Below are 57671 nucleotides of genomic sequence, written 5' to 3'. Positions count from 1 at the left end.
AGCACCCGGAGGCACGCGACCAGGTCCACGATCTCGGGGCGCTGCAGCAGGCCGCCGGTGCCGAGCACGTGGAAGGGCACAGCACGCGCCCCGAGCGCCGCGGTGAACGACGCCAGGTCCTTGCGGGCACGGAGCAGCAGGGCCATCGACCCGGTCGGGTTCCGCTTCCGGTGGCCCTGGAACCACGCGGCGACCTCGTCGGCCTCTTCCGGCAGGGTCTCCGGGAACACCGCTCGGACCGACCCGGCGTCCGCACCGGGTCGCGGTGACAGGCGCTCGACGTCGACCTCGGATGCCTCGGACAGCGGCGCCACGATCGCGTTCGCCCCCGCGAGGACGTCGACCGGGTTCCGCCAGCTCGTCGACAGCACGAACGTCACGGGCCGGACCGCATCCGGCTCGGTGCCGCCGAAGTCGTGCGGGAAGCGTGCGAGGTTCGCGGCGCTCGCACCGCGGAACCCGTAGATCGACTGGTGCGGGTCGCCCACGGCCATCACCGAGTGCCCGCGGAACAGCCGGGCGAGGAACCGGGTCTGCACCACCGAGGTGTCCTGGTACTCGTCGAGCAGCACGACGCCGAACCGCTGCCGCAGGTCCGTGACCACCCGCGGCGCGGACTCGGCCGCGGCGAGCGCCAGGGCGATCTGGTCGGAGAACTCGACGAAGCCGCGGTCGACCTTCTGCCGCCGGAACTCCGCGACCAGGTCGGCCAGGGGCTCCAGCGCACCGATCGCAGCGACGGCGTCGGTGATCGCCTTGTACGGCTTGCCACGGTTGCCGGGCAGTTCGAGCAGGTCGGAGAACTCGACGGCGAACCGGCGGAGGTCCTCGGGTTCGACGAGGTGCTCGGACGTGGCCCCGGCGAGCGCCACGACGGCCGCCGTGAGCGTGTCGACGTCGCGGTCGAGTCCGGCCAGTCGGTCGTCACGCGCGGCCACCACGACGCGGCGGGCCAGCTGCCAGGCGGACGGTTCGGTCAGGACCTGGGACTCCCCGTCGCGGCCGACGAGCAGGGCGTTCTCGCGGAAGACGGCGTTCGCGAACGCGTTGTAGGTCGACACGGTGGGCGCTTCGAAGGCGTCGCCCGGGGTGATCAGACCGACGTCCTCGAGTGCACGGATGCGGTCGTTGATGCGCACCGAGAGCTCGCCGGCGGCCTTGCGGGTGAAGGTCAGGCCGAGGACCTCGTCGGGGCGGACCATGCCGTTCGCGAGCAGCCAGACCACCCGCGACGCCATCGTCTCGGTCTTGCCGCTGCCGGCTCCGGCGACGACCAGGGCGGGGGTGAGCGGGGACTCGATGACGGCGCGCTGCTGTGCGGTCGGGCGCGGGCGGCCGAGGGCGTCGGCGATGGCGTCGGCGTCGTGCCGGACCACAGGCGCAACGAGGACGTCAGTCGTGTCGGTCGTGTCGGTCACCAGGTCACCTCCGAGACCACGTGGATGCGGCACTCGACGCCGGTCCGGGCCTTCTCGCAGTGGTCGTCCACGTTCGCCAGGAAGGTCCGTCCGGCCATGCCGCGCGCGACCCCGTGCAGGCGCTCCCGGTAGGCGTCGCGCGCCTCGGCGTCGAACGCGTGCTGGGTGCGCTCCGAGTAGGCCTGCCCGCCGCGGGGGTTCTGCACGAACACGAGTCGGGCGTCCGTCATGGCCGAGCCGGCTGGAACGCCCTCGACCGCGCCGTCCTCGATCGCCAGCTGGTACGCACCGAGCTGCGGGTGCTCCGGCATGTCGTTCTTCTCGCTCGGCATCGAGCGTCCGGTCTTGAGGTCCACGACGCTGACACGGCCCTCGGGGTCGACCTCGATGCGGTCGATGCTGCCGCGCATCCGGGCGGGGCCGGTGACCAGGGCGAACGAGGTCTCGGCGCCGAGCAACCGGCGGCCAGCGCCCGCGAAGGTCCGCAGGTAGTCGCTGAGCCCCTCGATCATGCGGCGGGTGCGCGCGCGTTCCCGATCGGCCACCCACGGCGACTCGAAGGTCAGTTCGTCCCACCGGGCCTCGACCCGTTCCCACAGCGACTCGACGTCGATCTCGGTCGCGTGCTCCATCGCCTCGTGCACGATCGTGCCGATCCCCATCGCCGGACTCGGCGCACCGCCGCCGAAGGTCTGCACGAACCAGTGCACCGGGCAATCCTCGAACGTGCCGATGCGCGACGGCGAGACGGACACGGTCGGGGCGACGGGTTCGCCGCCCTCGACCTCGGGCACCGGCTCGGCGTCGAGGTCGACCAGCGGCTCGTCGGTGGTGGGCTCGGCGAGGCCGTACCAGTCGTCCGGTGCGGCCCCGGGGACCTCGGCCTCGGCCAGTCGGGCGAGCGCCGAGGCGGCATCGTGGTCGCCGGACAGGACGACCCGACGTCGCAGGGACCCGGCCAGTCCGCGCAGGGACAGCGGGTGCACGGTCGGCTGCCGGTCCGGCGGCACCGGCACCAGGCGGACGAACGGCGACGGGGACTCGTCGTCGTTGGCGACGGTGCCGATCACGACCTGCGTGGTCGCGCGGGAGACGGCGCGGGCGAACAGGCGGAGCTCGTCGGCGACCACCGCGGCGCGGTCGTCGATCGGCGAACGCTCGGCCCCCGACGCCGCACGGACCAGGCCGTCCGGGTCGAGCAGACTGCCGCGCACCCGGGTGTTGGGCCACACGCCGTCCTGCAGTCCGAGCACCACGACGACGTCGCACTCGAGTCCGATCGTCGCCGAGGGGGTGAGCACCCGGACCCGGCCGGCGGTGCGGTCGGGGCCGATGGAGTCCTCGGGCAGGTCGGCGCCGAGCAGGTCGTCGACGAACACCCGGGCCGGGGCGTCCGGGGTGCGTTCGACGAACCGCTTGGCGGCGGTGAACAGGCCGACGACGGCGTCGAGGTGCCGGTCCGCTTCGCCGGCTCCGACCCCGCCGGCTGCGGACTGCCCACCCCACGACTTCGCGAGGCCGCTGCGCTCCCACAGGCCCCAGAGGATCTCCTCGATGCTCGATCCGCCCTCGGCGTCGGCGTGTGCCTGCACCAGACTGCGTGCGAGACGGGTCGCCCGTCTGGCGAAGCCGGCGTCGACCGTGGCCAGACGCTCCGGGGCACCGAGCGCGTCGATCAGGAGTTCGTCGGCCGTGCGGGTGCCGTCGCCGGCGAGCTCTTCGCGCCGCAGGGCGAGCCGCAGGCGGCGCATCGCCAGGGTGTCGAGTCCGCCGAGCGGCCCGGTGGCGAACGCCGTGGCCAGGGCGGCGTCGAGGGGCAGGACCCCGAGGGCGACCGCCGCGGCGTCGAGCAGCGCCCGTGCCGCGGAGTCGTCACGGGGGCGGACGGGCGCGGCACCGGCGGTCGCAGGGACCTCGGCCACCGAGAGCGCACGCACGAGCTCGGGGATCGCGGCGCCGCTGCGGGTGACGACGGCCATCCGGTGCCACGGCACACCGTCGAGCAGGCGGTGCTCCCGGAGCCGTCGGGCGACGGCCACCAGCAGCGCCGACCGGCTCGCCGCCTCGAGGTGCACGACGGCGTCGGCTCGGGCGTCCTCGTCACTCGCCGCCGCCGCGCGCTGCCGACCGGCCGCTGCCGTGCCGATGCGCCCCGTGATCCCGGAGACCAACGACCGGATCGGCGCGGGGTACCGGTGCACGGTGCCGAGGAAGAGTTCGTCGACGCGGTCCACGCCGAGCCGCACGGCCAGGCGCCCGAGCACGTCCGGTTCGGCCCCGCGGAACGCCGAGGCGGCGATGTCCGGGTCGCCGAACGCGACGACCTGCACGCCGGACCGGGCGAGCGCACCGAGCAGTGCCACCTCGCCCTCGACGAATTCCTGGGTGTCGTCGACCACGATGAGTCCGAGGGCGGCGATGCTCGCCGGGAGTTCCCCGCGCAGCACGGCGGCGGTGGCGAACGCGACGAGCTCGCCGGAGTCGAGGCTGGTCGCGCGGAACGCGGTGACCGAGGCCCGGTACTCGTCGACGAAGTCACCGACGGCCCGCCACTCGGGTCGACCGCCCTCGTCGCCGAGCTCGCGCATGTCCTCGGGCTCGACGCCCGCCGCGACCGCACGCATCATGACGTCGCGCAGCGCGGTCCGGAACCCGGCGCGCTCGCGCACCACCGCGGTGATGGGTTCGGGCCAGGCCGGACCGGTGCCGTCGAGCTCGTGACCGGCGAGCAGGTCGGCGATGATGCGGTCCTGCTCGCCACCGGTCAGCAGCGTGGGCGCTTCCTGCCCCTGGACCGCGGCGGCGTGCGCGACGATCTGGAAGGCCAACGAGTTCACGGTCCGGGCGAGGGCTCCGGGCACCACGCGGTCGACGGCGGCGGCGAGGCGGTCACGCAGGGCGGTGGCAGCGGTCCGCGACGAGGTCAGCGCGAGCACGGTGGCGTGCCCGTCGGGGCTGATCGCGTCCGGTCGGCGCAACCGGTCGGCGACGAGCCGGGCGAGCGTGGTCGTCTTGCCCGTGCCGGGAGCGCCGATGACCGCCGCGTGCCGGCCGTCGGGCAGCGCGAGCACGGCGGTCTGGGACGGGTCGTCGACCAGGGCGCGTGCGACGCCGACGTCTGCGGGGGCTGGCGTCAGCGTGGTCTGCGGCACGCTCGTACGGTACCCACGACCGCCGACACCACCCGGCCTGACGCGGGCGCGGCGCGCACCCGGGCCGCAGAGTGCGCCCGCGGCGAACGTCCGATGTCCTCCGCGACCGCTCGGATACGCTGTGCTCGTGGACATCAAGATCGGCATCATCAACAGCCCGCGCGAGATCGCGTTCGAGACCGCCCAGACCGCCGACGAGATCGAGAAGGCCGTGTCTGAGGCCCTCGCGTCGAAGGCGACGCACCTGTCGCTCCAGGACGAGAAGGGCCGTCGCTTCATCGTTCCGGTCGCCGCCCTGGCGTACGTCGAGGTCGGCGCGGAAGAGGCACGCCGCATCGGCTTCGTCGCCTGACGACGTGGAACTGCTCTTCGCCGTCCTCGGCGGCCTGATCATCGGCGGGATCGCGCACGTGGTCCTGCCCTGGCGCGCCAGTCGTGGCGTCCTGATCGGGCCCGCCGTGGGCGGCATCGCCGCTGCCGTGCTGTGGGAGGCGCTGACCTGGGCCGGGTGGCGGTACGACGCCACCTGGATCTGGGTCGTGGCCCTGGTCGGTGCGGGCGTCGTCGCCCTGGTCGTCGAGTGGCTGCTCGGGACGCGCCGCGACAAGAGCGACCTCGAGTACTACGAACGACTCAAGGCCCGCGGGGCCTAAGCCGTCAGGCCGAGCGCGTCCATCCGACGGGTGTGCGCCGCGATCAGTTCGGTCCAGACCGGCTCGAGCCGCTCCTGGTCCTCGCGCGCGTGCGACGCCAGTGCCGACCGCGCCACGAGCAGGGTGTCGCCGACCAGACGCCGGCCCCACATCGCCAAGCGCGAACCGACCTCGGGGTCGTCCTCGATGCGGGCGGTCAGTTCCTCGACGACCGCGGGTTCCTCACGCGCGTCGAACACGGAGCGCAACCGCTGCCGCACGTCGTTCGGCAGCGACCGCAGCAGGTTGCCGAACAGGTCGTTCAGGATGCCGGCCGTGACGTAGCCGGTCAGCATCGACTCGTACCAGTCGGCGCCGCTCGTGCGCTCGAGGAACCGGTCGATCGCCTCGCGGTGCGGCGCCATCAGTTCCGCCGGGTCCGACCCGTTGCGTTCGATCTCGGCGACGATCGTGCGGTGCCGGTCGAGCGCCGTCGTCGCGAGCACACCCGTCACCAGGCGACCGGACAGCGTCGGCGCCGAGGCACCGGCACGACCCATCGTCTCGTAGACGGAGAGCTGCAGGTACGCGGCCTGGCCCAGGTAGACGTCGAGCTCGGGGGTGACGTCGTCGAGCGCCAGACGCTTGACCTGGCTTGCGTTGCGCGGGTTCCGCGACGCGAGCCACGCTGCTGCGAGCTGCGCCGCGCGCTTCCGGTTCCACCACGACACCACCCGGAGAGCATAGCGGGAACCGCCTCGCGCCCCGCTCCACCCGCCCATCGGTAGACTGGCCCGGACTTCCACCAGAACTAAGGTGATTCTTTGACTTTCGCAGACCTCTCCATCGAGCAGGACATCGTCGACGCGCTCGCGGGCAAGGGCATCCTCGAGCCCTTCCCGATCCAGCAGCAGACGATCCCGCTCGCCCTCACCGGCCAGGACATCATCGGCCAGGCCAAGACCGGTACCGGCAAGACCTTCGGGTTCGGCCTCCCCCTCATCCAGCGCCTCGGTGCCGACCCGGCGCCCGGCGTCAAGGCCCTCGTCGTCGTCCCGACCCGCGAACTCGCGGTCCAGGTGACCGAGGACCTCGAGGTCGCCACCTCGAACCGCCCGACCACCGTCGCGGCGATCTACGGCGGCAAGGCGTACGAGGGCCAGATCGAGCAGCTCAAGGCCGGCGCCCAGATCGTCGTCGGCACGCCCGGGCGCCTCATCGACCTGCAGCGCCAGCGACTCCTCGACCTGTCCCACGTGCAGGAAGTCGTCCTCGACGAGGCCGACCGCATGCTCGACCTGGGCTTCCTGTCGGACATCGAGCGCATCTTCCAGGCCATCCCCGAGGTGCGGCACACGATGCTGTTCTCGGCCACGATGCCCGCGCCGATCGTCGCCCTCGCCCGCCGGTTCATGAGCCGTCCGGTGCACATCCGGGCGACCGACCCGGACGAGGGCCTCATGCAGGCCAACATCAAGCACCTCATCTACCGCGCGCACTCCCTGGACAAGGACGAGGTCATCGCCCGCATCCTCCAGGCCGAGGGCCGCGGCAAGACCGTGATCTTCACCCGCACCAAGCGTGCGGCGGCGAAGCTCGTCGAGGAGCTCAAGGACCGCGGGTTCAACGCCGCAGCGGTGCACGGTGACCTCAACCAGGAGCAGCGCGAGCGCGCGATGGCCGCCTTCAAGGCCGGCAAGCGTGATGTGCTCATCGCCACCGACGTCGCCGCCCGCGGCATCGACGTGGACGACGTCACGCACGTCATCAACCACACGATCCCGGACGACCCGGACACCTACCTGCACCGCGCCGGTCGTACCGGCCGTGCCGGCAAGACCGGCATCGCGGTCACGTTCGTCGACTGGGACGACCTGCACAAGTGGACGCTGATCGACAAGGCCCTCGAGTTCGGTATCCCCGAGCCCGTCGAGACCTACTCGTCGTCGCCGCACCTGTTCGAGGAACTCGACATCCCGAAGGGCACCAAGGGCCGTCTGCCCGGTGCCTCGTCGCACGCCGCGTCGGCCGGTGCCCCCGCCGAGAAGCGCAGCAGCGACCGTCCGGCCTCCGGTCCGCGTGACGCGTCGCGTTCGCGGTCGCGCAGCCGCACCCGGTCAGGAGGCTCGGAGCAGCCCGCCTCGCAGGCTCCCGCCACCGAGTCCGCGGCTCCGACCTCCGCGCCCACCGACGACTCGTCGGCCACCGAGGGCGGGACCACCGACGGCGCCGCGAAGCGTCGCCGCCGTCGCCGCCGTCGCGGAGCCGGCACCGGCGATGCCTCGGCGACCGCCTCGGCACCGCAGGGTTCGTCGGACGGCGAGTAGCGCCTCCAGACCGAAGGGTCCGTCGCTGACGCGACGGGCCCTTCGTCGTCCTCACCTGCCGACTGCCCCCGCGAAAGCGACAGATTGCCGCGAACCGTCGGCGGGAATCTGTCGCTTTCGCGAAGGGGTCAGGCCGCGCCGAGCGAGATCTGTCGCTTCGGTGAGACAGCGCGACGGGTCAGGACTGCGTCAGGACAGGCGCGAGCCGGGGCCGACCACGGGGGCGCTGCCGGTGGCCTCGGACAGGATGGCGTCGAACGCGACCCGAGCCGTCCGGTGCTCGCCGAGCCGGTTCGGCTTGCCCGTGCCGTGGTAGTCGCTCGAACCGGTGACGAACAGGCCGTAGCGCGACGCCCAGTCGAGCAGGGTGCGCTTGCCGTGCGCGATGTTCTCGCGGTGGTCGACCTCGAGCCCGCCGAGCCCGGCGTCGACGAGGTCGCGGAGCATCGGCTCGTCGATGACGATCCCCCGCGACGAGGCTGCCGGGTGCGCGATGACCGGCACACCACCCGCCTGTCGGATGAGTTCGACGCCGCGCAGGGGCGACGGCGCCTCGTGCGGTTCGTAGTAGCCGGACGCCGGGTGCAGGATGCCGCGGAACGCCGCGCTCCGGTCGGACTCGAGGCCCCGCGCGACGAGCGCGTCGGCGATGTGCGGGCGGCCGATGGTGGCCCCGGGGCTCGCCTGCGCCAGGACGTCGGCCCAGGTGATCGGGTGGTCCTCGCCGATGCGGTCGACCATGCGGTGCGCGCGGGAGAGGCGGCCGGAGCGGATGCGGTCGGTCTCCTCGACGAGGCCCGGGTCGTGTGGATCGACCAGGTAGCCGAGGACGTGCACGCTGCGGAAGCCGATGCGCGTGCTGAGCTCGAGACCCGGCAGGAGCGTCAACGGCAGCTCGTGCGCGGACCTGGACGCGTCGGCCCAGCCGGCGGTCGTGTCGTGGTCGGTCAGCGCGACGGCGTCCAGGCCGGCGGCCGCGGCCGCTCGGACGAGCTCCGCGGGTCGCTCGGTGCCGTCGGAGACACTCGAGTGCGCGTGCAGGTCGATGAACGGGTCGGGCACGTCGACAATGCTATCCACAGGTGAGGGGCCGCACAGGACGCCGGTGCAGCGCGGTGCGATGATGGGGGCATGGCCGACACGACTCCCCGCGCGACGAGCAACCGATCCACGACCCCCGGGTCCTCGACCTTCAAGGACTTCATCGGGTCGCAGTGGGCCGACCGCGAGCAGACGATCCCCGAGCCCCGCGAGCAGGCCGCCTTCGCCGCCGAGCGTCGGGCCCGCATCTCCGAGCTGCACCCGGGCCGCACGATCGTCGTCCCCGCCGGGCAGGCCAAGGTCCGCTCGAACGACTGCGACTACCCCTTCCGCCCGCACTCCACGTTCGCGCACCTGACCGGGTGGGGCACCGACACGGTCGTCGGCTCCGTCCTCGTGATGACGCCGAACGGCTCCGGGCACGACGCCACGCTCTACTTCCGCGCCACGGCCGGTCGTGAGTCGGAAGAGTTCTACGCGAACCCCGAGATCGGCGAGTTCTGGGTCGGCCCGCGTCCCTCGCTCGACGCCGTCGCCGCCGACCTCGGGCTGGCCACGGCCGACCTCGGCTCCTTCTCGGACGTCGCCGACGGGCTCGACGCCTCGGCGCTGCTCGTGCGCGAGGCCGACGACGACCTGACCCGCACCCTCGACGCACGACTCGGCAGCGCCGTCGGCGGCGCGCCGGAGACCGACGACGCACCGGCGACCGACGACGTCCTCGCCCGCGACCTGTCCGAGCAGCGCCTGGTGAAGGACGCGTACGAGGTGGGCGAGCTCCGCAAGGCCGTCGACGCGACGAAGCACGGCTTCGACGACGTGATCGCCGACTTCGACGCCGTCCTGGCACACCAGCGGGGCGAGCGCATCGTCGAGGGCACCTTCAACCGCCGGGCTCGTGCAGACGGCAACACGGTCGGCTACGACACGATCGCCGCCTCGGGCCACCACGCCTGCATCCTGCACTGGACCCGGAACGACGGCGCCGTGCAGCCGGGTGACCTGATCCTCATCGACGCCGGGGTCGAGGTCGACTCGTTCTACACGGCCGACATCACCCGCACGCTGCCGGTCAGCGGCACGTTCTCCCCCGTGCAGCGCATGGTCTACGACGCCGTGCTCGAGGCGGCCGACGCCGCGTTCGCCATCGTCAAGCCGGGCATCACGTTCCGCCAGGTGCACGCCACCGCGATGGAGGTCATCGCCCGCAAGACCGCCGAGTGGGGCTTCCTGCCCGTCTCGGCGGAAGAGTCGCTCGAGCCGGACAACCAGTTCCACCGCCGCTACATGGTGCACGGCACGAGCCACCACCTCGGCCTCGACGTGCACGACTGCGCGAAGGCCCGTCGCGAGATGTACATCGACGGCGTCGTGCAGCCCGGCATGGTGTTCACGATCGAGCCCGGTCTGTACTTCCAGCAGGACGACCTGACGGTGCCCGAGGAGTTCCGCGGCATCGGTGTCCGGATCGAGGACGACATCCTGGTCACCGAGGACGGGGCCGAGAACCTGTCGATCGGCATCCCCCGGACCCCCTCGGAAGTGGAGGGGTGGATCGCCCGCTCCGGCCGCTAGCCTGAGCGGGTGACGACGCCCGACGCCTCCACCGACTCCCGCACGCCGCAGTTCTCGATCGAGGTCGAGCACTTCGACTCCCCCGACGCGCAGCGACTCCGAGCCGCGCAGCGCCTGGAGATCGACCGTGCCTACGGCGGCGACACCGAACCCGGCGAGAAGCCGACGGCAGACTCCATCGCGGTGTTCTTCCTGGCGCGCGACGAGGCCGGCACTCCGCTGGCCTGCGGCGGACTGCGGGTCGTCGACGACGGCATCACCGAGATCAAGCGCATGTACGTCCGGCCGGAGTCCCGCGGCTCGGGTGTGGCGGCCGCGCTGCTGCGTCGGCTCGAAGAGGCCGCGCTGGACCTCGGGTCACCGGCGCTCGTGCTCGAGACGGGGAACGAGCAGAAGCGCGCCGTCGGGTTCTACGAGCGCGAGGGCTTCACGCGCATCGCCAACTTCGGCCCGTACGTCGGCGCCCCGCTGTCGATCTGCTACTCGAAGGTGCTGTAGCCCGAGCACACCGGCCCCGAGCACGCAGGCGTCAGGCGCGCTCGTCGCCCTTCGGGGACGACGGGGTCGACGAAGACGACGGTGCCGGCGGCGTCGCACCGGGCACCCGCTCGCCGTACTGCGGCGGGTCCTGCGGACGACGCTCGGGGATCGCCGGCCCACCCGAGGTGGGTCGGTCGGCGGGGGCGGCAGCGGACGGGTCCGCGTTCTCGCCGTACCGGGGCCCGTCGTTCGTGCCGTACCGCGGCGCGCTCGACGCACCCGGCGCCGTGGGCGCATCCGTCTGCGCGCCGGGAGCCGACGTGCCGGGCTGCTGCGGGCCTCCTGGCTGCTGGTGGGGTGTGGCGTGTCCGCCGTACGGCGACTGCTGCTGCGGCGGGGCGGGACGCCACGGCTGCTGTCCCTGCACCGGTGCGCCGGGAGCGCCCTGCTGGGGCTGCTCGTTCCAGTGCGTGGACGGCGTCGCACCGTGCTCACCCAGGATCCGCTGCGCCTGACCGGTCAGCTGCGGGTTGACGACGATCTGGTAGTTCGTGGCGAGCACCTGGTGGACGCTCGTGAAGTCGCGCTGTCGCTTGGTGATCGCGAACGAGACGATGCCGTAGAGCATGCCGAACGCGGCGCCGATGATCGCGGCGGCGAGGATCAGGCCGCCGGAGCTCGGCGAGAACAGGGTGAGCACGATGCCGAAGAAGATGCCGAGCCAGAGACCGGACAGTGCTCCGGCGATCGCCGCACGGCCGTAGGTCATCTTGCCGGTGACGCGCTCGACGGTCTTCAGGTCGTTGCCCACGATCGAGAGCTGGTTGACCGGGAAGTCGGCGTCGGCGAGCTTCGCCACGACGCGCTGCGCATCGGGGTAGCTGTCGTACGTGCCGAGGACGTCGCCCTTGGGCAGCGTCGGGAAGGCCTGGGCGGTCCTGCCGGCGAAGGGACTCTGATTGCTCACACAGCCATCATTCACCGCGCACCTTGCAATCGCACGTGCACCGCCGGGGAAGCGCCAGCACGCAACCGACTACGCTGGGTCGGGTGAGCGCCACGAAGGTCTTCGTCGCCCGCCTCGCCGGGTGCTCCGTCTTCGACCCCGCGGGCGACCGCGTGGGCAAGGTCCGGGACGTCCTGGTGGTCTACCGCCGGGCCGATCCCCCGCACGTCGTGGGGTTGATCGTCGAGGTGCCGGGCAAGCGCCGCATCTTCGTCAGCGTCGGCCGCATCACCTCGATCGGCGCCGGCCAGGTCATCACCACCGGGCTCGTCAACATGCGCCGCTTCGAGCAGCGCGGCGGCGAGGTCCGGGTGATCGCCGAGATGCTCGGTCGCAAGGTGCTCATCAAGAACCAGCGCATCCGCGCCACCATCGAGGACGTCGCGATCGAGGACCGCGGGCAGGGCGACTGGGAGGTCGCGCAGCTCTTCCTCCGCAAGCCGAAGACCACGCCGTCGCCGTTCGGCAAGGGCCCGACGACGTTTGCGACGTGGAACGAGGTCACCGAGGACGAGCTCCCCGGCGAGGCCCAGTCCGCCGAGCACGTCATCGCGGCGTACTCCGACCTCGTCCCCGCGGACCTGGCGAGCACGCTGCTCGACCTGCCGGAGGAACGCCGGTTCGAGGTCGCCGAGGAACTCCCCGACGACCGGCTGGCCGACGTGCTCGAGGAGATGCCCGACCAGGAGCGCGTCGAGATCTTGTCGCGGCTCGAGGACTCACGCGCGGCCGACGTCCTCGACCAGATGCAACCGGACGACGCCGCCGACGTGCTCGCGCAGTTCTCCGACGAACGGAGCGAAGCGCTCCTGCAGCTCATGGAGCCGGAGGAGGCGCAGGACGTCCGCATGCTCCTGGAGTACGAGCCGGACACCGCCGGTGGTCTGATGACCACCGAGCCCGTCATCGTCTCCGCCGACGCGACCGTCGCCGAGGGGCTCGCACTCGTCCGCCGACACGACCTCGCCCCGGTGCTCGGCGCCGCGGTGTGCGTCACGCTGCCGCCGTACGAGCCGCCGACCGGTCGGTTCCTCGGGCTGGTGCACTTCCAGCGCATGCTCCGCTACCCGCCGAACGAACGGCTCGGCACGCTCATCGACCAGCAGACCGAGCCGGTCCGGGTCGACGCGAGCGCCGCCGAGGTCACCCGCGTGATGGCGACCTACAACCTGCTGTCCGTCCCCGTGGTCGACGACGCCCACCGCCTCGTCGGGGTGGTGACGATCGACGATGTCCTCGACCACGTCCTGCCGGACGACTGGCGAAGTCAGGGCGAGGGGGAACCCTCACCGCTTCCACGCCAACGCCCGCGCAAGACACCCGTGACGACGGGAAGGAGGACCACCCGTGGCCCGAACGGATGAGAACCGTCGTGATCGCGAGCGCTCGGACGTCCGCCTCGACTCCCCCAAGGGCATGCGCACGCGCGTGCTCCCGACCCGCCGTCGTGGCGGACGCGGTGACACGTTCGGTCGCGCGACCGAGGGCATCGCACGGGGCATGGGAACGCCGTGGTTCCTCATCGGCCTCACCCTGTTCTGTGTGGTCTGGATGGGGTACAACACCCTCGCGCCGAAGCCGTGGCAGTTCGACTCCGCCGCGATCGGCTTCACCGCACTGACCCTGGTGCTGTCGCTGCAGGCCTCGTACGCCGCCCCGCTCATCCTGCTCGCGCAGAACCGGCAGGACGACCGCGACCGCGTGCAGTTCGAGCAGGACCGGCAGCGTGCGGAGCGCAACCTGGCGGACACCGAGTACCTGGCGCGCGAGGTCGTCGCGCTCCGGCTGGCGATGCGCGACATGGCGTCGAAGGACTTCATCCGTGCCGAGTTGCGGTCGCTGCTCGAGGAACTCGACCGGCGCGACGCCGACGACGCCGGCTACGCGAACGAGCCCGGCAGCTCCACCCGTGGCTGACGCGGCTCCCGCCGACGAGCAGCTGGGCACGGCGGTCCTCGCTGCGCTCGGCCGCGTGATCGACCCCGAGATCCGTCGGCCCGTCACGGAGCTCGACATGATCCGTGGGGTCGACGTGCAGCCAGGAGGCGCTGTGCGCGTCGACCTGCAGCTCACGATCGTGGGGTGCCCCGCCGCCGACACCATCGAGCGCGACGTGCGCGTCGCCGCCGGTTCCGTGGACGGGGTGTCGTCGGTCGACGTCGACGTGTCGGTGATGGCCCCCGCGACGCGTGCCGCGCTGACCGAACGCCTGCGGGCCGGCCGGCCGAACGGCATCCAGTTCACGGCGGACTCGCTCACCCGGGTGATCGCCGTCACGAGCGGCAAGGGTGGTGTCGGCAAGTCGACGGTCACCGCCAACCTCGCCGTCGCGCTCGCCCGCCGGGGCCTGCGGGTCGGGATCGTCGACGTCGACGTGCACGGCTTCAGCATCCCCGGGCTGATGGGACTGACCGACGAGCACGGCGTCGCGCCGCGGCCGACCCGGGTGGACAGCATGATCCTGCCGCCCGTCGCCCACGACGTGAAGGTCGTGTCGATCGGGATGTTCGTCGACGACGCCTCCACCGCGGTCTCCTGGCGTGGCCCGATGCTGCACCGCACCGTGAACCAGTTCCTGACCGACGTGTTCTTCGGCGACCTGGACGTGCTCCTGCTCGACCTGCCGCCCGGTACCGGCGACGTCGCGATCTCGGTCGGCCAGCTCCTCCCCCACGCCGAGGTCCTGGTCGTCACCACACCCCAGGCCGCTGCGGCCGACGTCGCCGAGCGCAGCGGGATCGTCGCACGCCAGACGGGCCAGCGGGTGATCGGGGTCATCGAGAACATGGCCGGGCTCGTGCAGCCCGACGGCTCGGTCCTGCACCTGTTCGGCGAGGGCGGTGGCGCCGAGACCGCCGCACGGCTCTCCCGCGGCCAGGACGCCCCCGTGCCGGTGCTCGGCAGCGTGCCGCTGTCCGTGCCGCTCCGCGAGGGCGGGGACACCGGCCTGCCGGTCGTGCTCGGCGCGCCGGAGGACCCCGCGGCAGTCGCCCTCGCCGCGATCGCCGACGGCATCACGACGATGGGGCGCGGACTGGCCGGGCGGAAGCTGGGGCTGTCGCTGTCCTAGGCTCGTCAGCATGAGCATGGATCACGTCAGCGTCGACTGGGACCGCGCCCGCGACACGAACCGGGCGAACTGGGACGACCGGGTGCCGATCCACGAGGGCGCCTACGCCGTCGACGAGCTGTCCGACCCGGCGCACCGCTCGGACGTCGTGCGCGACGACCTGCCGGCCCTGACGCCGTGGCTGCCGAACGGCTCGCTCGCCGGCCTCGACGTCTGCCACCTGCAGTGCCACATCGGCACCGACACCGTTTCGCTCGCCCGCGAGGGAGCCCGGCTCACCGGCGTCGACTTCTCCCCCGCGGCGCTCGCCTCCGCCGCCGGCCTCGCGACGCGGCTCGGCCTCGACGTCACCTGGGTGGAGACCGACGTGCTCGACGCCCGCGCTGCCGTCTCCGGCGACTTCGACGTCGTCTACACGAGCATCGGCACGATCTGCTGGCTCCCCGACCTCGACCGCTGGGCCGCACAGGTCGCCGGCTTGCTGCGCCCGGGCGGGGTGTTCTTCATCCGCGACGGCCACCCCGCGCTCTACGGCCTCGACGAGACCGCCGACGAGCTCGTCACCCGGTACCGGTACTTCCCGGACGGCACCGCGCAGCAGTGGGACGACGCCGGCACCTACGCCGGCGACGGCACCGTGGCGAACACCCGCACGTTCGAATGGCCGCACCCGCTGTCCGAGATCGTGAACGCGCTGCTCGGCGCCGGACTCCGACTCCGCCGCCTGGACGAGGGGCGCACCCTGCCCTGGCGCTTCACTCCCCGCATGGAGGACACCGGCGACGGCTCGTGGGCGTGGCCCGACGCTGACCGCGACCGTGTTCCCCTGACGTACACGATCGTCGCCACCCGCGATTGACGACGGGCGCCTGCCATCCGCTCGGCGCACGCCTGTACGTTCGTTCATGGACAGGTCGTTCCACCCCGGAGCATTATGCAAGGGCATTGCACAATGCCCTTGCGGAATGTGACCGCCTGGGCTCCACCCGCCGGACGACGACGTCCGGCCGAGGACAGGAGAACCGTGTGAACCAGAACACCCGAGTACGGATCGGCCTCGTGGCCACCGTCGCCGCAGTGATCGCCGGCGGATCCCTCGCCGCAGCACCGGCCATCGCCGCGACACCGTCGTGCGCGACCGCGTGGACCGCCGGCACCGCGTACTCCGGCGGTGCCACCGTCAGCGAGAACGGATCGAACTACACCGCGAACTGGTGGACGCAGGGCGATGACCCCGCGACGCACGCCGGGGCAACGGGCAGCGGCCAGCCGTGGACGTCGACCGGCGCCTGCTCCGGCACGGGCGGCGGCACCACTCCTCCCGGTGGGGGGACGACGACCCCCGGCACGGGCGGGAGCGGCGGCACGGCCAGCGGACTGGTGTTCAGCCCGTACAAGGACATCACCGTGAACCTCGACTGGAACACGAACGTCATGAACACCGCGGTCACCGGGACGCGGATCCCGGTGGTCGGCTCGAGCAACAGCCTGGTGTCGACCCGGGAGCCCGGCCTCAAGGCGATCACCCTCGCCTTCGCGACCGGCACGTGCGGCAGCGAGAACTGGGGTGGCGTCGCGGCGGATGCCTTCGCGAACGCCAACATCCCGAAGCTCGACGCCGCCGGGGTGAACTACATCATCAGCACCGGTGGAGCCGCCGGTTCGTTCAAGTGCTCGGGCGCCGCACTGCAGTCGTTCATCGCCCGGTACGCGACCCCGCACATGATCGGCGTCGACTTCGACATCGAGAGCGGTCAGTCGGCCGCCGACGTGCAGAACCTCGTGAGCGCCGCAGCCCTCGCCCAGGCGAAGTACCCGGGCATGCGCTTCTCGTTCACGCTCGCGACCCTGGCCGCCAGCGACGGCTCGTACGGCGGGCTGAACAGCACCGGCGACGCCACCGTGAAGGCGATCAAGGCGTCGACCCTGACGAACTACACGATCAACCTCATGACGATGGACTTCGGCCGCGCGACCACCGCGAACTGCGTGCTCTCCGGCTCCACCTGCCAGATGGGCAAGTCCTCGATCCAGGCCGTCACGAACCTGCAGCACACGTACGGCATCGCGTCGTCGAAGATCGAGGTCACCCCGATGATCGGCGTCAACGACACCACCGACGAGGTCTTCACCCTCGCCGACGTCGACACCCTGTCCGCCTACGCGAAGGCGAACGGCCTCGCCGGGATCCACTACTGGTCGCTCGACCGCGACACGCCCTGCGCCTCGACGACGGCGTCGTCCACCTGCAGCTCCGTCCCGAGCGCAGCGGCACTCGCCTGGACAGATCGTTTCCTCGCCGACCTGAAGTAGTCGACCTGAAGTAGTCGTCACCATACCGACGACGGGAGGCCCGGTGCCAGCTGGCACCGGGCCTCCCGTCCGTCAGGTGGTCACGTGACGGGCGTCAGGTCGCTTCCGCGTCGAACGGTGGCGCTTCTCCCGCGGCCAGCGGCACGACGGGAGCCGTCGCGCGCACCTTGGAGGCGGTCACCTGCGCGGTCTGGACCGCGGCGGCGCTGCTGGCGCCGCCGGAGTCGAGGAGCGCATCGCGGATGATCCGGCGGGGGTCGTACTGTCGCGGGTCGAGCTTCTGCCACTCGATGTCGTCGAACTCGGGGCCCATCTCGTCGCGCATCCGCTCCTTCGCGGTGTCGGCGAACCGGCGGACGGCCTTCACGAACTCGGCCAACTTCTGGGCGTACATCGGCAGGCGCTGCGGCCCGAGCAGGAGCACGGCAATGATCCCGATGATCAGGATCTTGTCGAGCGGGATGTTCACGTGAGCGAGCCTAACCCGTACGGCTCCGATGCACCCCTAGAGTTGTCAACCGAACGGAGTGTGCGTGTCAGAGAAAGAGTCGAACTGGAAGTTCGCCGAGGACATCGTCTCGGAGTCCGAGGCGATCGCCCGCGCTCGTGAGCACTCCCTGGAGCTCGGTGTCGAGGCGATCTCGCCCGCGATCGGCGCGCAGATCGGCGTCATCGCCGCAGCCTCCCGAGCAACGAGCATCATCGAGATCGGGACGGGCCTGGGAGTCTCCGGGCTGTACCTGCTCGGCGGCGCGCCGGACGCGACCCTGACCACGATCGACGTCGAGGTCGACCACCAGCAGTTCGCCCGCGACGCCTACATCAGCGCCGGCACCGCCCCCGCTCGGATCCGGCTCATCCCGGGCCGCGCGAACCAGGTGCTCCCCCGGATGAACGAGGCGTCGTACGACGTCGTCCTGGTCGATGCCGACCCCGAGCACGTCATCGAGTACGTCGAGCACGGGCTGCGGCTCGCACGCCTCGGCGGGACCGTCCTGGTGCCGCACGCCCTGTGGCGCGGACGCGTCGCCGACCCGGTCAAGCGCGACCGGGCGACGACCGACTTCCGGCTGCTGCTCACCGAGGTGTCGACGTCGGGTGCGGTGCGCAGTGCGCTCTCGCCGGCTGGTGACGGGCTGCTGCAGCTGACGAAGGTCACCGCGTAGCGTCAGAGGTACCGTCGGACGTCGTCGGCGAAGCGTGGGACGCCCGCGCGACGGAGGGTGTCCAGGATGTCCTCGACCGACTGCGGCGGGTCCACGTAGTCCTCGGCGAGCTCGCGGAGGACCCGGGTCACGACGCCGGGGAACAGGTCGAGTTGGTCGAGCAGGAAGTCGTCCGGGTGGACCGTCTCGACGTCGAGTACAGCGAGTGATGCCGGCGGGAAGTCCCGCAGGTTGAAGGTCACGAGCACGTCCGCGCCGGCACGCACCGCGGCTGCGAGCACGTGGCGGTCCTTCGGGTCACACGTCAGCCCCTCAGCCAGATCCTCGTGGCCAGTGACGAGCGCATCCGGGAAGTACTTCCGCATCATCGACAACCGTCGGTCGATCCCGCTCGGCGAGACACCCGCCTCGACGGCGTTCCGCCGGACCTCGTCAAGGACCGGCTCAGACCACAGCGGCCGGAAGACCCCGTCATCGGCCAGTCGGAGCAGGAGGTCCGAGAGGGTGATCCCGTAGATCGCGCACGCGTCGAAGAACGCGGGGAACGCCACGGTCAGCGCTCCGCCGGCCCGTCACCGCGCTGCTGACGTTCGAGCGCTTGGCCTTCCCGCGCGGCCTCGCGCAGCGCGCTGCGGCGTCGATTGCGGAAGTGGTCCTGGAACGACACCAGGTCCCGGAGCAGGACGCGCCGGTGCCGCCCGCGCCGCTCGAAGGAGATCGCGCCGTCCTCGAGGTACTTCACGAGCGTCGGACGCGACACCCCGAGGAATTCAGCCGCCTGCTGCGTGGTCATCTGCGTGTCGTTCCGAGCGACCGTGACCCCGCTCCCACTCGCGAGCGCATCGGCGACCTGCTCGAGGACCTCGAAGACCTCGGCAGGGATCGTCCGGACCCGTCCGTCCGGCGCTCGGAGCTCGGCCACGCCACCGGCGAGGGCCTCGCGCTCGATCTCGTGCAGGAGTTTCGCCAGCCCGACGAGGTCGTCGCGGTCATCGCCCGGGAAGTACGTGCGGGATGCCGCGCGGCGGTCAGCGGGCTCGGTCGTGACGGTCATGCGACCAGCCTAAACGAAAGAACCGAAAGAACGCGTAGCCGGTTACTCGAGGTGCCGCAGGTACCGCTCCGGGGACTCGAGGAACGACCGCTGGTTGCGCACCAGGTCGAGGTCCTCCCACTCGGTGCGCCGGAACCCCCAGTCGCCGACCTCGTGGATCGTCGCGCCCGGGAACGCCGCCAGGACCGGTGAGTGCGTCGAGAGCACGACCTGCCCGACCCCGCTGTCGACGATCGACCGCAGCAGCGCGATGAGCGTCAGACAGCCGGAGAAGGACAGCGCCGACTCCGGTTCGTCGAGGATCCAGAGCCCCGGCCACTGCGCGCGGTCGATGACGAAGTCGAGGAACGACTCGCCATGGCTCCGCTCGTGGAACACCGGCTCGGGGCGGGAGTGGTTGGGATTGTCCTCGAGGTAAGTGAAGAAGCCGTGCATGGTCTCGGCACGCAGGAAGAACCCACCGCGGGGCGCACCGAAGTCACGGCGGAGGACGATGTGCTGCCACAGCGACGACTCGGACGGACGCGTCGAGTGGTTCGCCAGGGTGGAGCCGCCCTCGGGTGACATGCCGAACCGGAGCGCGATGGCCTCGATCAGGGTGGACTTGCCCGCACCGTTGTCGCCGACGAACACCGTTACCGGGTCGAGGTCGAGTCCCTCGTCGAGCAGCTGCCGCACCGGGGGCAGCGTCGCCGGCCAGACGTCGCGCGGCATCGGGTCCGGGTCGCGGTACTCCTCGACGCGGCGGATCGGCATGTAGGTCCTCGGCACGAGGCCATCCTGTCGGACGCGACCGACAGCGCGACGGGCGCGCACGCCGACGGCGCGGCGCCCCGGACGCAGACGACGGGCCCGGCGCGTACACGCTCCGGACCCGTCGTTCTGGTGCTTTCGACTACGAGGCCGAGACGACCTCAGCGAGTGCGTCATGGAGTTCCTTGGCCTCGGCATCGTTGACCGAGACGACCAGGCGGCCTCCTCCTTCGAGCGGAACCCGCACGATGATGAGTCGACCCTCCTTAACAGCCTCCATCGGCCCGTCACCGGTCCTCGGCTTCATGGCTGCCATCAGATGTCCCCTTTCGTGCAGTACATGCCCGCTCATTATCTCGTATTGATGGGGCAACTGCGAAACCGCCCAGGTTGGGGGTGTCGGATCGGCGGTTCTTCGCGGGTTCCGTTCGTAACCTTGGCGGATGCCGAACATCCGCTCCATGCGCCGTCAGTCCCCCAGCGGACGACCCGACCGGTCCGAGCCGACCGGCAGGTCCGACGACGCAGTGCCCGCTGGCCTTCGGATCGGCGCGGCGTTCACCTGGCGCATCCTCGTCGTCGGTGCCGGCCTCGCCGTCCTGGTGGCGCTGGTCGTGCTGCTGCAGGACATCGTGGTGCCGTTCCTCATCGCGCTGCTCGTGTGCGCACTGCTCATGCCGATGTCGTCGTTCCTGCAGCGGCACCGGTGGCCGAAGTGGACGGCGGTGCTGTCGAGCCTCGTCGCGCTGGTGCTGGCGCTCGGCGGGCTGGCGCTGCTCGTCACCGAGCAGGTGCGGTCCGACCTGCCGTCGCTCGAACGCCGGCTCCACCACAGCGTGCAGTCCCTGCGGACCCTGCTCGACAGCGAGCCGTTCGGGATCACGGCGAAGGACGTCGACTCGTGGGTGTCGAACGGCTTCGACTACCTGCAGGCGCACGCCGCGACGATCCTGTCCGGGTTCCAGGCCGCCGGCACCGGCGCCGTGCACGTGCTCGAGGGGCTGTTCATCATCGTGTTCACGACGCTGTTCGTGCTCATCGACGGCCCGCGCATCTGGGGGTGGGTCGTCCGGCTCTTCCCGCGCCGGGCACGTGCTCGCATCGACGTCGCGGGGCACGCCGGCTGGAAGACGCTGACGAGCTTCATCCGCGTCCAGCTGGTCGTCGCCGTCACCGATGCCCTCGGCGTGACCATCGGCGCGCTCGCCCTGCAGATCCCGCTGGCGATCCCGATCGGCGTGATCGTCTTCTTCGGCGCGTTCGTCCCCGTCGTCGGGGCGATCGTCGCCGGTGCGGTCGCGGTGCTCATCGCCCTGGTCTTCAACGGCTGGGTGCCGGCGCTCGTGATGCTCGGCATCGTGGTGGTCGTGCAGCAGCTCGAGAGCCACGTCCTGCACCCGTTCCTGACCGGCACGGCCGTCAAGGTCCACCCGCTCGGAGTCGTCCTCGGGGTGACCGCGGGCACGACGATCGCGGGTGTCGTCGGCGCGTTCTTCGCGGTGCCGTTCATCGCCACCGTCAACGCGATGGTCGTGGCGGCGGCGAACTGGCGGCCGGGTGACCCGGAGCCGATGTCAGCGACGGTGCCGAAGCGCGAGCGGAGCGGTCCCGCCGCACGGCTCCTGGCCCGCGCCCAGGCCCGTGAGCGCCGTGCCGATCACGGCGGGGTCCAGTCGTAGCCGTCGATCCACCAGCAGTAGTACAGCCAGACCCACTGCAGCCCGACGAACGCCACCACGACGGCCACCCGGTACACGCGGGACCGCGGCAGCGCCACGATGCCGAGCAGCGGCGCGATCGGCACCAGGATCCGCCAGGTGCTCGACTGCGGGAAGAACACGGCGAGCAGGTACACGACGTAGGCGATGCCCCAGAGGCGCAGCTCGATCCCGATCACCCGGGCTGCGGGCATGCAGACGAACGCCACGAAGCCGACGACCACGACGGCCAGCAGGACCCCGCCGGCGGGCTGGTGGAACCACCACCCGAAGCCCTGGATCCACGGCGCGAACGGCACGAGCTCCTGCCACCCGACGTAGGACGACCGCCAGGCGAGCTCGGTGTCGGTGTACGCCTTGGGCACCCCGGTGACGGCCCAGGCGATCGCCGGCCACGCCAGGCCGACCAGTCCGGACACGACCGCGACCACGGCGGGCGGCACGAGGCGGCGCAGGGTGAGCGGCTCCGACGACCGCACCCACGCTGGCCGGATCGCCCAGGCGCCGACGAACAGCACGACGAGCAGCGCGAACGCGAGCCCGGTCGGCCGGGTCATACCGAGCAGCAGCACGACGGGCAGCATCGTCCACCACCGCCGGTCGACCATGAGCAGCAGCGCGACGAGCAGCAGGAACAGCCCCATCGACTCGGCGTACGCCACCTGGAACATCGCCGACACGGGCGCGACGCAGAACAGCACCGTGGCGAAGGTCGCCCGCGCCGGGTCGAGGAAGCGCCCCATCAGGCGACGGAACACGAGTGCAGCGCCGAGTCCGGCGAGCAGCGAGACCGCCACCGCGACGAACTCGAACGACGCTCCGGTGAGCAGCATCAGGCCACGCACCAGGAACGGGTACGCGGGCATGAACGCCCACGCGTTCTCGGTCACGTGCCCTGCCGCGTCCACGGGCAGGGTCGACGGGTAGCCGCCGGTCGCGATCACGCGGTACCAGGCACCGTCCCAGATCGACGCGAACGACAGGTACGCCGGGTGCTGGACGGTGAACGAGTTCGCCGCCTGCACGCTCGCGAAGGCCTGCATCATCAGTCCGGTGACGAACCGGGCGAGCACGTAGACGACCGTGATGCGGACCCACCACGGCACCACCCGGTAGCGGGCGCGCCAACGGGTGCGTGCAGGGGTCGGCCGGGTGGCCCCGGCCGTCGTCAGGCCGTCAGCCACCGACGGAGGCCGGCCTCGACCGCGGTGATCTGCGCGACCGGGACCTGCTCGTCGTCGTGGTGGGCGAAGACGGGTTCGCCGGGTCCGTAGTTGACCGCGGGCACCCCGAGCGCCGAGAAGCGGGCGACGTCGGTCCAGCCGTACTTCGGGCGGGGCTCCGGGCCACCGACCGCCGACACGAAGTCCTGCGCGAGCGGGGCGTCGAGGCCGGGGCGGGCACCGGCGGCGAGGTCGACGATGGTCACGTCGTAGCCGTCGAAGAGTTCGCGGATGTGCGCCACGGCCTCGTCGGCCGAACGCGACGGCGCGAAGCGGTAGTTCACGTGCACCATCGCCTCGTCCGGGATGATGTTGCCCGCGATGCCGCCGCTGATCCCGACGGCGTTGAGGCCCTCGCGGTACTCGAGCCCGTCGACCGTGACGGTGCGGGGCTCGTAGGCGGCCAGCGTGGCGAGGATCGGTGCCGTCTTGTGGATCGCGTTGTCGCCGATCCAGCTGCGGGCGCTGTGCGAACGCTTGCCGAACGTGCGGATCTCGGCGCGGAGGTTGCCGTTGCAGCCACCCTCGATCTGCGCGCCGGACGGCTCCCCCAGGATGGCGAAGTCGGCGGCCAGCAGTTCCGGACGGGTCCGGGCGAGACGACCGAGGCCGTTGAGCAGGTCGCTGACCTCTTCGTGGTCGTACCAGACCCACGTGACGTCGACCGAGGGCTCGACCAGGTCGTACGCGAGCTTGAGCTGCACTGCACAGCCCGCCTTCATGTCGACGGTGCCGCGACCCCACAGGATCTCGGTGCCGTCCTCGGCGGTGCGGAACTCGGTCGGCAGGTTGTCGTTGAGCGGCACGGTGTCGATGTGCCCGGCGATCACGACGCGGCGGTCGCGGCCGAGGTTCGTGCGGGCGACGATCGCGTCGCCGTCCCGGATCACCTCGAGGTGCGGCAGCGGTGCGAGCACCGCCTCGATCGCGTCAGCGAGGGCCTGCTCGTTCCCCGACACCGATTCGATGTCGCAGATGGCACGGGTGATGTCGATGGACGAGGCGGTGAGGTCGAGCTGCTCCGGCATGCGGTCACCTTATCTGCCGTCGCTCCCGTCGCGCTGGCCCACGGCACGGCGGCCGGGAGGCACGGTGCGGTTCCGCAGCGTCCGTCCGGTCGGTCCGGTGCTCCCGTCCAGTGCGTCGGTACCCTGGTGCGGTGACCGACACGACCGCTGCCACCGACCCGACCGCCACCGCCGACCGCCCGACGCACGCCTGGGGCCACGGCCTCGCGGCGATCGCCGCCGACGGCACGACGCTCGACACCTGGTACCCGGAGACCCACCTCGGCCCGCTGCCGACCGACGCGGTGTTCCCGGCAGCACTGCAGGCGCACGTCGGCGACGACCCCCGCCGCGAGGTCCGGATCGAGGCCGTCACCACCGAGGTCACCATCGACGCCGCCCCGACCAGCACCGAGGACGCGTACCTGCGTCTGCACCTGCTGAGCCACCTGCACGTGCGTCCGAACACCATCAACCTCGACGGTGTCTTCGGGTACCTCCCGATCGTCGCGTGGACGAACGCGGGGCCGGTCCACCCGGAGTCCCTGACCCGCCTGCGCCCGTCGCTGCAGCGCGCGGGCATCGCCGTGCACGCCATCGACAAGTTCCCCCGTCTCGTCGACTACGTCGTGCCGGACCGCGTCCGCATCGGTGACGCCAACCGCGTCCGTCTCGGGGCGCACCTGGCACCGGGCACGACCGTCATGCACGAGGGCTTCGTGAACTTCAACGCCGGCACCCTCGGCGACGCCATGATCGAGGGCCGTGTCTCGCAGGGCGTCGTCGTCGGCAACGGCACCGACATCGGCGGCGGGGCGTCCATCATGGGCACGCTCTCCGGCGGCGGCACGCACCGGGTCTCCCTGGGCGAGCGCGCGCTGCTCGGTGCGAACGCGGGTCTCGGCATCTCCCTCGGCGACGACTCCGTCATCGAGGCCGGCCTGTACGTCACGGCGGGAACGAAGGTCGTCCTGGTCGGCGCCGCACCGAACCCGGACGGCACGCCGAAGACCGTCAAGGCCGCCGAGCTGTCCGGCACCCCGAACGTCCTGTTCCGCCGCAACAGCCTGTCCGGCGCCGTCGAGGCGCTGCAGCGCAAGGGCGAGGGCATCCAGCTCAACACCGCGCTCCACGCGTAGGCCTGGCCCCGCGAAAGCGACAGAGTCCTGCGAACTGTTCGCGGGACTCTGTCGCTTTCGCGGGTGAGAACGCGCGTCAGCGCGCGGGGAGGTCCCGCTTCGGCGCACCCACGTAGAGCTGCTGCGGGCGACCGATCTTGTTGAGCGGGTCGTTGTTCAGCTCGCGCCACTGCGCGATCCAGCCGGGCAGGCGGCCGATCGCGAACAGCACCGTGAACATGCGCGGCGGGAAGCCCATCGCCTTGTAGATGATGCCGGTGTAGAAGTCGACGTTCGGGTAGAGCTTGCGGTCGATGAAGTACTGGTCGCTCAGCGCGATCTGCTCGAGCTCCTTCGCGATGTCGAGCAGGTCGTCCTGCACGCCGAGGGACTCGAGGACCTCGTCGGCCGACTCCTTGACGAGCTTCGCGCGGGGGTCGTAGTTCTTGTAGACGCGGTGTCCGAAGCCCATGAGCTTCACGCCGCGCTCCTTGTTCTTCACCCGCTCGACGAAGCGCTGCACCGGCTCGCCGGAGTCCTTGATCTGCTGCAGCATCTCGAGCACGGCCTCGTTCGCGCCGCCGTGCAGCGGCCCGTACAGGGCGTTGATGCCGGCCGAGATCGACGCGAACATGTTCGCCTTCGTCGAGCCGACCAGGCGGACCGTCGCGGTGGAGGCGTTCTGCTCGTGGTCCTCGTGCAGGATGAGGAGCCGGTCGAGGGCCTTCGACAGCACCGGGTTCGGCTGGTAGGTCTCGGCCATGGTGCCGAAGTTCAGGCGCAGGAAGTTGTCGACGAACGACAGCCCGTTGTCCGGGTACAGGAACGCCTGCCCGATGGACTTCTTGTGCGCGTAGGCGGCGATCACCGGCAGCTTGGCGAGCAGCCGCACGGTCTGCAGCTCGACCTTCTCCGGGTCGTCGACGTCCATGTCGTCCTCGTAGTACGTCGACAGGGCACTGACGGCGCTGGACAGCACGGACATCGGGTGCGCGGAGTGCGGGAGCGCGTCGAACAGGCGCCGGAGGTCCTCGTGCAGCAGGGTGTGCCGACGGATGCGGGCGTCGAAGTCGGCGAGTTCGGACTCGTCGGGCAGCTCGCCGTAGATCAGGAGCCACGCGACCTCGAGGAAGGTGCAGTTCGACGCGACCTGGTCGATCGGGTACCCGCGGTACCGCAGGATGCCCTCGTCGCCGTCGATGTAGGTGATCGCGCTCTTGGTCGACCCGGTGTTCACGAACCCGTAGTCGAGCGTGTTCATCCCGGTCTGTTTCTTGAACGTCGAGATGTCCATCGTGGACGCGCCGTCGACGCTCGGCAGGATCGGGAACTCCGCGCTGCCGCCCGGGTACGTCAGCGTCGCGGTCTCGCCCGTCTGTTCGGCGGCGGGACTCACGGGCACGGGCGTCGTGGGCGGTGTGGCCGTCTTCTGAGCGTCGTTGGCAGTGTCAGTCACGTTGACAGCCTAATCGCGGCGTCTGTCGCTCGTGCACACATCGATGGTCACGACTTGGTGGGAACCCCCGGTTGCGCTCCGGGCGGAATGCACGATCCGCCCGGCGGCGGGGTCCGTCCCCGCGCTACGCGGCGCCGAGCCGACGGCTGCTGGCCAGCCGCTGGGCCGCCGCGGCGATGCGCTCGTCGGTCGCGGTGAGGGCCACCCGGACGTGCTCCCCGCCCGCTGTGCCGTAGAACGTGCCCGGTGCGACGAGGATCCCGCGGTCGGCCAACCACGACACCGTGTCGAGCGCCGGCTCACCGCGGGTCGCCCAGAGGTACAGGCCGGCCTCGCTGTGGTCGATGCGGAAGCCGGCGTCCTCGAGTGCCCGTCGGAGCATGTTCCGGCGCGCCCGGTAGCGGGCCTTCTGCTGCTGCACGTGGGTCTGGTCGGCGAGTGCGACGATCATCGCTTCCTGCACCGGCAGCGGCGGCATCAGCCCCGCGTGCTTCCGGACCGCGAGCACGTCGGCGAGGATCCGGGCGTCACCGGCGACGAACGCCGCGCGGTACCCGGCCAGGTTCGACTGCTTCGACAGCGAGTACACGCTGAGCACGCCGTCGACCGAGTCGCCGACGACCCGGGGGTCGAGGATCGTGGGGGTCGGGGTGGTCGCGTACTGCGGGTCCCAGCCGAGCTCGGCGTAGCACTCGTCACCGACGATGACGGCACCGAGTTCGCGGGCGCGGTCGACCGCTGCACGCAGGTCGTCGATCGAGAGCACGCGGCCGTCGGGGTTGCCGGGCGAGTTCAGCCACACCAGCTTCGTCGTCGCCGGCCACGCCGCCGGGTCGTCCGATGCGAGGGCGTCCGCACCGACCAGGGCCGCGCCGAGCTCGTAGGTGGGGTACGCAGCGGCGGGGAACACCACGGTGTCGCCGGCGCCGATGCCGAGCCAGAGCGCCAGGCCGGCGATGAACTCCTTCGACCCGATCGTCGGCAGCGTGTGCGCCTCGGTCAGCCGCACCCCGTGGCGTCGGCCGTACCAGTCGGCGATGGCCTGCCGCAGCGCCGGGGTGCCGGCGACCTGCGGGTAGGCGTGCGCGTCCGTGGCGTCAGCGAGGGCGCGTCGGACGACCTCGGGGGTCGGGTCGACGGGCGAACCGACGCTCAGGTCGACGATGCCGCCCTCGTACCCGGCCGCGCGCTGCTTGAACGGGACGAGCTGGTCCCAGGGGAAGTCGGGCAGGTCGAGCGCCACGTGCGTGTCCGGCTCAGCCGCGGGGCGGTTCGGCCATGACGACCGGATGGTCCTTGTGGATCACACCGACCTTCGCGGCGCCACCGGGCGAGCCGACTTCCTGGAAGAACTCGACGTTGGCCTTGTAGTAGTCGGCCCACTCGTCGGGCAGGTCATCCTCGTAGTAGATGGCCTCGACCGGGCACACCGGCTCGCACGCACCGCAGTCGACGCACTCGTCGGGGTGGATGTACAGCGAGCGGTCGCCCTCGTAGATGCAGTCGACGGGGCATTCGTCGATGCAGGCACGGTCCTTGACGTCGACACAGGGCTGGGCGATCACGTAGGTCACGGTTCGGGTGCTCCCTTCGACGAGCGGGTTCGAGTCTACTCGCGGCCCGGGGCCGTCCGGGACCGCAGCCCCGACAGGTCCGGCCACGCGAGCACCAGGGCGGCGATGACGGCGGGCGCGAACGTCCACACGTACCCGGCCGCGTTCGCCAGCACGAGCGGCGAGCCCTGGCCGCCGACGGAGACGAGCACCTGGGTCGCGACGAGGATGCCGATGCCGATCGCGGCGACCATCGCCCGCGACCGGTACAGCAGCCGGATGCCCACGGTCAGCCCGATCACGAGCAGCGTGGTGATCACCATGCCGATCGGGAACGCGGCGGCGCCGACGGTCTGCTGGTGCGTCACGGTGCCCAGTCCGCCGGTGACGAGCCCGAGCACGAGCGCGACGGCGACCGCGGCGACCTTGCCCTGGCCGGACATCTCGGCGTAGGTCTGCGGTGCCGGGGGCTGCGGGTCGGCGTCGTGCCGGAAGGCCTCGACGGCGGGGGCGTGCTCGCGGACGCCGTGCGGCATCACCCACGACAGCGCGGTCGGGTCCGCGGGGTCGACCGGGTCGACGGTGACCTGCGAGCGGTACTGCTCGACGGCGGCACGCACCTTCGCCCGCACCGGCAGGACGTCGACGGTGACGTCGGCGTCCCCGGTGTCCGGGGCGACGATCATCGAGAACGCCACTTCCTCTGCCCGGGCCGCGTACCGAGCAGCGTGGTGCACACGCACGTGGTCGGGGTGGCCGTACCCGCCGTCGTCGGCGTAGCTCACGACCGCGTCCGCACCGGTGGAGCGGATCGCGGCACGGACGTCGTCGACGACCTCGCCCAGGTCGGCGGCGGTCAGCGAGTCGACGGGGGCGTCGTCGGCGGCGGTCGCCCGCCCGTCCGGCCCCCACTGCATGCCGGAGTCGACGTACCGGCGTTCCGGCAGGTCGGTGGGCCGGGCACCGCGCCCGCCGAGCCACAGGCGCGCCGGGCCGCCGAGGGCTGCGAGTGCCGCGTCGATCTCGGTCTCACGGTGCGCGGCGACGCGTTGTGCGTCGCCGGCCAGGGGTGCGAGCCGCTCGGTGAGCATCTCGCCGCGCTCACCGCGGGTCGCCGTCAACACGGTGACCTCGGCGCCGAGCTCGAGCAGGGTCGCGATCGTCCCACCGGACGACAGGGTCTCGTCGTCGGGGTGGGCGTGCACGAACAGGACGCGCTCGGGGCGCGTGACGGAGGCCTTCGACATCGCCCCCAAGGGTACGGGACTAGCGGGCCGTGACGATGTAGGTCGCGGTGACGCCGTCGTCGCCGTCCGAGAACGTGAGCACGACGCGGTACCCGTCGCTGCGGAACATCCCGAACGCACTCGACGAGTCGGCGCGCTTCGCCGACTCGGTGTAACCGGCGTCGGCGAGCTGCTGCGCGGCGGAGGCGAAGTCGTCGACCGACCCGGCGCGCACCTGCACGACCCACCCGGAGCCGTTCGGTCCCGCTCCCCCGCCGAGCACCGTGCCGTCGACGAGCGGCACGTCGGACGACGGGAACCCGTCGGGCACCTTGCCGTCAGAGGTGACGTTCGCACCCTTGAGCGCCGTGTCGAGCGCCCCGTCGATGCCGCCCGCGACCGAGGACATGCCGTCCTGGATCGCCTTGCCGTCGATGCCCGCGACGCCGTGCGCGACCGTCGAGGCCACCGAGGACCCGAGGTCCGTCGCCTGCTTCACGGAGTCGGACGAGCAGCCGGTGAGTCCGGCCAGGGCGATGCCGGCGGCGACGGCGGCGATCAGCGGGGTACGGAGGGAACGCATGCGCCGACGGTAACGGGTGAGCCGGGAGGCACGGCGCGAGTTGGCTGTGAACGTCCTGTCCCCGGGACGGTCACCCGCGCGGCGGGGCCGCCCCGCGCCTCCCGTCCGTCCGTCAGGCGACGTAGGCGCGCGTCGCGGCGACCAAGGCGTCCACGCCGACCGGGATCGCGGTCTCGGCCTGCGGCGCGTAGAACGGCGAGTGGTTGCTCGGGATGTCCTCGCCGCGGCGGAACAGCTCCGGGTCGGTGATCCCCGTGAACCAGTACACGAGCGGGACGCCCGCCGCCGTCGCGAGCTGCCCGACGTCCTCCGACGCCATCGCCAGCCCGATCTCCAGCTCGCGCGCACCCGGTACGGCGGCGCTGACGGCCGCGAGCACCCGGGCAGCGGACTCCGCGTCGTTCACGGTCACCTCGGCACCGGGCGACCGCACGATCGTCGGCTCGGGCAGGCCACCGGCGTCGCTCTCGGCACGGACGATCCGCTCGATCGACGCGATGATGCGCGCACGGGTGTCCTCGTTGCGGGCACGCGTCGAGATCTCGATGACGGCCTGGTCGGGGATGATGTTCGCGCGGGTGCCGGCGTGGAAGCTGCCGACGGTGACCACACCGGCGTCGCTCGGCGAGACCTCGCGCGAGACGACGGTCTGCAGCCGCACGACGGCGGACGCGGCGGTGACGACCGGGTCGAGGGATGCCTGCGGCGCGGACCCGTGTGCCCCGCGACCGTTGAAGGTCACGGTGAGCCGGTCGCTCGACGCCATCACCGGGCCGGAGCCGATCGCGACGATGCCGACCGGGGCCGGAGCCGAGTGCTGGCCGAGCACGACGTCGGGCTTCGGGAACCGGTCGACCAGGCCGTCCTCGACCATGGCGCGGGCGCCGGAGATGACCTCCTCCGCCGGCTGGAAGACGCCGACGACCGTGCCGCTCCACTGGTCCCGGGTGGCGACGAGGCGCTCGAGCGTGCCGAGCAGCCAGGTGACGTGGATGTCGTGGCCGCATGCGTGCATCGTCGGGACGTCGTTGCCGTCCTCGTCGGTGCCGCGGTGCTGGCTGGCGTAGGACAGCCCCGTGCGCTCCTGGACCGGCAGGCCGTCCATGTCGGCGCGGAGCCACACGACCGGGCCCTCGCCGTTCGACAGGACGCCGACGACACCGGTGCCGCCGACGCCGGTGGTCACCTCGATGCCACCGAGTTCGGCGAGCCGGTCGGCCACGATGCCCGCAGTGCGGTGCTCCTGGAAACCGAGCTCGGGGTGGGCGTGCAGGTCCTGGTACAGCGAGAGGAGGTCGAGGGTCACGGCATCCACCGTAACCCCCGACCTCCTCAGGTCGTGCTCTTGCTGACGCGACGCGTCGCTTGGTGCTTACGCGTCCTGACGCTTCAGGCGGGCGTACGAGCGCTGGCGGGCCTGCGCGTCGAGCTCGACCTTGCGGATGCGGACGACGGCCGGGGTGACCTCGACGCACTCGTCCTCGCGCGCGAACTCCAGGCACTCCTCGAGGGAGAGCTGGCGCGACGGCGTCATCGACTCGAAGGAGTCGGCGTTCGCCGAACGCATGTTCGTGAGCTTCTTCTCCTTCGTGATGTTGACGTCCATGTCGTCGGCGCGCGAGTTCTCGCCGATGACCATGCCCTCGTAGACCTCTTCGGTGGGGTTGACGAAGAACGTCATCCGCTCCTGCAGGTTCGTGATGGCGAACGGCGTGACGACACCCGAGCGGTCGGACACGATCGAGCCGTTGATGCGGGTCTGGATCGGGCCGGCCCATTCGTCGTAGCCGTGCGAGATCGCGTTGGCGATGCCGGTGCCGCGGGTCTCGGTCAGGAACGACGTGCGGAAGCCGATCAGGCCGCGCGACGGGACGATGAACTCCATGCGCACCCAGCCGGTGCCGTGGTTCGTCATGTTCTCCATGCGGCCCTTGCGAGCGGCCATGAGCTGGGTGATCGCGCCGAGGTACTCCTCCGGCGTGTCGATCGTCATGTGCTCGTACGGCTCCTGCAGCTTGCCGTTCTCGTCACGCTTCGTGACGACCTGCGGCTTGCCGACGGTGAGCTCGAAGCCCTCACGACGCATCTGCTCGACCAGGATGGCGAGCGCGAGCTCACCACGGCCCTGGACCTCCCACGCATCGGGGCGACCGATGTCGAGGACCTTGAGCGAGACGTTGCCGATGAGCTCGCGGTCGAGGCGCTCCTTGACCATGCGGGCGGTCAGCTTGTGACCCTTGACCTTGCCCACGAGCGGGCTGGTGTTCGTGCCGATCGTCATCGAGATCGCCGGGTCGTCGACCGTGATGGTCGGCAGCGGGCGGACGTCCTCGGGGTCGGTCAGCGTCTCACCGATGGTGATCGTGTCGAAGCCGGCGACGGCGACGATGTCACCGGGGCCAGCCGACTCGGCCGGGTAGCGCTCGAGGGCCTTGGTGATGAGGAGCTCGGTGATGCGGGCGTTCACGACGGTGCCGTCGTGCTTGACCCACGCGACCGTCTGGCCCTTCTTCATCGTGCCGTGGAAGATGCGCAGCAGCGCGAGGCGACCGAGGAACGGCGACGCGTCGAGGTTGGTGACGTGGGCCTGCAGCGGGTGCTGGTCGTCGTACTTCGGCGCGGGGACGTGCTGCAGGATCGCTTCGAACAGCGGCTCGAGGTCGTCGTTGTCGGGCAGCGAGCCGTCGGCCGGCTTGTTGCGCGACGCGGCACCGGCACGACCCGAGGCGTAGACCACGGGAACGTCGAGGATCGCGTCGAGGTCGAGGTCGTCGACCTCGTCCGACAGGTCGGACGCCAGGCCGAGGAGCAGGTCCTGCGACTCGGAGACGACCTCGTCGATGCGGGAGTCGGGGCGGTCCGTCTTGTTGACGAGCAGGATCACCGGGAGCTTGGCGGCGAGCGCCTTGCGGAGCACGAAGCGCGTCTGGGGCAGCGGGCCCTCGGACGCGTCGACGAGCAGGACGACACCGTCGACCATGGAGAGGCCTCGCTCGACCTCACCACCGAAGTCGGCGTGACCCGGGGTGTCGATCACGTTGATGGTGATGGGGCCGTCCGCGCCGAACTCGGTCGCGTGCTTGCCGTTGTAGAGCACCGACGTGTTCTTCGCGAGGATCGTGATGCCCTTCTCGCGCTCGAGGTCGTTCGAGTCCATCATGCGGTCTTCGCCCTCGAAGTGGGCGTCGAACGAGTTGGTCTGCGTGAGCATCGCGTCGACGAGGGTGGTCTTGCCGTGGTCGACGTGTGCCACGATGGCGACGTTGCGCAGGTCGGACCGGGTGGCGAGCGCCATACAGGACATCCTTCAATTTCTGGGAGAGTGTCGGGCCAGTGATTTGTCGGCACCGCACCCGCGGGCAGAACGCCCGACACCCCAGTCTACCGGTAGTTCGCAACCGTCAGGAGTACAGCAGATGAGCCGACGGCGAACGTGGGTCGAGATCACCATCGTGCTGCTGCTCTCACTGGGTGCCAGCGCGCTGTACTCGATCCTCCAGATCATCGACGACCTGTCGCAGACGACCCCGCTCGGCGAGCAGTCCACGGCGCTCAACACCTCGTCGACGACGGTGCAGTACGTCGACCTGGCCCGGCAGCTGCTCGGCATCGCGGTGGACCTTGCACCGGTCGCGCTCGTCTGTTTCCTGCTGTGGAGCACGTCCCGCCCGCACCTGTCCCGGCTCGGCATCGACCGGTTCCGGGTGAAGCCCGACCTGGGCGGTCCGGCGCTCATCGCTCTGTGCATCGGGATCCCGGGGCTCGCCCTGTACTTCGCCGGGCGTGCGCTCGGCATCACGGTGAGCGTGGACCCCGCTGCCCTGAACTCGTACTGGTGGACGGTGCCGGTCCTGCTGCTGTCCGCGATCCGCTCCGGCCTGCAGGAGGAGGTCATCGTGATCGGGTACCTCTACGCCCGGCTCGGCGACCTGGGCTGGGGGCGGTGGCAGGTGATCCTGTCGACGGCACTGCTGCGCGGGAGCTACCACCTGTACCAGGGCTTCGGCGCGTTCGTGGGCAACGCCGTGATGGGCATCGTGTTCGGCTGGATCTACACGAAGTGGGGCCGCCTGATGCCCTTGATCATCACGCACTGCCTGCTCGACGCCGCGGTGTTCGTCGGGTACCCCTGGGTCGCGAGCGCGTTCCCCCGGTTGTTCTCGTAGCTTGAGCACATGAGCATCCCCGAGGTCGGCGAGTCCGCGCCGACGTTCACCCTGCCGGGCATGATCGTCCGCGACGGGGTCCGCACCGACGACGAGTACGACCTGTCGTCGGAGATCGGCCGGACCGTGGTGCTCGCCTTCTACCCCGGCGACGCGACGGCCGTCTGCACCGCGCAGCTCTGCAGCTACCAGGCGGAACTCGACGAGTTCGACGACCTGGGTGCCGTGGTGTGGGGCATCAGCCCGCAGGCCCTCGACTCGCACGAGACGTTCGCGCGCGGCTCCTCGCTGACGTTCCCCCTGCTGAGCGACACCGCCGGCTCGGTGATCCGCGACTACGGCGTGCGCGCGCCGGGGATCGGACTCCGTCGGTCGGTGTTCGTGATCGGTCCCGACGGGGTCGTGCGGTGGCGGCACGTCGGCCTGGTCGGTCTGCGGTTCCCGACGGCCGAGACCATCCGAGAACAGATCGAACTGCTCGTCTCGTGACCGGATCCCGCGACTGACGCCGTTCCCGGCGTGGGGGTTTCCCGAATCCGTCGCCATGGGGTATTGACACCCGAACTGGGGGCGACGACCATTGTCGGCACGAGAGGTCCACGCAGGATCTGCCTCCCCGGGGAATCGGGTCGTCCGGAGATACGCGCTGGTGTGTCACACCCGCTCCCCGGGCGTCTCCGGGGAGGCATCTCGTAACCTCGTCCGGTGCACACCACCATCGTCGCCCCGGGCCTCCGCCGTCTCGCCATCGCCCTCTGGGTCGTCGCGGTGGCGCTCGTCCCCCTGGCACTGCTCGGTGGCAGCAACCCGTGGCTCGTCCCGGTCCCGAGCATCTGCATCGCGTTCGTGGCGTGGGCCGCGCTCTGGCGTCCGCGCATCGAGCTGACGCCCGAGCACCTGCTGATCGTGGACGTCCGCCGCACCAGCACCTACACGTGGTCGCGTGTCACCGAGGTGCGCACGAAGTACGGCATCGAGGTCGTCACGAGCGAGGGCGTCCGCCGCGTCTGGATCGCGACCCGCCCGACCGCGCGGCTCACCGCCCAGGTCCCGGGCCGACCGGGAGGCCCGGATCACCTCGACGTCGACGCTGCGGCCGCGCGGATGCTGGCCCTCGTACCCGCCCCGGCTCCGCAGGACGGCCCGCCGCCCGCGACCGTGACGGCGGCGCCGATCACCCACCGGGTGCACGGCTGGACGGTCCTGGCGTTCGTCGTGCTCGGGATCGCGGCGTCGCTCGCGGCGGCCCGGATGTAGCGTCCGACGCAGCACAGACGACGGAGGGCGGCGCGCCGCCACTGGCGACACCCCGCCCCGGGTCGAGGTCGTTCAGTTCTTCCATTTGAACGGTGCGCCGGCTGACGCATGCGTCGGCGCACCGTCGGCGTGCACCGCTGCTGCGGCGCCGAGCCCGAGCGTCGCCGCGACGAGCAGCGTCGCCGCGAGCGCGAATGACTTCTTCATGGTGTTTGCCTGCATTGTGACTTCCCCTGGTTCTCGAGCACCGTCCGGAGCGTGACGGCGTTCATCATCGACCCACGCATTCACCACAAGAGCGTCGTGCGCCACCCCGGGCTCGATGTCAACGGTAGCAATTGACGTCATTTTTGTGAAGAGGCGCCGTGAAGACCGGTCCGGCCGACGACGACGCCGATCACTCGTTCGAACGAAATCACGCCGAAGTTGCGTGAATCAATGCTCGCCGCACGATTGTCACCCAAGACTTCGAAGACGATTCCACCGTTTTGCACCCTGATGTCCACAACTCGTTTGACAGCTGTGCCGCTGAACTCCTTCGGAAAACACTGAGAGCTGCTTTCGCAATCCACGTAAGGCAATTTATCACCGTCGAAGACGACCAGCTGGCCGACGGCGATTCCCCTCGTCGTCTTCCGGACCAGAACAGTCTGACCATTGCCGAGGGCGGGCAGCATGCTGATTCCGTAGACGCGGTACACCCGGTACCGCGCAAGAGCAAGGACCGCGAACGCGACAGCGGCTGCGCCGAAGCAGCCGACCCCGATGAGCAGCGTCACGCGTTCGCCTGCGACGTCGTGCCGACTGCCGCATCCTGTCGGTAGCCGCGGGATTGTGCTTCGAACAACTCCCAGTAGAGTCCGCGTTCCCGAAGCTGTTCGGCATGGGTACCGGAAGAGATGACTGCACCTTCGTCGAGGACGATGATCTCATCGGCATCCCGGACGGTGTTCAGCCGGTGCGAGATCAGCAAAGATGCCCGTCCACGACGGACTCGGCGCTGTGTCGAGTGCAGTTCCGTCTCGCCGAACGCATCGAGACCCGAGCTCGGCTCATCGAGGATCATGACGTCACGATCTGCGCGCATCATGGCGCGGGCGAAGGCGAGCCGCTGACCTTGACCTCCGGAGAGGATCACCCCCGTCTCCGGGTCGTCCCTGTCTGCCGAGTCCGTGAACATCCGCGTGAGGAAGGTGTCGAGTCCGTACGGCAGCGTCTCGACGATCTTCGTCGCCCCGGCACGATCGACCGCGAGACGAACGCTGGCTTCTGGGTCTGCAGCATCGACATCGCCGAACGCGACGTTGTCACGAACGCTCGCCTCGTACTCCGAGTAGTCCTGGAAGACCGCACCGATCCGCTGCCGGAGCTCATCGACGGGCAGGGACCTGATGTCGACCCCGTCCCACAGGATCTCGCCGTGGTCTGGTTCGTACAGTCGACAGAGCAATCGCACGATCGTCGACTTCCCGGCACCGTTCTGACCGACCAGCGCGACCGCCTTCCCGTGCGGCACCGAGAACGAGACACCTCGGAGGACCCACGGCAGGTCGGCCGCGTACCGGAACCAGACGTCGCGGAACTCGATCCGGTCACGGAGTACGGGGACCCTCGCCCCGCGTTCGGGCGTCGGCAGGTCCGGCTGCACCGTGACGACCGCGACGTACTCGCTGACGGCGTGCAGGGTCTTCGCGAGCGAAGTCCAAACCGAGGACTGAGCAGTGATCGTCGATTGCACACCCCCGACGCCGGCGAGTACGAGCGTGAGCCCTCCGACGGACATACGGCTACTCGCGACCTCGACGGCCGCCCACGCAAGTGCGCACAACGACAGCAGTACCGTGAGGCACGTGGTGGCCAGCCGCATCCGGAGCGTCGTACCGTCCACCTTCGCTTCCGCTCGGGCCGAGTCGCGCAACTCCGCGTCCATTCGCCGCCGCAGGAGGGCGCCGAGTCCGAGGAGTCTGATCTCCTTTCCCGCCTCGGGCGAAAGCAGGAGCATCGAGTAGAAGGTGAGGCGACGCTCCGCACTGTTGACGCGGTGCATGGCTGGACCCCACCGGCGGGTCAACCCCAGCTCGGTCACGACGACGGGCACTGCGGCGAGCAGTGCGAAGACCAGGATCATCGGTGCCACGCCGGCCAACGCGATCCCGAAGCCGGTCAGCAGGATCGCAGCCCGGACCGTGCTGACCATGTCGCGGACCAGTTGGTTCGGGCCGGTGTACACGGCCTGCTGGGCGAGCCGGACCCGGTCCTGGAACGCCGGCGACTCGAGCAATGTGAGTCCCTTGAGTCGCTCGTGCAGCGCCGAGAAGAGTCGGGTCTGCGCCTCGATGCGCACCGCTCGTGAAAGAGCCGAATCGCACGCCGCCGACACAGGAATCAGCACGGCGATCAGGACGGTCCCGATCCCGAACCCGATGGCCGGGGCGGCGAACGACGCCGACGAGACCAGGGCGTCGATGACGCTCTGGAACGAACGCGCTACCCAGACGGGAGCAATGCCCTCGACAAGAGCGATCAGCAACGTGCTCGTGAAGAGGAACGGACCGGCGCGGAGTGCGAGCGCACCGGCCGTCGCTATCAACGAGAGCCGGCCCGCGCGTGTTCCGTGATCAGACACGCGCAGCGCTCGGGACGATCCGATCACGCACGTTGTCGACCACGACGCCGTCCTTGAGCTGCACCACGGCAGGGAAACCCTGAACGTCGAAGGCGGCGGCCATCGTGTGGTACCCCGGCTGCCCGGGGACGACAGAATCCTCCGCGACGACGTCCGCCGATCCCGCGAGCAGGGGGCCGTACGTCTCAGCCGCGCCGTTTCCGACGACGACCGCCACGACCGTCTCACCAACGGCCCGTCGCCGTCGCGCCTCGGCGGCGAAGTCCGGAATGAGTTCTCTGCACGGAGCACAACCCTTCAGGAAGAACCCCACCACGGCGTCTCCACTGATCGTGTCTTGGTCGACGCGCTTCCCGTCCATCGACGTCGCCACGAACTCGTGTGGTTCCCCGCTCGACATGACCAGACTCAGTGGAGTCGATTCGACCGATCCTTCGTGCCCGTGCGCACGCAATCGCCGGATCACCGCCACCAGGAGGACGAAGTTCACGAGGCCGATCGCGAAGACGACGAAGAACATCAACCAGACTGCGAGCATCATTTCCCCCTGTGGTTTCCTGCGACGAACAGTTCTCGGATGGAGGTCATCTCGACCAGCAGGAAGGCCGGTACGACAGCGCCACACAGCAGCACGACGACGGCACCGACCTCCGGCGGCCGCGTCTCGACGCCGGCCAACACCACCAGGGCAGCGGCGATCGCGATCAGCACACCGTTGCGGACGACATCCCAGACGCTCACGTCAGGACCGTCTGCGCCGAAGCACGCGCATTGCGCGTCCTCCGGAGCCAGGATCTCCGCGATCAATCCGGCGGTGAACGAGATGAGCAACAGTGCGGCCAGGACGACGCCAACGACCCACCACGGCGTCACGACGAGTACCAGCACAAGCCATTGCGCCACGAGAGCAGCGCGTCCCAGGTGGTCCATCGTGAAGTCCGAGAGCCCGGGGCGCAGCGCTCCCAACATTGCTCGCGCAGATTCCAGGAGATGTCGCCGATCTTTGCTGCGGATTTTCGTGCTGACCGACGCAGCAAAGACCAGGAAGATGACCGCCCGTCCAACTACCTCAACGTAGATCATGTCCGCCCCCATCATGTGCCCCAACATCACCCAACCACATGCACCAAGTCGTTCGCAAGACATTGACAAGACGGTGTCCGTCGGAGTGGAATGCGCTCAGGGGGAGCGTCGAGTTCTCCTGTTCAATCGAAATCAGGAGGTCGAAGTGCGGACTACTCTCGAACGTGTGGCCACGGCCGGGGACCGTTTCCTCAGCATCTTCGCGCCACCCCCGGTGAAAGCCGCGGGCTGCTCGAAGTGCTCAGCCTTCGCGCGGGTCTGCCCGCTGGGTGCACATCAGGACTGTCATTACCTGTACGCACAAGCAGGATGTGGCTCGTGCGGCTTCACCTGTGGCGCGTGCGTGGTCGGCCCGGTGGGATGAGGGCAAGCGACTGATCGACCCGAATGCGGCTGTGACTCCTCCGAAGGGGCGTCACAGCCGCATTCTCTTTCCCATCTGGGATGGGACACCCATCTGTGAATGCTGACAGCGGCGAGACGGTTCGAATGCAATACGCACCGCTCTCGACGGTCGGGATCACATGAGCAACGCCGGAACGCGGTGCACGAAGGGCTCCACCTCGGGTCGAGGTGGAGCCCTTCGGTGGCGGGACTACTTGGTGTAGCCCACGTCCTGCCACTTGACCGAGTACTGCTGGAACTGCGCGGGGCCGTAGTTCACGAGGTCCTTGCGCACACCCCAGGCGTACGGCTCGGCGAACAGCGGGATGGTGCCGGCGACGGCGACGATCTTCTTGTCGATCGCCTGCGCGTCCTTGATGCGGGCATCGGGGTCGAGCTCGGCGTTCGCCTTGTCCCATGCCGCGCCGAGCGAGTCGTCCGTCACGCCGGTGTAGTTCTGGCCGGCGTCGGCGGGGTAGTAGATCGACTTGAGCGACGAGATCGGGAACGGCGTGCCCTGCCACGCGAAGTACGTGGCGTCGAAGTCACGGCCGTCGGTGGTGATGTACTTCGTGAAGAAGTCGTCCGAGGGCACGGTGTCGATCGTGACCTTGAAGCCGGCGAGCTTCGTCTGCTGCTGCACGAGCTGCGCGACGTTCGCCGAGTTCGGGTTGTCCGACGGGATCACGAAGCGGACGTCGAGTTCCTTGCCGCCCTTGGTCGCGTAGCCGTCCGAACCGACCTTCCAGCCGGCGTCCTCGAGCTTCGACTTCGCCTTGTCGGTGCTGTAGCCGTAGACCGACGAGACGTCGTCCTGGTAGCCCTCCTGACCGGGCAGGTACGTCAGGTTGTTGAGCACGTCACCCGGGCTCTTCACCGGCGACAGGATCGCCTGGGCGAGGACCTTGCGGTTGATGGCCTGGGCGAACGCCTGGCGCACGTCCTGGTCCTTGAAGACGTCCGAGGTGCCGTTCAGCGTGATCTGCCGCTGCGTGGTGCCGAGCGAGCGCTCGATCTTCGAGTCGGAGCGGGAGTTCGCCGTCTTGAGGTTGTCGGCGCTGCCGTTCAGGTTGAACGCGTCGAGTTCCTTGTTCCCGTACGCCTGCGCGACACCGTCACGCGAGACCGTCTTGAAGACGATGGTGTCGAGCTTGCCCTCGTCGCCCCACCACTTCGGGTTCTTCTCGAACGTGAGGACGCCGCCGTTGGCGTCGAAGGACTTCACGATGTACGGGCCACCGGAGACGTAGGTCTTGCCGTCAGCGGCGTACGGACCCTTGGCCCAGGCGGTGTTGAAGTGCTCGGGGGTGTCGACGGCCCAGTACGGGTAGATGGAGCCCAGGACGCTCGCCCAGTCGGCGTTCGTCTTCGAGAACGTCATGATGACGTCGCGCTCGTCCGAGCCCTGCTTGACCGAGTCGACGTCCTCCCACACGTTGGTGGCGAGGGGCGCGAAGGCCTTGTTCGTGCCGTTCAGCGCCTTCCAGTTCGCGATGACGTCCTTCGCGCTGATCGGGGTGCCGTCAGACCACACGGCCTTCGGGTTGATCTTGATCTCGACGGTCTGGGGTGAGTCCTTGGTCAGCTCGACCGAGGTCGCGAAGTCCTTGTTCACCTCCCACTCGCCGTTCTCCTTGAACTGGATGAAGCCCGGCAGGTACGCACCGGAGATCGTCTGGTCGTCGACGGTTCCGGAGTCGAGGTTGTTGATCTGGAAGTTCGCCGGAGCGGTGTCGATCGGCAGGGTGATCGACCCGCCGTCCTTGACGTCCGCGCGGTCCGCGACGGTCCAGCCGGTCGACTTCAGCGACGACTCGGCGACCGCGGAGCTGCTGTTGCCCGCCTGTCCACCGCCGGAGCAGCCCGCCAGCACGACGGCCGCAGCCGCAGCGGTGGCCAGCACGGCGATGCCCTTGATCCTCTTTCGCATGGCGAGGATTCCCTTTCGTTGTGGTTCGCGCAGTTCGCGCTGGAACGCGGCGACCCCCGCCGCCACGCCTGTTGGTTGAGAACCCTAGTCACATCCGAAGGCTCCACAAGGGTTGATGTGGGGAATCGAAACATGCTCGTAACGAATGTTGCATAGCGTCACAACGGAAGTCCCACCCCTCCGTCGCGAGCGGCTAACCTGTCGCCACCGACAACGCCGTCCGGACGGACGGCCGCACCCCACGAGGTCCCAGTACATGCTTGCCTTCATCGCAAAGCGGATCGTCAACTACATCGTCCTGACGATCGTCGCGACGACCCTCGGTTACATCCTCGCCAGCAGCACGCTCAACCCGGCTGCCCGGTTCCTGGGCCGCAACCCGGCCGTGCCGCAGGGCACGATCGACGCGTCCCTGCGGAAGCTCGGTGCCGATCCGGACACCCCGCTCATCGTCCGGACGTGGACCTGGTGGTCGAACCTCGTGACGCACGGTTCGCTCGGCATGAGCACCCGCGGCACCGAGGTCACGGCCGACATCGTCGCCCGCTCCGGTACGAGCCTGCGCTTGCTGGTCATCGGCACCCTGCTCGGCGCGATCCTCGGGGTGCTGCTCGGCGTGTGGAACGCCGTCCGCCAGTACCGCACGTCGGACCAGGTCTCGACGTACCTGTCGTTCGCCGTGCTCGCCACCCCGACCTTCGTCATCGCGGTCGTCCTGATGATCCTCGCGACCGCGATGAACCAGGGGCTCGGCACCCAGGTGATCCGGTTCACGGGTGAGTACACGCCGGGGGTGAACGGGTTCTTCCCGGTGCTCGGCGACCGGCTGATACACCTGCTGTTACCCACGATCTCGCTGACCGTCGGCGCCGTCGCCACGTACTCGCGGTACCAGCGCTCCGCGATGCTCGACGTGCTGTCGAACGACTTCATCCGCACCGCGCGGTCGAAGGGCCGGACGCGTGGATCGGCCATCATGCGCCACGGCGTCCGCGTCGCCCTCATCCCGATGTCGACGTTCTTCGCGTACTCGTTCGGGCTGATCCTGACCGGCGCGAGCATCACCGAGCTGGTCTTCAGCTGGCACGGCATGGGCGAGTACTTCGTCCAGGGCATCACCAACAACGACATCAACGCGGCCTCGGGCACGATCCTCTTCACGGCGATCCTCGTGCTCATCGCAGGAACCCTCGCGGACCTGCTCTACGCCGCGCTCGACCCGCGAGTGAGGGTGTGACCCGTGTCTGTTCTCGACCCCACGACCACGACCACTGCCGGTGACCCCGGTGACGGCAACGCCGGCACCCCGGCGCACGTCATCGAGGTCAAGGGCGGCCGCACGCCGCTCTGGCGCAAGGTGTTCGGCACCTGGCGTGCCCGCATCGGTGGCGGCGCCCTGCTGCTCATCCTGCTGTGGGCCTTCGTCGGCCCGCACCTGTACCACTGGAACGCCGTCGACTCCGACGGTCTGGCGTTCGGCATGCCGCCGAGCGCCGCGCACTGGTTCGGCACGAACGACATCGGCCAGGACATCTACGCGCAGACGCTCGTCGGCCTGCAGAAGTCGCTGCTCATCGGCCTCATCGCCGGTCCGGCCGCCACGCTGATCGCCGGCATCGTCGGTGCGATCGCCGGCTACTTCGGCGGCACCGTGGACCGCGTGCTCGTGTGGGTCATCGACCTGCTGCTCGTGATCCCCTCGTTCTACGCGCTCGTGCTCCTCAGCCCGGTGTTCAAGAACCTGACGTGGGTGGCGCTCATCGTCGGCCTCGCGGTGTTCAGCTGGATGGTGATGGCCCGCGTCATCCGCGGCCAGACGATGTCCCTGCGCGAACGCGACTACGTGAAGGCCGCCCGCTTCATGGGGGTGCCGGCGTTCACGATCATCCGACGGCACATCCTGCCGAACGTGGCGTCCCTGCTCATCATCGACGCGACGCTCGGCGTCGGGGCCGCGATCCTGGCGGAGAGCTCGCTGAGCTTCTTCGGCTTCGGCATCCAGATCCCCGACGTCTCGCTCGGCACCCTGCTCGCCGCCGGCAGCCAGTCCGCCGTCACCCGCCCGTGGCTGTTCGTCCTGCCCGCCGCGACCCTCGTCGCGACCGTGCTCTCGACCAGCCTGCTCGGCGACGCCCTGCGCGACGCCATCGACCCCACCTCCGGAGCCAACCGTGACTGAGCCGCTGCTGACCGTGTCCGACCTGTCGGTCACGTTCAACCCGAAGACCAAGCCCGTCTACGCCGTCCGCGGGGTCGACTACACGGTGGCCCCCGGCGAGTTCCTCGGGATCGTCGGCGAGTCCGGCTCCGGCAAGTCGGTGTCCTCGATGGCCGTGATGGGTCTGCTCCCGTCGTCCGCCCACGTCGAGGGCAGCATCCGCTTCGACGGCCAAGAGCTCTTGGGCAAGAACGACCGCGAGATGTCCCGCCTGCGCGGCGGCGACATCGCGATGGTGTTCCAGGACCCGCTGTCCGCCCTGACGCCCGTGTACACGATCGGCCAGCAGATCATCGAGGGGCTGCGACTGCACGACCGCTCCCTCACCCAGCACGCCGCCCGCACCCGCGCCGAGGAGCTGCTGCGCGTCGTCGGCATCCCGAACCCCGCTCGGCGCCTCGACGCGTTCCCGCACGAGTTCTCCGGCGGCATGCGGCAGCGGGCGATGATCGCCATCGCCATCGCGAACGACCCGAAGCTGATCATCGCCGACGAGCCGACCACCGCGCTCGACGTCACGATCCAGGCGCAGATCCTCGACGTGCTGCAGACGGCGAAGGACATGACCGGCGCCGCCGTGGTCCTGATCACGCACGACCTCGGTGTCGTCGCCGGCAACGCGGACCGCGTCGCCGTGATGTACGCGGGCCGCATCGTCGAGACGGCTCCGGTCGAGCCGCTCTTCCGCGAGCCCGTCATGCCGTACACGATCGGGCTCCTCCGCTCGATGCCGAACATGACCGCGGCCCGCACCGAACGACTCGTCCCGCTCGAGGGCCGCCCGCCCCTGCTCACGCAGAAGCCGACCGGCTGCCCGTTCGCCGACCGCTGCCCGGCGGTCATCGACGCCTGCCGCGACGGCGAGCCCGCGCTGGTCGAGCCGACCGTCCCGCAGAGCGGCGACAACCCGGTCCTGACCGGGACCGTCCCGACGATCGGTAACGGCACGCTGCTCGACGACCACACCGCCGCGTGCATCCGTCGCGACGAGATCGCGGCGGGCACCCTCGAGCGGTCGGAGATCTTCCCCCGCCCCGAGGACATCCCCGAGGCGGCGGTCGACCACGGCGACGACGTCGTGCTCGAGCTCACCGACGTCGTCAAGACGTTCCCGCTCACCAAGGGCGCGCTCTTCCGGCGGCAGATCGGCGAGGTGCACGCGGTCGACGGCATCTCCCTGACGCTGAAGCGCGGGCAGGTGCTCGGGTTGGTCGGTGAGTCCGGCTGCGGTAAGACCACCACGATCATGGAGATCCTCGAGCTCGCCGGCGCCCAGCAGGGCACCATCCGGGTGAACGGCGTCGACACCGCGTCGCTGTCGAAGAAGGACCGCCTGGCGATCCGCCGCGACATCCAGGTCGTGTTCCAGGACCCGATGGCGTCGATCGACCCCCGGCTCGACATCGGTTCGGTGATCGGTGAACCGCTGACGGTGCACGGGGTCGCGAAGGACGAGATCCGCCGCCGGGTCCGCGAGGTCCTCGAGCTCGTCGGGCTCGAGCCGAGCTACATCGACCGGTACCCGCACGAGTTCTCCGGTGGCCAGCGGCAGCGCATCGGCATCGCCCGGGCGCTCATCGTCGAACCGAAGATCCTCGTGCTCGACGAGCCCGTCTCGGCGCTCGACGTCTCGGTGCAGGCCGGCGTGATCAACCTGCTCGAGGACCTGAAGCACCGCCTCGGCCTGTCGTACCTGTTCGTCGCGCACGACCTGTCCGTCGTCCGGCACATCGCCGACGACGTCGCGGTCATGTACCTCGGCCGGATCGTCGAGTACGGCGACGGCGACAAGGTGTTCTCCGACCCGCAGCACCCGTACACGCGGGCCCTGCTGTCGGCCGTGCCGGTGCCGGACCCGTCCGCCGAGGCCGCCCGTGGTCGGATCCTGCTCGACGGGGACCTGCCCTCCCCCACCGAGCGCATCGACGGCTGCCGGTTCCGCACCCGCTGCCCGCTCTACCAGCTCCTCGACGAGGGTCGGCAGGAACAGTGCCGCACCGTCGATCCGCGCCTGCAGGACGTGCACGGCCGCGGCGTCGCGTGCATCCAGACCGACCAGGAGCACCTGCTCACCGAGCGGGTCGGCGCGGTCGTCTGACGACGCGGGTCACGTGGTGGACGTGACCAGAGGACGGACGGGAGGCCCGGCACACGTCGTGCGCCGGGCCTCCCGTCCGTCTCGTGGTCGCGATCGCGAGCCGCGTCAGGCTCCCAGCCACAGGCTGAGCAGCGAGGCGGCGAGCAGCGCCAGCGCCGCTGCGCCGACCGCCAGGGCCGGCACGTCCCAGCCGCGCACGGCATCGCCGTCACCGGCGACGGCACGCTGCTCAGCCCACCGGTCGAGCAGCACGGTCATCTCGTCCGGCTGGCGCAGCACGGCACGCTCGCCGCGCCGGGCCGGCTTCGGCCGGGGCAGCGACGGACCGCCCCAGCACTGCACGCGACGGCCGGCGACCGTCTCGATGACGATCTGCCAGCGGAGCTTGACGTCGGCGACCGCGTGCCACGGCACCACGGTGCGGCGGAGCGGGTTGACGACGGTGACGGCCGTGTCGTCGATGCGGATGCACGGGCGGTAGGTGAGCACCCACAGGACCCAGACCAGCACGGCGATCGGTCCGACGGCGTCGAGCACCACGATCCAGCTGCCGCGCACCGCCGCGTCGACCAGCAGGAAGAGGCCCAGGACGGCGACGAGGCCGGCCGCCACGGCGCCTCCGCGACCAGCGCGGAGGACGACGGGACGTCCGGCCTCGTTCGTGTCCAGCAGGATCAGCGTCCGAACTCGAACCCGGCGCCGGGGATGGCAGCCAGGAGGTCCTTCGTGTACTGCTCCTTCGGGGCGGCGAAGACCTCGTCGGTCGTCGCCTTCTCGACGATCTTGCCCTGGCGCATGACGCACACGTTGTCCGCGACCAGGCGGACGACCGCCAGGTCGTGCGTGATGAACAGGTAGGTCAGGCCGAGTTCGGTCTGCAACTCCGTCAGCAGGTCGAGGATCTGCCCCTGCACGAGCACGTCGAGCGCGGAGACGGCCTCGTCGAGGACGATGACCTCCGGCTTGAGTGCGAGCGCGCGCGCGACGGCGATACGCTGCCGCTGCCCGCCCGAGAGCTCGTTCGGGTAGCGGTTGACCATCGACTTCGGCAGCGCGACCTGGTCGAGCAGCTCGAGCACGCGGGCTCGACGCGACGCCTTGTCGCCCACCTTGTGCGTGGCGAGCGGCTCGGCGATCGTGTTCCCGACGTTGTACATCGGGTCCAGCGAGCCGTACGGGTCCTGGAACACCGGCTGCACGCGGCGGCGGAAGTCGAAGAGGTCCTTGCCCTTCAGCGCGCCGATGTCGATGCCGTCGAACTGCACGGTGCCGCTCGAGATGCTCTCGAGCTGCAGCACCAGCTTGGCGACGGTCGACTTGCCCGAACCGGACTCGCCGACGAGCGCCGTGGTGGTGCCCTTCGGGATCGCGAACGACACGTCGTCGACGGCCTTGAGCTCGCGGGTGGCGAGGCTCTTGCCGCGCAGCTTGTAGATCTTCTCGAGGTTCTTCACCACGATGAGGTCCTCGGCGGGACGGTGCTCGCGCTCCTGCGCCCGGGCGATGAGCTCGGCGTCGTCGTTGCCGGCGTCGGCGATCTCGATGCGCTCGTGCTGCACCTTCGACTGGATGCGGCGGCTCGCGAGCGAGGGCGCCGCGGCGACCAGGCGCTGCGTGTACGGGTGCTGCGGGTTGGCCAGGATCTCCTTCGAGGGACCGGCCTCGACGACCTGGCCCTTGTACATCACGACGAGCTTCTCGGCCCGCTCGGCGGCGAGGCCGAGGTCGTGCGTGATGAACAGCACCGAGGTGCCGAAGTCGCGGGTCAGGCTCTCGAGGTGGTCGAGGATGACGCGCTGGACCGTGACGTCGAGCGCGCTCGTCGGCTCGTCGGCGATGAGCAGCTGCGGGCGGCTCGACAGACCGATGCCGATGAGCACGCGCTGTCGCATACCGCCGGAGAACTCGTGCGGGTACTGCTTGAGGCGGGTCGAGGCGTCGCCGAGGCCCGCTTCCTTCAGGACCTCGATCGCGCGGTCGCGGACGGCCTTCTTGCCGGTGGCCATGCCGTTCGCACGGATTGCCTCCTCGACCTGGAAACCGATCGACCACAGCGGGTTGAGGTTCGACATCGGGTCCTGCGGGACGTAGCCGATCTCCTTCCCGCGGATCTCGGACATCTCCTTGTCGCTCAGCCCGACGAGCTCGCGCCCGTTGAACTTGATCGACCCGCCGGTGACCTGGCCGGTGCCGGGCAGCAGCTTGATGATCGCCTGGGCGCTCGTCGACTTGCCGGAACCGGACTCGCCGACGATGGCCAGACGCTCGCCCTGCTCGAGGGTGAGGTCGACACTGCGCACGGCCTGCACGAGACCGGACTGCGTCTTGAAGCCGACCTGCAGGTCGCGGATCTCGAGCAGCGGGGCGCCGTCGGCGTTGGTGCGTCGGCCGGTGGGGTTGGTCAGCGTCTCGCTCATCGGCGGGCCCTCGCCTTCGGGTCGAGCGCGTCGCGCACCACGTCACCGAGGAGCAGGAACGCGAGCACGGTGATGGACAGCGCGGCCGACGGCCAGAAGATCGTCGACGGGTTGGTGCGGATCGACGTCTGCGCCGTTCCGATGTCGAGACCCCAGCTGAGGGCCGACGGCGGCAGTCCGATGCCGAGGAACGACAGGGTCGCCTCGGCCACGATGAAGGAGCCGAGCGAGACGGTCGCGACCACGATGACCGGAGCCAGCGAGTTCGGGATGACGTGGCGCAGCAGCGTCTTGAACCGGCTGACGCCGAGGGCGGCCGACGCCATGACGTAGTCGGCCTGCTTGGCGCTCAGGACGGCACCACGCATGATGCGGGCGATCTGCGGCCACGCGAACGCGGCGAGCACGAGCGCGACGGTGATCGCGTTCCGCGCGGGGATGACGGACATGATCACGATCGCACCGAGGACGGTGGGGATCGAGAAGAAGATGTCGCCGATGCGGGACACGATCGTGTCGAGCCAGCCGCCGTAGAAACCGGCCAGTGCGCCGATCACGATGCCGACCAGCGACACCAGGACCGTCGCGACGATGCCGACGATGAGCGAGTTCTGGGCGCCCCAGATCACGCGGGCGTAGACGTCGGAGCCCTGACGCGTGAAGCCCAGGATGTGCCCGGCCTCGGGTCCGCCGTCACTGTTGTCGAGGTTCGACGCCCGCGGGTCGACGTGGGCGAAGAGCCCGGGGAAGACCGCGACGACGATGATCAGCAGGATCAGGATCGAGGAGATCCAGAACGTCGGGCGGGTCCGCATGGACTCCCAGGCGTCGGTCCACAGGGAACGGGTCTTCTCGTCCTCGTTGACCTGGTCGATCGCCTGCAGGGGCGTTTCCTCCAGCGGGGCGACGAAGTGCGTCGCCGAACGGGGTGCGGCGTTACTTGGCATAGCGGATCCTCGGGTCCAGGACGGCGTAGAGCAGGTCCACCAGGAGGTTGGCGAGCATGAAGATGATGACCATCACGGCGACGAAGGAGACCACCGTCGGGCCCTCGCCGAGCTTGACGGCGCGGAACACCGTGCCGCCGACCCCGTTGATGTTGAAGATGCCCTCGGTGACGATCGCGCCGACCATCAGGTTGCCGATGTCCACACCCAGGTAGGTCACCACGGGGATGAGCGAGTTCCGGAAGATGTGCACGCCGACCACACGACGACGGGGCAGGCCCTTCGCGGTCGCGGTGCGCACGAAGTCCGCCGTGGTGTTCTCGGCGACGCTCGCGCGGGTGAGGCGCACGATGTAGGCGAACGACACCGTCGCGAGCACGATGGCGGGCAGGACGAGCTCGGACCAGGGGGCCTCGCCGGACACCGTGACCCGGAACAACCCGAGCTTGATGCCGAACACGTACTGCAGCAGGAACCCGACGACGAAGGTCGGCACCGAGATGAGCAGGAGCGACACGACCAGGGCGGTGGCGTCGAACAGCTTGCCCTTGCGCAGACCCGCGATGACACCGACGACGATGCCGGCGACGGCCTCGAACACGAGCGCGAGGATCGCCAGGCGAGCGGTGATCGGGAACGCCGAGGCGAGCTGCTGGCTGACCGGCAGTCCGGAGTAGGTCACGCCGAGGTCGCCGCGGAACACGCCGCCGATCCAGAGCAGGTACTGGACGATGAACGGCTTGTCCAGGTTGTACTGCTGGCGCAGCGTCTCGATGACCTGCGGCGACGGCTGGCGGTCGCCGAACAGTGCTGCGATCGGGTCGCCGGGCAGCGAGAACACCATGAAGTAGATGAGGAACGTGGCCCCGAAGAACACGGGGATGAGTTGCAGGAGGCGCTTGCCGAGGTACCAGAGCATCAGATCCCTGCCCGGTCCGGAGCGATGTCGATCAGGTTCATTGTGGTGAGGGGTGGACGTTCCGAGGGTCGGCACGGATGTCCGGTTCGGGCGGCGGCGCCCGATGTGGTGGGGGAAGGTGTTGCCGCCGAGGTACGGGGGTTCGGGGACCTGTGCGGTCCCCGAACCCCCGTCCGGTGGTCGCGAGGCAGGATACCTGCCCACGCGGTGCTCTCGAGGAGAGCGGTGTTACTTCGTGACCTCGATGTCGTAGTACAGCGGCACCGAGTTCCAACCGAACTTCACGTTGGACACGTTGTCGGCGTTCCAGACACCGGTGACGTTCGAGTACCAGAGCGGGATCTCCGGGAGGTCCTTGAACAGGAGCTCCTGGGCCTGGTCGAAGGACTTGTTGCCCTCTTCGACCGTGGCGGCCGAACGGCCCTCGGCGAGCAGGTCGTTGTACTCCTTGGAGTCGTACCGCGAGTAGTTGTTCGACGAGCCCTCACCCATGGTCGGGCCGAGGAAGTTGTACAGCGACGGGTAGTCGGCCTGCCAACCGGTGCGGCTGCCGCCCGTGAGCTTGTCGTTCGTCTGGAGGTCAAGGGCCTCCTGGAACGTCGGGATCGCGTTGCCCTCGGCCTTGATGCCGAGCGTGTTCGAGATCGAGTTCGTGACCGCGGTCACCCACGCCTCGTGCCCACCGTCGGCGTTGTACGTGATGGTGAGGGTGTCGTCGTACTTCGAGATCTTGTCGGCCTCGGCCCACAGCTTCTTGGCCTCGGACTCGTTGTAGTCCAGGACGTCGGAGCCGTCGAGGTCGTCGTTCCAGCCCGCGATGACCGGCGACGTGAAGTCCTTCGCCGGGGTGCGCGTGCCGTCGAAGATCTTGTCGGTGATCTGCTTGCGGTTGATGGCCATCGAGACGGCCTCACGACGCAGCGTGCCTTCCTCGCCCTTCCAGTGGTCGAGGTAGTACGGCAGGTAGATCGCCTGGAAGATGGCGGCCGGCTGGTTGACGTTCGAGTCCGGGAAGTCCGACTTGTACGTCGCGAAGGCTGCGTCCGGCACGGCGTCGAGGACGTCGAGGTTGCCGCCCTGCGCGTCGGAGTACGCGGTGTCCTGCGAGGCGTAGAACGTGATCGTCAGACCACCGTTCTTCGGCTTGCGCTTGCCCTCGTAGTCCTTGTTGGTGACGAGCTTGATGGACTGGTTGTGCGTCCAGGCCTTCTTGCCGTCGAGCTTGTACGGACCGTTGCCGATCGGGCTCTCACCGAACGCCTTGGTGTCGTCGTAGAACGAGGACGGCAGCGGCACGAACGCCGAGTAGCCGAGCGACAGCGGGAAGTCCGACTGGGCCGACTTCAGCGTGACGGTGAACTCGTCGTCGTCGACGACCTTGAGGCCCGTGAGCTCCGAGTCCTTGTCGGCGTTGTAGCCCTCGATGTTCTCGAAGAAGTAGCTGGCGCCCTGGGCGTTCGACTTCTGCGCGGCCCAGTTCCAGGCCTTGGTGAAGGACTCCGCGGTGACCTTCTCGCCGTTCGTGAACGTGTAGTTCGTGTTCAGCTTGATGTCGAAGGTCTTCGAGTCATCGGTGTCGATGCTCTTCGCGACCTCGTTGACGGACTTGCCGTCGGCGTCGTAGGACACGAGGCCCTCGAAGAGCGAGTCGATGATCTTGCCGCCACCGGTCTCGGTGGTGTTCGACGGGATCAGCGGGTTCTGCGGCTCGCTGCCGTTGGTCGTGACGATGCCGGAGGCGTTGGACGAGCCCGAGCCACCCCCACTGTTGCTGTTGCTGGAGCAGGCGGTCAGGGCGAGTGCTGTGGCCCCGAGCACGGCGAGGGCTGTGAGCCCGGCGCGCTTCTTGATCAAGGTTCCTCCTGGTGCATGGGACGCGCAAGGGCACAGCGGTGTCACCCGGGCGCGTTTGACATCTGCACTGTAGGCAAGGTGGACAGCAGCCTCCAAACCCTGGAGCGAACGGTTACAAGCCGGTAACCAACTTGCACGATCCTTGCGAGAAGATGCAAGATTCGCGCGCTTGCTGGACGCCCTCGCGCTTTTGTTGCATCTGCATGAAATTCGTTGCACTGCGACACAGTTCTGTGCAAGGAAGACCTGTCCCGAGTCCCCCTCAGGACCCGGGCATCCGCGCCGCACCAGCCGTACCGTGAACACGTGCTCGCGAACGACATCCCCCATCTCCACGTCCCCTCCTCCCCCACCGTCAGCGGTGATCCCGGGGACGGCGGAGCAGCCTTCGTCGCGGTCTCGCGTCCGGACCTCGAACAGGACGCGTACCGCAGCACCATCGAACGCGTGACCGGCGAGGGCGCGGTCCGCTGGACGTCGGGCGACCGCGATTCGTCGCCGACACTGTCACCGGACGGTCGCTGGCTCGCCTTCCTCCGGTCCGTCGACGACGACCACGGCGTCGCCCACCCACAGCTCGCCGTCGCACCGGTGCACGGCGGCGAGGCCCGCGTCGTCACCGCGCTCCCCCTCGGTGCCGGCGACCCCGTCTGGTCGCCCGACTCGACACGTGTCGCGGTGACCGCACGGTTCCCCGAACCCGGGCGCTACGGCTCCGCAGTCCCCGGCGGCGACCGTCGCCCGGCAGCGGCCGCCGAGGCGCCGCGGCTCGTGTCGCGGCTCGACTTCCACGTCGACGGCACGGGGTACCTGCTCGACAAGCCGCAGCAGATCGTGGTCGTCGACGTCACCGACCCGGCAGCGGCACCGGTGGACTCCCCGCTCACGAGCGCGCCCTGCTCGGTCTCCGCACCGGCCTGGTACCCGGACGGCGGCGCGCTCCTCGTCGTCGCCCCGCGAGACCTCGGTGTGCGTGAGACCCACGACGACGACCTGTACCGCGTCGACGCGTCCGACGGCACGATCGCGCTGGCGATCCGGACCGAGGGCTCCGTCAGCTCGATCGCGATCGCCCCGGACCGTACCGTCCACTACGTCGGGGCGTCGCACCGCGACGGGCGACTGGTCGGCGAACCCGAAGGACTGTGGGTCGCGGCCCACGACTCCGAACCGGTCCGACTGACCGCGCGCGAGACGGTCGACGTCTCCGGGACGCCGGTGTTCCACCGCGACGACGTCCTCGTGCAGGTGCTCGACCGCGGCACCGTCACCGTCCGTCGTGTCCCGGCCGGCACGACGGCTCCGCTCCGGCTGGACCAACTGGGGGTCGTCCTCGGCGGCCGTCTGGTCGTCTCGGGCTTCGACGTCGACGGGGACGTCCTGGTCGCCACGGCTGCCACGACGGACTCGCCCGGCGAGGTCCACGTGGTCGACCTGACCGTGACCGACGATGCCCTCCCGACGGTGCTCACCGACTACGCGGCCCCGCTCCGGTCCGAGGCGTCGGCCCCCGGTGTCCGCCGCATCGAGGAGCTCACCGGGAACGCTCCCGACGGCACCCCGGTGCACGGCTGGGTCGTCCTGCCCGAGGGCGAGGGGCCGCACCCCGTCCTCCGGGTGGTGCACGGCGGACCGTTCGGCCAGGACACCTGGGCGTTCTTCGACGAGGCGCAGGTCTACGCCAGTGCCGGGTACGCCGTCGTCATCGGCAACCCGCGCGGTTCCGGCGGGTACGGCCTCGACCACGGCCGCGCGGTCATCGGGGCGATGGGCACCGTCGACGTCGACGACGTGCTCGCCCTGCTCGACGCAGCGCTCGAGCGCCCCGACCTCGACGCGGCACGCGTCGGCATCATGGGCGGCTCGTACGGCGGGTTCATGACGAGCTGGGTCGCCGCGCACCACGGCGAGCGGTTCGTCGCCGCGTGGAGCGAGCGCGCCGTGAACGCGTGGGACTCGTTCGCGGGCAGTTCCGACATCGGTTGGTACTTCGCCGACGCGTACGTCGGTGCCGACCCGGGAGAGCAGCGTCGCCGCAGCCCGCTGACGTACGCCGCGCAGGTCACCATCCCGTTCATGGTCGCGCACTCGGAAGCCGACTGGCGCTGCCCGATCGAGCAGGGGCAGCGCCAGTTCGTGGCCCTCCGGCGCGCGGGAGTCGACGCGTCGTTCCTCGCGTTCCCCGGCGAGGGCCACGAACTCTCCCGCTCCGGCACGCCGTGGCACCGCGTGCAGCGGTTCGAGCACGTCCTCGCGTGGTGGGCGCAGCACCTGCCCGTCACGCCGGTGGACGCGGGTCGCTAGGCGAACGCCTCCACCGGCGGGCACGCGCACACCAGGTTGCGGTCGCCGTACGCCTGGTCGATCCGGCGCACCGGCGGCCAGTACTTGCGGCCGCTGATGCCGGGCAGCGGGTAGACGGCCTGCTCGCGGGTGTAGGCGTGCGCCCACTCCCCCGAGATCACCGACGATGCCGTGTGCGGGGCGTGCACGAGCGGGTTGTCGTCCGCCGGCCACTCCCCGCGCTCCACCGCCGAGGCCTCGGCACGGATGGCGAGCATCGCGTCGACGAACCGGTCGAGCTCGGCCAGGTCCTCGCTCTCGGTCGGCTCCACCATCAGGGTGCCGGCGACCGGGAACGACATGGTCGGGGCGTGGAAGCCGTAGTCGACCAGGCGCTTCGCGACGTCGTCGACGGTGATGCCGGTGGTGTCACGCAACGGCCGCAGGTCGAGGATGCACTCGTGCGCCACGAGGCCGTCCTCGCCCGTGTAGAGCACCGGGAACGCGTCGCGCAGGCGGGCCGCGATGTAGTTCGCCCCGAGCACGGCTGCTTCGGTCGCACGGGTGAGGCCCTCGAGCCCCATCATCCGGACGTAGGTCCACGTGATGGGCAGGATGCTCGGGCTGCCGTACGGTGCCGCGCTGACCGGGCCGCCGGCGTGCGCCAGGCGGTCGTCGGCCTCGGCCGCGGTCGAACCGGGCCGTCGGTCGGCCTGCTGCGCGAACGGGTGCCCCGGCAGGTACGGCGCCAGGTGCGCCTTCGCCGCGACCGGACCGACACCGGGTCCGCCACCGCCGTGCGGGATGCAGAAGGTCTTGTGCAGGTTGAGGTGCGAGACGTCGCCGCCGAAGTCGCCGAAGCGGGCGTGGCCGAGCAGGGCGTTGAGGTTCGCGCCGTCGACGTAGACCTGCCCGCCGGCGTCGTGCACGGCGTCGCAGATCTCGCGGATGTCGTGCTCGTACACGCCGTGGGTCGATGGGTACGTGATCATCAGCGCCGCGAGGGTGTCGGCGTGCTGTTCCGTCTTCGCGCGGAGGTCAGCGAGGTCGACGTTGCCGTTCTCGTCGCAGGCGACCACGACGACCTTCATGCCGGCGAGCACCGCGGACGCGGCGTTCGTACCGTGCGCGCTCGACGGGATGAGGCAGACGGTGCGCTCGGTGTCGCCGTTCGCCAGGTGGTACCCGCGGATCGCGAGGAGTCCGGCGAGCTCACCCTGGCTGCCGGCGTTCGGCTGCAGGGACACGGTGTCGTACCCGGTGACCTCGGCCAGCCAGGACTCCAGGTCACCGATCATGTCGAGGTAGCCCTCGACGTCGCCGCGCGGCGCGAACGGGTGGATGTTCGCGAACTCCGGCCACGTCACCGCGGCCATCTCGGTCGCCGCGTTGAGCTTCATCGTGCAGCTGCCGAGCGGGATCATGCCCCGGTCGAGCGCGTAGTCCTTGTCCGCCAGGTGCTTCAGGTACCGCATCATGCGGGTCTCGCTGCGGTGTGCGCTGAAGACCGGGTGCGTCAGGTACTCGCCCTCGCGCAGCAGACCGGCCGGGAGGCCCGTGGCCGCGTCCCGCACGGCCGCCTCGGTCGCCGGGACGGTCACGTCCACCGCCCCGAACACGCCCGCTAGTCGGGTGACGTCGTCGGGCGTGGTCGTCTCGTCGACGGAGAGCTGGAACACGTCCTCGTCCACCTGGTGCAGCAGGAAGTCGGCGTCCTGCGCTGCGGCGACGACCGCCCCGGCGCGACCGGTGGCCCGCAGGGTGAGCGTGTCGAAGAACGCGTCGTGCACGACCTCGAGCCCGGCGTCGCGGGCGACCTCGGCGAGCGCCGACGTCGTCCGGGCGACCCGGTTCGCGATGAAGCGCAGCCCCTCGGGCCCGTGGTAGACGGCGTACATCGAGGCCATGACGGCGAGCAGGACCTGCGCGGTGCAGATGTTGCTCGTCGCCTTCTCGCGCCGGATGTGCTGCTCGCGGGTCTGCAGGCTGAGGCGGTAGGCCATCGCACCGTCGGCGTCGAAGGACACCCCGACCAGGCGACCGGGCAGCTGGCGTTCGAGCCCTGCACGCACGGCGAGGTAGCCGGCGTGCGGGCCGCCGAAGCCGAGCGGGACGCCGAAGCGCTGGCTCGTCCCCACGGCGACGTCGGCCCCCAGGTCACCGGGGCTGGCGAGCAGGGTCATGGCGAGCAGGTCGGCCGCGACGACGGCGATTCCGCCGCCGGCGTGGACGCGCTCGATGATCGACGACGGGTCGACGATCCGGCCGGAGGCACCGGGGTACTGCACGATCACGCCGAAGGCGCCGTCGAGCTGCTCGTCGGTCGGCCCGGTGACAGGGTCGAACGCACGCAGCGTGATGCCGACGGCGTCGGCGCGGTGGTCGAGCAGCGCGCGGGTCTGCGGCAGCAGGTCGTCGTCGACCAGGAACGCGTCGCCCTTGACCTTGGACGCGCGGCGAGCGAGGAGCATGCCCTCGACCACGGCGGTGCCCTCGTCGAGCATCGAGGCGCCGGCGGTGGCCATGCCCGTCAGGTCGGAGACCATGGTCTGGAAGTTGATGAGCGCTTCGAGCCGGCCCTGCGAGATCTCCGGCTGGTACGGCGTGTAGGCCGTGTACCAGCTCGGGTTCTCGAGCACGTTCCGCTGGATCACGGCGGGGGTGTGGGTGCCGTGGTAGCCGAGGCCGATCATGGCCCGGCGGACGGTGTTGCGTCCGGCCTTGGTGCGGAGTTCGGCGAGCGCCTCGGTCTCGCCGACGGCGGCGGGGATCACCGATTCGGTGACGGGTGCTGCGTGGATCGACTCCGGGATCGCCGCGCGGACCAGGGCGTCGAGCGACGGCCGGCCGACGGTGTCGAGCATCGTCTGCTGGTCGGCCGGAGTGGTGCCGATGTGGCGGTCGGCGAACGAGGTCTGCAGGTTCTGGAACCCCCGCTGGTCGTCGGGGCCGGTCATGCGATGGACGCCCGGTACGCGTCGTGGTCCATCAGGTCCTCGGGGAACGAGGTGCCGTCGACCTTGATCTTGACGAGCCAGCCGGTGCCGAACGGGTCCTGGTTGACGGTGTCGGGGGCGTCGACCACGGCGTCGTTGACCGCAACGACCTCGCCCTCGATCGGCGCGAAGAGTTCACCGACGCTCTTGGTGGACTCGATCTCGCCGATCTGCTCGCCCGCGGTGGTGGCGGTGCCGACGGCGGGGAGCTCGACGTAGACGACGTCACCGAGCTGCTCGGCGGCGTGGTCGGTGATGCCGACGGTGACGGTGTCGCCCTCGACGAGGAGCCACTCGTGGTCGGCGGTGTACTGGAGTGCGGTCTGGTCGCTCACGGGATCAGCCTTTCTGAGGACGGCGGTAGAAGGGGAACGCGGTGACGGTGCTGGGGATGGCCGTTCCGCGGACGTCGATGTGCAGGACTTGTCCCTCGGTGGCGAGCGCCGGGTCCACGAAGGCCATCGCGACCGGGTGGCCGAGCGTCGGCGAGAGGGCACCCGAGGTGACGGTGCCGACGACCGTGCCGTCGTGCACCACGTCGTAGCCGGCACGCGGGGCGCGGCGCCCCTCGGTGACGAGCCCGACGAGCACGCGGGCGTCGTCCGACGGCGCGACACCGGCA

The 57671-nt window shown here is 70.2% G+C and carries 53 protein-coding genes (2 of these 53 only partly in view); 20 read left to right on the top strand and 33 right to left on the bottom strand.

Translation table 11 applies throughout. From position 1 onward, the window contains the following. Together EDF47_RS07900 and EDF47_RS07895 are read right to left on the bottom strand one after the other, a co-directional pair. Window positions 1–1418, bottom strand: the 5' portion of a protein-coding gene (locus EDF47_RS07900; RefSeq protein ID WP_131878369.1) for an ATP-dependent DNA helicase. 1822 nt of this gene lie to the left of the window's left edge; the window shows 1418 of its 3240 coding nt (coding positions 1–1418); its start codon is at window positions 1416–1418; its stop codon lies off the left edge, out of view. After that, a complete protein-coding gene (locus tag EDF47_RS07895; protein ID WP_166673203.1) occupies window positions 1415–4570 on the bottom strand; it encodes a UrvD/REP family ATP-dependent DNA helicase in 3156 nt (1051 codons plus the stop codon). The genes EDF47_RS07900 and EDF47_RS07895 overlap by 4 nt, the downstream gene beginning before the upstream one ends. Before the next feature lie 127 nt (window positions 4571–4697). Here EDF47_RS07895 and EDF47_RS07890 point away from each other — a divergent pair, with 127 nt between their 5' ends. Together EDF47_RS07890 and EDF47_RS07885 are read left to right on the top strand one after the other, a co-directional pair. Next, window positions 4698–4922 (top strand): DUF3107 domain-containing protein, encoded by a 225-nt coding sequence (locus EDF47_RS07890; RefSeq protein WP_111084998.1) that lies wholly within the window; start codon window positions 4698–4700, stop codon window positions 4920–4922. 4 nt (window positions 4923–4926) lie between these two features. Next, entirely contained in the window at window positions 4927–5223 is a 297-nt protein-coding gene (locus EDF47_RS07885) for a hypothetical protein (protein WP_131878365.1), read from the top strand. Here EDF47_RS07885 and EDF47_RS07880 read toward each other — a convergent pair. Next, window positions 5220–5936 carry a ferritin-like fold-containing protein gene (locus tag EDF47_RS07880; RefSeq protein WP_235035842.1) on the bottom strand — a complete coding sequence of 239 codons (717 nt, stop codon included), beginning with the start codon at window positions 5934–5936 and terminating at the stop codon, window positions 5220–5222. The two genes, EDF47_RS07885 and EDF47_RS07880, sit on opposite strands and share 4 nt — an antisense overlap. A gap of 90 nt (window positions 5937–6026) precedes the next feature. Between EDF47_RS07880 and EDF47_RS07875 the strand changes: the two genes are divergently transcribed. Beyond that, window positions 6027–7529: a DEAD/DEAH box helicase gene (locus tag EDF47_RS07875; protein WP_131878363.1), complete on the top strand. Its 1503-nt coding sequence runs from the start codon at window positions 6027–6029 to the stop codon at window positions 7527–7529. A 189-nt stretch (window positions 7530–7718) separates the two neighbouring features. Here the strand turns inward: EDF47_RS07875 and EDF47_RS07870 are convergent, their stop codons facing one another. Then, on the bottom strand, window positions 7719–8591 hold the full coding sequence (locus EDF47_RS07870; protein WP_133936886.1) for a PHP domain-containing protein: 873 nt from the start codon (window positions 8589–8591) through the stop codon (window positions 7719–7721). A gap of 69 nt (window positions 8592–8660) precedes the next feature. Here EDF47_RS07870 and EDF47_RS07865 point away from each other — a divergent pair, with 69 nt between their 5' ends. After that, window positions 8661–10145 carry an aminopeptidase P family protein gene (locus EDF47_RS07865; RefSeq protein WP_131878359.1) on the top strand — a complete coding sequence of 495 codons (1485 nt, stop codon included), beginning with the start codon at window positions 8661–8663 and terminating at the stop codon, window positions 10143–10145. A gap of 9 nt (window positions 10146–10154) precedes the next feature. Beyond that, complete coding sequence (locus tag EDF47_RS07860) at window positions 10155–10643, top strand: GNAT family N-acetyltransferase (RefSeq protein WP_123294095.1); 489 nt, start codon at window positions 10155–10157, stop codon at window positions 10641–10643. 31 nt (window positions 10644–10674) lie between these two features. Here EDF47_RS07860 and EDF47_RS07855 read toward each other — a convergent pair whose 3' ends face one another. Further along, window positions 10675–11592 carry a general stress protein gene (locus EDF47_RS07855; protein ID WP_123938950.1) on the bottom strand — a complete coding sequence of 306 codons (918 nt, stop codon included), beginning with the start codon at window positions 11590–11592 and terminating at the stop codon, window positions 10675–10677. Window positions 11593–11675: 83 nt separating this feature from the next. Between EDF47_RS07855 and EDF47_RS07850 the strand changes: the two genes are divergently transcribed. The 5 genes from EDF47_RS07850 to EDF47_RS07830 all read left to right on the top strand — a co-directional run bounded on the left by EDF47_RS07850 (window position 11676) and on the right by EDF47_RS07830 (window position 17014). After that, window positions 11676–12995 (top strand): CBS domain-containing protein, encoded by a 1320-nt coding sequence (locus EDF47_RS07850; protein ID WP_111084991.1) that lies wholly within the window; start codon window positions 11676–11678, stop codon window positions 12993–12995. Between the two features lie 52 nt (window positions 12996–13047). After that, the gene (locus EDF47_RS07845) at window positions 13048–13548 is read left to right on the top strand and encodes a DUF1003 domain-containing protein (RefSeq protein WP_111085044.1); all 501 of its coding nucleotides are present in this window, start codon (window positions 13048–13050) and stop codon (window positions 13546–13548) included. Further along, the gene (locus EDF47_RS07840) at window positions 13541–14701 is read left to right on the top strand and encodes an Mrp/NBP35 family ATP-binding protein (RefSeq protein ID WP_123294097.1); all 1161 of its coding nucleotides are present in this window, start codon (window positions 13541–13543) and stop codon (window positions 14699–14701) included. The genes EDF47_RS07845 and EDF47_RS07840 overlap by 8 nt, the downstream gene beginning before the upstream one ends. Before the next feature lie 10 nt (window positions 14702–14711). Then, complete coding sequence (locus EDF47_RS07835) at window positions 14712–15560, top strand: methyltransferase (RefSeq protein WP_132099589.1); 849 nt, start codon at window positions 14712–14714, stop codon at window positions 15558–15560. Window positions 15561–15727: 167 nt separating this feature from the next. Further along, window positions 15728–17014, top strand: a complete 1287-nt coding sequence (locus EDF47_RS07830; protein WP_165932310.1) for a carbohydrate-binding protein — start codon at window positions 15728–15730, stop codon at window positions 17012–17014. A gap of 94 nt (window positions 17015–17108) precedes the next feature. Here EDF47_RS07830 and EDF47_RS07825 read toward each other — a convergent pair whose 3' ends face one another. Further along, the gene (locus tag EDF47_RS07825) at window positions 17109–17483 is read right to left on the bottom strand and encodes a twin-arginine translocase TatA/TatE family subunit (RefSeq protein WP_123340711.1); all 375 of its coding nucleotides are present in this window, start codon (window positions 17481–17483) and stop codon (window positions 17109–17111) included. Window positions 17484–17547: 64 nt separating this feature from the next. Here EDF47_RS07825 and EDF47_RS07820 point away from each other — a divergent pair, with 64 nt between their 5' ends. Then, the gene (locus tag EDF47_RS07820; protein ID WP_123294100.1) at window positions 17548–18180 is read left to right on the top strand and encodes a class I SAM-dependent methyltransferase; all 633 of its coding nucleotides are present in this window, start codon (window positions 17548–17550) and stop codon (window positions 18178–18180) included. 2 nt (window positions 18181–18182) lie between these two features. On the opposite strand, the gene EDF47_RS07815 is transcribed toward EDF47_RS07820, so the two are convergent. From EDF47_RS07815 to EDF47_RS07800, 4 genes are all read right to left on the bottom strand, one after another. Continuing rightward, window positions 18183–18731 carry a PIN domain-containing protein gene (locus EDF47_RS07815; protein WP_131878353.1) on the bottom strand — a complete coding sequence of 183 codons (549 nt, stop codon included), beginning with the start codon at window positions 18729–18731 and terminating at the stop codon, window positions 18183–18185. 2 nt (window positions 18732–18733) lie between these two features. Further along, window positions 18734–19234, bottom strand: coding sequence for a helix-turn-helix domain-containing protein (locus tag EDF47_RS07810; RefSeq protein WP_123340709.1), 501 nt, complete (start codon window positions 19232–19234; stop codon window positions 18734–18736). A 42-nt stretch (window positions 19235–19276) separates the two neighbouring features. Beyond that, window positions 19277–20005, bottom strand: a complete 729-nt coding sequence (locus tag EDF47_RS07805; protein WP_131878351.1) for an AAA family ATPase — start codon at window positions 20003–20005, stop codon at window positions 19277–19279. 124 nt (window positions 20006–20129) lie between these two features. Next, on the bottom strand, window positions 20130–20303 hold the full coding sequence (locus EDF47_RS07800) for a DUF3117 domain-containing protein (RefSeq protein ID WP_123673120.1): 174 nt from the start codon (window positions 20301–20303) through the stop codon (window positions 20130–20132). Between the two features lie 127 nt (window positions 20304–20430). Between EDF47_RS07800 and EDF47_RS07795 the strand changes: the two genes are divergently transcribed. Next, on the top strand, window positions 20431–21666 hold the full coding sequence (locus EDF47_RS07795) for an AI-2E family transporter (protein WP_243692372.1): 1236 nt from the start codon (window positions 20431–20433) through the stop codon (window positions 21664–21666). Here the strand turns inward: EDF47_RS07795 and EDF47_RS07790 are convergent. Further along, complete coding sequence (locus EDF47_RS07790) at window positions 21645–22889, bottom strand: hypothetical protein (protein ID WP_132099586.1); 1245 nt, start codon at window positions 22887–22889, stop codon at window positions 21645–21647. The two genes, EDF47_RS07795 and EDF47_RS07790, sit on opposite strands and share 22 nt — an antisense overlap. Continuing rightward, the gene (gene dapE, locus EDF47_RS07785) at window positions 22874–23956 is read right to left on the bottom strand and encodes a succinyl-diaminopimelate desuccinylase (protein ID WP_123294103.1); all 1083 of its coding nucleotides are present in this window, start codon (window positions 23954–23956) and stop codon (window positions 22874–22876) included. The genes EDF47_RS07790 and dapE overlap by 16 nt, the downstream gene beginning before the upstream one ends. A gap of 131 nt (window positions 23957–24087) precedes the next feature. On the opposite strand from dapE, the gene dapD reads away from it, so the two are divergent. Further along, window positions 24088–25074, top strand: coding sequence for a 2,3,4,5-tetrahydropyridine-2,6-dicarboxylate N-succinyltransferase (gene dapD / locus EDF47_RS07780; RefSeq protein ID WP_131878347.1), 987 nt, complete (start codon window positions 24088–24090; stop codon window positions 25072–25074). Between the two features lie 76 nt (window positions 25075–25150). Here the strand turns inward: dapD and EDF47_RS07775 are convergent, their stop codons facing one another. From EDF47_RS07775 to typA, 7 genes are all read right to left on the bottom strand, one after another. Next, the gene (locus EDF47_RS07775; protein ID WP_123340789.1) at window positions 25151–26449 is read right to left on the bottom strand and encodes a citrate synthase; all 1299 of its coding nucleotides are present in this window, start codon (window positions 26447–26449) and stop codon (window positions 25151–25153) included. Window positions 26450–26633: 184 nt separating this feature from the next. Beyond that, a complete protein-coding gene (gene dapC / locus EDF47_RS07770) occupies window positions 26634–27752 on the bottom strand; it encodes a succinyldiaminopimelate transaminase (protein ID WP_132099585.1) in 1119 nt (372 codons plus the stop codon). 13 nt (window positions 27753–27765) lie between these two features. Beyond that, the gene (gene fdxA / locus EDF47_RS07765; RefSeq protein WP_069711637.1) at window positions 27766–28083 is read right to left on the bottom strand and encodes a ferredoxin; all 318 of its coding nucleotides are present in this window, start codon (window positions 28081–28083) and stop codon (window positions 27766–27768) included. Window positions 28084–28118: 35 nt separating this feature from the next. After that, window positions 28119–29309 (bottom strand): PIG-L family deacetylase, encoded by a 1191-nt coding sequence (locus tag EDF47_RS07760; protein WP_131878344.1) that lies wholly within the window; start codon window positions 29307–29309, stop codon window positions 28119–28121. Between the two features lie 19 nt (window positions 29310–29328). Next, window positions 29329–29871, bottom strand: a complete 543-nt coding sequence (locus tag EDF47_RS07755; RefSeq protein ID WP_131878342.1) for a hypothetical protein — start codon at window positions 29869–29871, stop codon at window positions 29329–29331. A 112-nt stretch (window positions 29872–29983) separates the two neighbouring features. After that, complete coding sequence (locus EDF47_RS07750) at window positions 29984–31177, bottom strand: amidohydrolase (protein WP_165918732.1); 1194 nt, start codon at window positions 31175–31177, stop codon at window positions 29984–29986. 66 nt (window positions 31178–31243) lie between these two features. Next, complete coding sequence (gene typA / locus EDF47_RS07745) at window positions 31244–33166, bottom strand: translational GTPase TypA (protein WP_111084979.1); 1923 nt, start codon at window positions 33164–33166, stop codon at window positions 31244–31246. 121 nt (window positions 33167–33287) lie between these two features. On the opposite strand from typA, the gene EDF47_RS07740 reads away from it, so the two are divergent. The 3 genes from EDF47_RS07740 (at window position 33288) to EDF47_RS07730 (ending at window position 35294) form a co-directional block, all read left to right on the top strand. Further along, entirely contained in the window at window positions 33288–34037 is a 750-nt protein-coding gene (locus EDF47_RS07740) for a CPBP family intramembrane glutamic endopeptidase (RefSeq protein ID WP_131878338.1), read from the top strand. 9 nt (window positions 34038–34046) lie between these two features. Then, window positions 34047–34526, top strand: coding sequence for a peroxiredoxin (locus tag EDF47_RS07735; RefSeq protein ID WP_131878336.1), 480 nt, complete (start codon window positions 34047–34049; stop codon window positions 34524–34526). 216 nt (window positions 34527–34742) lie between these two features. Continuing rightward, complete coding sequence (locus EDF47_RS07730) at window positions 34743–35294, top strand: PH domain-containing protein (RefSeq protein WP_133936888.1); 552 nt, start codon at window positions 34743–34745, stop codon at window positions 35292–35294. Between the two features lie 72 nt (window positions 35295–35366). On the opposite strand, the gene EDF47_RS20325 is transcribed toward EDF47_RS07730, so the two are convergent. The 6 genes from EDF47_RS20325 to EDF47_RS07710 form a co-directional block, all read right to left on the bottom strand. Further along, window positions 35367–35501, bottom strand: coding sequence for a hypothetical protein (locus EDF47_RS20325; RefSeq protein WP_279387357.1), 135 nt, complete (start codon window positions 35499–35501; stop codon window positions 35367–35369). A 137-nt stretch (window positions 35502–35638) separates the two neighbouring features. After that, window positions 35639–36073 (bottom strand): S26 family signal peptidase, encoded by a 435-nt coding sequence (locus EDF47_RS07725; RefSeq protein WP_131878332.1) that lies wholly within the window; start codon window positions 36071–36073, stop codon window positions 35639–35641. Further along, window positions 36070–37392, bottom strand: coding sequence for an ABC transporter ATP-binding protein (locus EDF47_RS19775; protein WP_166673202.1), 1323 nt, complete (start codon window positions 37390–37392; stop codon window positions 36070–36072). Before EDF47_RS19775 ends, EDF47_RS07725 begins: the two co-directional genes overlap by 4 nt. Before the next feature lie 520 nt (window positions 37393–37912). Further along, complete coding sequence (locus EDF47_RS19770) at window positions 37913–38440, bottom strand: hypothetical protein (protein ID WP_166673201.1); 528 nt, start codon at window positions 38438–38440, stop codon at window positions 37913–37915. A 17-nt stretch (window positions 38441–38457) separates the two neighbouring features. Further along, window positions 38458–39003 (bottom strand): MauE/DoxX family redox-associated membrane protein, encoded by a 546-nt coding sequence (locus EDF47_RS07715; protein WP_131878328.1) that lies wholly within the window; start codon window positions 39001–39003, stop codon window positions 38458–38460. Window positions 39004–39598: 595 nt separating this feature from the next. Beyond that, complete coding sequence (locus EDF47_RS07710) at window positions 39599–41317, bottom strand: ABC transporter family substrate-binding protein (RefSeq protein ID WP_131878326.1); 1719 nt, start codon at window positions 41315–41317, stop codon at window positions 39599–39601. 256 nt (window positions 41318–41573) lie between these two features. Here EDF47_RS07710 and EDF47_RS07705 point away from each other — a divergent pair, with 256 nt between their 5' ends. The 3 genes from EDF47_RS07705 to EDF47_RS07695 are packed head-to-tail and all read left to right on the top strand — an operon-like array spanning window position 41574 to window position 45633. Continuing rightward, window positions 41574–42554, top strand: a complete 981-nt coding sequence (locus tag EDF47_RS07705) for an ABC transporter permease (protein WP_123938965.1) — start codon at window positions 41574–41576, stop codon at window positions 42552–42554. Window positions 42555–42557: 3 nt separating this feature from the next. Then, window positions 42558–43496, top strand: a complete 939-nt coding sequence (locus EDF47_RS07700; RefSeq protein WP_123340697.1) for an ABC transporter permease — start codon at window positions 42558–42560, stop codon at window positions 43494–43496. Next, entirely contained in the window at window positions 43489–45633 is a 2145-nt protein-coding gene (locus EDF47_RS07695; RefSeq protein ID WP_123294114.1) for a dipeptide ABC transporter ATP-binding protein, read from the top strand. The genes EDF47_RS07700 and EDF47_RS07695 overlap by 8 nt, the downstream gene beginning before the upstream one ends. Before the next feature lie 105 nt (window positions 45634–45738). On the opposite strand, the gene EDF47_RS07690 is transcribed toward EDF47_RS07695, so the two are convergent. The 5 genes from EDF47_RS07690 to EDF47_RS07670 form a co-directional block, all read right to left on the bottom strand. Beyond that, on the bottom strand, window positions 45739–46245 hold the full coding sequence (locus EDF47_RS07690) for a PH domain-containing protein (protein WP_133936894.1): 507 nt from the start codon (window positions 46243–46245) through the stop codon (window positions 45739–45741). Between the two features lie 62 nt (window positions 46246–46307). Then, window positions 46308–48050, bottom strand: a complete 1743-nt coding sequence (locus EDF47_RS07685) for an ABC transporter ATP-binding protein (RefSeq protein ID WP_131878322.1) — start codon at window positions 48048–48050, stop codon at window positions 46308–46310. Beyond that, window positions 48047–48997 carry an ABC transporter permease gene (locus EDF47_RS07680; RefSeq protein ID WP_123938969.1) on the bottom strand — a complete coding sequence of 317 codons (951 nt, stop codon included), beginning with the start codon at window positions 48995–48997 and terminating at the stop codon, window positions 48047–48049. Before EDF47_RS07680 ends, EDF47_RS07685 begins: the two co-directional genes overlap by 4 nt. Next, window positions 48987–49916 carry an ABC transporter permease gene (locus EDF47_RS07675; protein WP_123938970.1) on the bottom strand — a complete coding sequence of 310 codons (930 nt, stop codon included), beginning with the start codon at window positions 49914–49916 and terminating at the stop codon, window positions 48987–48989. The genes EDF47_RS07680 and EDF47_RS07675 overlap by 11 nt, the downstream gene beginning before the upstream one ends. 228 nt (window positions 49917–50144) lie before the next feature. Then, a complete protein-coding gene (locus tag EDF47_RS07670; protein ID WP_123938971.1) occupies window positions 50145–51770 on the bottom strand; it encodes an ABC transporter substrate-binding protein in 1626 nt (541 codons plus the stop codon). A 306-nt stretch (window positions 51771–52076) separates the two neighbouring features. On the opposite strand from EDF47_RS07670, the gene EDF47_RS07665 reads away from it, so the two are divergent. Further along, the gene (locus EDF47_RS07665) at window positions 52077–54074 is read left to right on the top strand and encodes a S9 family peptidase (RefSeq protein WP_131878320.1); all 1998 of its coding nucleotides are present in this window, start codon (window positions 52077–52079) and stop codon (window positions 54072–54074) included. On the opposite strand, the gene gcvP is transcribed toward EDF47_RS07665, so the two are convergent. The 3 genes in view from gcvP to gcvT are tightly spaced (at most 4 nt apart) and all read right to left on the bottom strand, a layout consistent with a single transcriptional unit that may run on beyond the window. Continuing rightward, window positions 54071–57010 carry an aminomethyl-transferring glycine dehydrogenase gene (gene gcvP / locus EDF47_RS07660; protein ID WP_131878318.1) on the bottom strand — a complete coding sequence of 980 codons (2940 nt, stop codon included), beginning with the start codon at window positions 57008–57010 and terminating at the stop codon, window positions 54071–54073. The two genes, EDF47_RS07665 and gcvP, sit on opposite strands and share 4 nt — an antisense overlap. Continuing rightward, window positions 57007–57384, bottom strand: coding sequence for a glycine cleavage system protein GcvH (gcvH, locus tag EDF47_RS07655; RefSeq protein ID WP_123294121.1), 378 nt, complete (start codon window positions 57382–57384; stop codon window positions 57007–57009). The genes gcvP and gcvH overlap by 4 nt, the downstream gene beginning before the upstream one ends. 4 nt (window positions 57385–57388) lie before the next feature. After that, on the bottom strand, window positions 57389–57671 hold the 3' end of the coding sequence (gcvT, locus tag EDF47_RS07650) for a glycine cleavage system aminomethyltransferase GcvT (RefSeq protein WP_131878316.1). The gene runs 836 nt beyond the window's last position; the window shows 283 of its 1119 coding nt (coding positions 837–1119); the start codon falls outside the window, past its right edge; the stop codon is at window positions 57389–57391.

The organism is Curtobacterium sp. PhB190 (assembly GCF_004365385.1).
In the GTDB taxonomy this organism is placed as follows: domain Bacteria; phylum Actinomycetota; class Actinomycetes; order Actinomycetales; family Microbacteriaceae; genus Curtobacterium.
Note: the sequence above shows the minus strand (reverse complement) of the source record. Positions and strands in the feature narration are given on the sequence as shown.

Coding starts and splice junctions, on each gene's coding strand:
- EDF47_RS07865 (WP_131878359.1), top strand. CDS start 8,661: ATGGCCGACACGACTCCCCGCGCGACGAGCAACCGATCCACGACCCCC.
- EDF47_RS19770 (WP_166673201.1), bottom strand. CDS start 38,440: ATGTTCTTCGTCGTCTTCGCGATCGGCCTCGTGAACTTCGTCCTCCTG.
- EDF47_RS07760 (WP_131878344.1), bottom strand. CDS start 29,309: ATGTCGAAGGCCTCCGTCACGCGCCCCGAGCGCGTCCTGTTCGTGCAC.
- EDF47_RS07755 (WP_131878342.1), bottom strand. CDS start 29,871: ATGCGTTCCCTCCGTACCCCGCTGATCGCCGCCGTCGCCGCCGGCATC.
- EDF47_RS07795 (WP_243692372.1), top strand. CDS start 20,431: ATGCCGAACATCCGCTCCATGCGCCGTCAGTCCCCCAGCGGACGACCC.
- EDF47_RS07710 (WP_131878326.1), bottom strand. CDS start 41,317: ATGCGAAAGAGGATCAAGGGCATCGCCGTGCTGGCCACCGCTGCGGCT.
- EDF47_RS20325 (WP_279387357.1), bottom strand. CDS start 35,501: ATGAAGAAGTCATTCGCGCTCGCGGCGACGCTGCTCGTCGCGGCGACG.
- EDF47_RS07845 (WP_111085044.1), top strand. CDS start 13,048: ATGCGCACGCGCGTGCTCCCGACCCGCCGTCGTGGCGGACGCGGTGAC.
- EDF47_RS07715 (WP_131878328.1), bottom strand. CDS start 39,003: ATGATCTACGTTGAGGTAGTTGGACGGGCGGTCATCTTCCTGGTCTTT.
- EDF47_RS07735 (WP_131878336.1), top strand. CDS start 34,047: ATGAGCATCCCCGAGGTCGGCGAGTCCGCGCCGACGTTCACCCTGCCG.
- EDF47_RS07800 (WP_123673120.1), bottom strand. CDS start 20,303: ATGGCAGCCATGAAGCCGAGGACCGGTGACGGGCCGATGGAGGCTGTT.
- EDF47_RS07810 (WP_123340709.1), bottom strand. CDS start 19,234: ATGACCGTCACGACCGAGCCCGCTGACCGCCGCGCGGCATCCCGCACG.
- EDF47_RS07705 (WP_123938965.1), top strand. CDS start 41,574: ATGCTTGCCTTCATCGCAAAGCGGATCGTCAACTACATCGTCCTGACG.
- EDF47_RS07835 (WP_132099589.1), top strand. CDS start 14,712: ATGAGCATGGATCACGTCAGCGTCGACTGGGACCGCGCCCGCGACACG.
- typA (WP_111084979.1), bottom strand. CDS start 33,166: ATGGCGCTCGCCACCCGGTCCGACCTGCGCAACGTCGCCATCGTGGCA.
- EDF47_RS07680 (WP_123938969.1), bottom strand. CDS start 48,997: ATGCCAAGTAACGCCGCACCCCGTTCGGCGACGCACTTCGTCGCCCCG.
- dapE (WP_123294103.1), bottom strand. CDS start 23,956: ATGCCGGAGCAGCTCGACCTCACCGCCTCGTCCATCGACATCACCCGT.
- gcvP (WP_131878318.1), bottom strand. CDS start 57,010: ATGACCGGCCCCGACGACCAGCGGGGGTTCCAGAACCTGCAGACCTCG.
- EDF47_RS07740 (WP_131878338.1), top strand. CDS start 33,288: ATGAGCCGACGGCGAACGTGGGTCGAGATCACCATCGTGCTGCTGCTC.
- EDF47_RS07685 (WP_131878322.1), bottom strand. CDS start 48,050: ATGAGCGAGACGCTGACCAACCCCACCGGCCGACGCACCAACGCCGAC.
- EDF47_RS07675 (WP_123938970.1), bottom strand. CDS start 49,916: ATGCTCTGGTACCTCGGCAAGCGCCTCCTGCAACTCATCCCCGTGTTC.